The sequence below is a fragment of the Philodulcilactobacillus myokonensis genome (assembly GCF_027923585.1).
GTDB classification, from domain to species: domain Bacteria; phylum Bacillota; class Bacilli; order Lactobacillales; family Lactobacillaceae; genus Philodulcilactobacillus; species Philodulcilactobacillus myokonensis.
Window position 1 is genome coordinate 806,989 of record NZ_BRPL01000002.1, and the last position, 57,671, is coordinate 864,659.

Sequence of the window (57,671 nt, forward strand, 5' to 3'; positions counted from 1 at the left end):
CTAAAGATACAAGTGAGAATGAATTGTTCTTAGTCGAAGGTGATTCAGCCGGTGGTTCAGCTAAGCAGGGTCGCGATCGTCGTCATCAAGCCATTTTACCTTTAAGAGGGAAAGTGCTTAATACTGAGCGTGCTAATTTATCTGATATTATGAAAAATGAAGAAATTAGTACGATGATCTACACGGTTGGCGCTGGTGTTGGATCTGAATTTAAATTAGCTGATGCTAACTATGATAAGATCATCATCATGACCGATGCGGATGATGATGGTGCCCATATTCAAATTCTTTTATTAACATTCTTCTATAAATACATGCGTCCAATGATTGATGATGGAAGAGTTTACATTGCATTACCACCTTTGTTTAAAATTCAAAAGAAGTCCAATCATAAAGATAAAATTGCCTATGCATGGACAAATGAAGAAAGAAATCGTAAAGTAAAGGATTTTGGCAAACATTATTCTGTCCAACGTTTTAAGGGGCTTGGTGAAATGAATGCGGATCAATTATGGGAGACCACTATGGATCCAAAACATCGAACTTTAATTCAAGTTCACATTGATGATGCCCAGTTAGCTGAAAAACGAGTTACAACGCTGATGGGGAAGAAAGTTGCACCCCGCAGAAAATGGATTGAAGACCATGTTCAATTTAATTTAGAAGAAAATGGCAGCATTTTAGATAACACAAATAATAAATAAGAAGGGAGTTTTCTTCTTGAAGAATGGGCAAAACATCGAGAAATTAACGCTTGAAACGATTATGAGTGAACGTTTTAGCCGTTATTCCAAATCAATTATTCAAGAAAGAGCTTTACCGGATATTCGTGATGGATTAAAACCAGTTCAAAGGCGAATCCTATATGCCATGAATAAGGACGGTAATACTTTTAATAAAGCTTTTAGAAAGTCAGCCAAATCAGTCGGAAACGTTATGGGTAACTTTCATCCCCACGGGGATAGCTCAATTTACGAAGCATTAGTTCGAATGAGTCAGGATTGGAAATTAAGGGAACCGTTAATTGAAATGCACGGAAATAACGGTTCAATGGATGGTGATCCCGCAGCCGCAATGCGATATACTGAAGCCCGCTTAAGTAAAATTGCGAGTGAAATGTTACGTGACATCGATAAAAATACGGTTCATTGGGTTTTAAACTTTGATGATACCGAATATGAACCCACTGTCTTGCCGTCACGTTTCCCTAATTTATTGGTTAATGGTGCAACCGGAATTTCATCCGGATACGCCACTAATATCCCGCCACATAATTTGGGTGAAGTGATTCGGGCATTAATTTATTTACAAAAGAATCCCGATGCATCATTAGATGATTTAATGCAGTTTATTAAGGGACCTGATTTTCCGACCGGTGGAATTGTTCAGGGACTAGATGGAATTAAAGAAGCATATCGAACCGGTTATGGACGGATTGCCGTTCGTTCCAAGACTAAAATTGAGCAGATTCGTGGCGGAAAACAGCAGATTCATGTTTCAGAAATTCCCTATGACGTTAATAAACTTCAGCTAGTTAAACAAATTGATGAAATCAGAATTAGTCGTAAGATTGAAGGAATTGCTGAAGTTCGGGATGAAAGTGACCGTAATGGACTTTCAATCATGATTGAATTAAAACGAAATGCTGATGCCGATGGAATTTTGAATTATTTATTTAAAAATACTGATTTACAAATTTCATATAGTTTTAACATGATTGCAATTAATCATATGCGTCCAGAAAGATTACCGTTAAAGACATTCTTACAATCATATCTAGAATTTCAACGGTCTGTCGTTGCCAAGCGAACCGATTTTGATTTACATAGGGCCCTTGATCGAAAAGAAATTGTTAGTGGTTTAATTAAAGCTATGTCAATTTTAAGTCAAGTCATCAAAGTAATTCGCCACAGTAAGAATCGCCGTGACGCAAAAGATAATTTAATGAAATCATTTGAATTTTCTGACCGTCAAGCTGAAGCAATTGTTACTTTACAACTATACCGATTAAGTAATACAGATGTTTCAGCTTTAAAACGTGAAATGGATGATTTGAACGCGCGAATCAATCGTTTCCATCAAATTCTGGACAATCATGATGTTTTAGATACCGTTTTAAGAAATGAACTACAAAAGATTGAAAAAGAATATAAATCACCACGCCAGACAAAAATTGAAGCAAAAGTTACACCTTTGAAAATTAGCACTGATGTTACCGTTCCAGATGAAGACGTTGTCGTTTTAGTTAGTCATGATGGTTACTTAAAGCGGAGCAGTATTCGTTCATATAAAGCATCAAATCGAAACGAGAATGGATTGAAGCCGGATGATTATCCGATTTTTATGAAAAAATTAAATACCAGAAATTGTCTTTTTATGTTTACTAATAAGGGGCATTTAATTTACCGTCCCGTTTATGAGATTGCTGATGCAAGGTGGAAGGAAACTGGAGAGCATATTTCACAGACCATTGGATTAGATCATAATGAAGAAATTATTGCAACATATCCATTCAAATCTTTAAAAGAAGCGAGTGGGATGTTCTTGATTGCTACTAATGATGGTCATATTAAACGAACCCTAGTAAGCAAACTAAAACCAGGACGTAATTATCATAGCCATGCCACGGTTTACCAAAAAATGAAGGCTAATCAATCAATCGTTGTTAATGTTTTGTATCTAAAACCAGATTTACCTAAAACAACCATTTTGCTAATTTCCAATCAGGGATTAGCCACTAGATACGATCTAGCACAAATTTCCATCACTGGTGCTAGAACCATGGGAGTTAAATCAATGAATTTAAACAATGGTGATCTAGTTGCTGATGCTCAATTAGTTGATGATCAAGATCAGATTGGAATCATTACCCAAAAGGGCTTTTTTAAAAAATTAGCTGTAAAGGAAATTCCAATTACAAATCGTGGAACCAAGGGAATGTTAGTTCTAAAGAAATTAAAACGTGATCCACATCAAATTAATGACTTTATCAAAATTAAATTTGATGATGATAATCAACCATTTCCACTAAGGGTTTATACCGATCGTAAACGTAGCCATGATATTTTACCGTCCGAATATAATTTAAGTGCCCGGACTAGCAATGGATTTAACGTGTTGGATGTTAAAAAGGAAGGCCGTCCGGTTCAAATTACTAATTTATGGTTTAAATAGGCTATGATTACTGATTTAATCAACATCGTTTAAATAATTATGATATAATATACTAAAATAAACATTTAAAATCTAATTAAGGGATGATTCTTAAATGAGTAAAGATAAACAATTTGTCTTTGGACATCAAAATCCAGATACTGATGCAATTGCTTCTGCCATCAGTTATTCTTACTTAGAAAATAAACGTGGTGAAAATACAGAAGCGGTTGCTTTAGGTAAACCGAATGATGAAACCCAATTTGCATTAGATTACTTTGGCGTTAAAGCACCTAGAGTAATCAAATCAGCACTTCCAGAAGTTAATAAAGTGATGTTAGTTGATCATAATGAATCACAACAAAGTGTTAGCGACATTGATAAGGTTACCGTTACCCACGTTGTTGATCACCATCGAGTTAATTTTAGTAAACCACAACCAATGTACTATACTGCTAAACCTTGGGGTTGCTGCTGCAGTATTATCAAATCATTATTTGATAAATATGGTGTTGAAGTTCCAAAGAAAATTGCTGGAATGATGATGTCAGCTATTATCTCTGATACTTTATTATTAAAATCACCAACAACAACTCCTTTTGATAAAAAAATTATTAAGGACCTTGCTAAAATTGCTGGTGTTGATGATATTCATGCATATGGCATTAAGGAATTAAAGGCTGGGACTAACGTCGACGATAAAGATGCTAAGACCTTAATTGATACGGATGCTAAGTCATATACCCTTGGTGGCAAATCAATTCGAATCGCTCAAATTAACGTGGTTGATTTAAATGATATTACAAAACGAAAAGCTGAAGTTAAACAGGCAATGGCTGATGAAAATAAATCTGAAGGTTATGATTTATTCTTGGGAATGGTTACCGATGTTTTAAACAGTGATTCTGATTTAATTGCTGTTGGTGATCCTAAATTAGCTGTTGAACAAGCATTTAATGGAAAATTAGATGCTGATGGAATGATGAAAGCACCTGGCGTTGTTTCTAGAAAGAAGCAAGTTGTTCCACCATTAACAAAGGCATTAGGCAAGAAATAAATTAATTTAAGCATTAAATAAGACTTCATATTAACTATGAAGCCTTATTTTTTTACTTGTAATTAATAAGCATTATATTTGTGTTTTAGTTCAAAATATTTATCCTTATAATATAAGTTAATTTAAGCTTTAGTATTATTTCTAAGGGAGGATCATTTATGGACTATCAAAATCAAAAATCTAAATTAAATTCTGAACAGTATCAAGTAACACAAAATGGTGCAACTGAAATGCCATATTCGGGTAAATATGATGATTTCTACAAGCCTGGTATTTATGTTGATATTGTCAGTGGAAAACCATTGTTTAGTTCCGATACAAAGTATGATGCTGGATGTGGCTGGCCATCATTTACTAAACCAATTAATGATGATGCTTTAAATTCTAAAGTTGATACTTCCCATGGAATGGTAAGAAATGAAGTGTTAAGTCGGGATGCTAAATCACATTTAGGCCATGTTTTCCCAGATGGTCCTAAAGATCAAGGTGGCTTAAGATACTGTATCAATTCTGCTTCTTTAAAATTCATTCCTAAGGATCAAATGGAAGCAAAGGGCTATGGTAAATATTTAAAATTAGTTAAATAGGAGGAAGTATTAATGAAAGATACAGCTATTTTTGCTGGCGGTTGTTTCTGGTGTATGGTGAAGCCATTTGATGAAGTCCCTGGCATTGAAAAAGTTATTTCTGGATATACTGGCGGACACGTTAAAAATCCAACTTATGAACAAGTTTGCAGTGGGACCACTGGTCATACAGAAGCAGTTAAAATTGTTTTTGATTCAGATAAAATGTCTTACAAGCACTTAGTGGATATTTACTGGCGACAAACTGACCCAACCGATGCGATGGGACAATTTCAAGATCGTGGTGATAGCTACCGCCCGGTTATTTACGTTAAAAACGATGAACAAAGAAAGATTGCTGAAGCATCAAAGAAAAAATTACAGAACAGTGGGATGTTTGATGAACCAATTGTAACCAAGATTGAAGATGCTAAGCCATTTTATCCGGCTGAAGATTATCACCAAGGATTTTACAAAAAGAACCCACTTCGGTTTCAAATGGAAGAAATGGGTGGCAGATCCAATTTTATTAAAAACAAGTGGCAAACACATTCCAATAACAAATAGAATTCAAGCACTAAATTTTTTGATAATTTAGTGCTTTTTATAATTTAAAATGCAAATCATAGCATGATATAGATAATAGTAATATGATTTAGGTGAAAGAGTAAGAAAGGGTGATTAAATTATGGGTGAAGATGTTTTATTTAATCCTGGTAACGCAATTGCTTCTGATATTAATCCAAATGGAATCATTAAAACTGCTCAAATTAAAGCTGATAAAAGGAATCAGAAAAATACGCTGGTAATGGTTAAAGATTCCAAAAATAATAAACATCTTTTGTTTGAAGTTAATGATAAAGAAAAAGATGAAAAGAATAGCAATCATTATAAAGTTGAAAAGAAATTTTAGAATATCAATAAATTAATAAAAAAGCATCTGTATTAAATTACAGGTGCTTTTTTACAAATCATATATAAAATTATTAATTAATGTGTTCTTACATCCGAGCATATTTTGCTCATCCATATTCACCACATGAATGTGATTATAACGAATATCATAATCATTTACTGTATGAATATTTTCTTTCCTAAGGAAACGAACTTTAAACGAATTTCACTTGATGAAATTAATGAACGTCCTAGACGGACTTTAAAATGGAAAAATGCGAACTATAAATTTCAACGTGAAGTTAAAAAACTTTGCTACTAAAATGTTGATTTGTTGCATTTCGGCTTGACATGTAGCCTTACTATATTAACTTCGCATAATATGTATTATGTAAAGTAGAAGAATTAACTATCCTCTATTAACAAACTAAACAAATCAAAAAGCTTGGATATAATCCAAGCTTTTTGATTTAAATATTTAAATTTATCTTTGATATTTTTGAATAATGCTGCAGCATTTTTTAGTTATTTCATTCAAGAACTCATGAACTGAATTACCATTATGTATAAATTGGTCAACAGCCTTATCTAACCAATTTTTATACATATCACTAATATGGTTTCTGCCTGATCGATAATTCCAGAAATTTTTGGGAACAATTTGGCTTGTAATCTTGCTTAATTTTTTAGTTTTCACAACATTGCTAAAATGAACGCTGTCATTAATATCTTCAGCATCATAACCAACAATTCCGTTTCTAGATTCATCCAATGGTAATCCAACTGATTTAAGTAAATTGCTTAACGTTTCTGAGCTGCTAGCCATCGTTTGCTGGTTAATATGTTCCCAACGTTTAACAAAATTATCTGCCGTAGCAATTCCTAAGGCTGATTCTTTAAGAGCATCTTCAAAACTATAAATGCGATATTGATGGGCAATATTTTCACAATCAGCCATGGGTAATACTTTAATTAAGAATATGAGCGTATCTCTATCATTCAAAGCATTAGCTAAAGGCATATTTAAAATTTGACTACTACTTCTCAAGTTAACAATCTCCTCTTTCAATCAAAAATTATTTTTGATCGATTGAATTTTTAACTCTTTGGATACTTTGTGCATTGCATATTACATAAATGCAAAAAATTTGGATGGGAAACTCAGCTACTTCTTTGATTAACCTAATTACTAATAATGAAACTGGCATTTGATGATTAATAATTAGTAACCATAAAGTATTTAAAAATGCATTTACAATGATAGTCACCAATAATTGAGCAACAATGATTCGCTTCCAGCTAATGTTCTGCCTAGCATAAAAAAAGTAACCATAAATAATTGCTCCTAAAATTGCGGATACTGTAAATTCAGGGAAATAACCACCACCGCTTAATAGTGTGTTAATAATATCACAAAGGCCGGCGATAATTCCATCCCATATTGGGCCATACCACTGACCAATTAATGCTGTAACAATAAATACAAAATCAATTTGCAGAAATTTACTGGAAAATGTAAATCTCGATAATATAAAATTAACAGCAATTAACATCCCTAAAATTGCAACATCAGATACACTTAACTTCTTCATTTTCCAAATCATTTTGACATCTCCTAAAATGGAGCTGCCACCTTTATATAATTTTAAGAGTTAAAAATAATATAATGTGGCGAATGTGAACATAACATCGCAAGATAAACGCCTTTTCGTCCAAAGTCCACATTCCGTTCCAATGGCACTTAACGCGTTATGTTCTACCCCAACTAAATCATAAGTTACTGTTGATCAAATTCTTTATCAAAATCTTTCATCCAACCAATGGCCAAGGCTTTGGCACCTAAATGGGTCCCAATTACTGGACCAAAGTAACTTTGCTCAACGGTCATGTTCGGATAAATTTGCTGAATGTTTTTTGCCCATACATCACCACCTTTTGGGTCATTACCATTAATGATAATAGCTTTAACAGGATAATCAACCTTCTGAACGCTTTGTTTAAAAAGTTCTTCACATCGTTTTAAAGCTCTTTTTCTAGATCTTACCTTATCAAAAGCAACGATTTTATCAGTGTGATTATCAAAAGTTAATAACGGTTTGATCCTTAATAAGCTACCAATTAAGGCAGAAGCATTTGAAAGTCGACCACCCTTAACTAAGTTCTTTAAATCATCGACAATAAAGACTTCATTGATAGTTGACCTTAAACGATTTAATTCATGAATAATTTCATCAACAGAAAGATTTTCTTGAGCCATTTTACCAGCCGCCATTGCTAAATAACCCATTAATTTAACAGTGATTTTTGAATCATATGGGATTACTTTAATGTCTTTAATTGATTTTGCAACTGATTTTAATTGGTCCAAGAAACCAGAAATGGTACTGGCAAGGTGGATACTAATAACAGCATCATAGCCTTCTTTAGCTAGTTTACGATATACTTTAATCACTTCACCCATTGGTGGTTGTGATGTTGTTGGTAATTGATCAGCTTGTTTTAGTTGATCGTAAAAGTCATCTGTACTGATATCAACACCCTCATGATAAGTTTTGCCATTAATCACAAGGGGGATTGAAATAACCTTTATATTATAAGCATCCCGCTCCTTATGAGATAAATAAGCAGTGCTATCTGTTACCACAGCAATTTTCATTAATTGAGTTCACCCTTTTATAATAATTATATATAATATTATAACATCAACATAAAGTAGTAAATATCGATAATGCAAAACTTTTGTTATAATGAAGTCCGTTACTATTTTAAGGAGGCAAGTTATATGTCATTTGACGGATCATTTATTCATTCAATGGTAAACGAATTTAATCAAACTTTAAATGGCGGCAGAATTGCTAAAATTAATCAGCCATATGCTAATGACATTATTATGACCATTAGATCACATCGTCATAATTATCATTTATTATTATCAGCTAATCCGTCATTTGCAAGGGCCCAAATTACAAACGTCCCTTACACCAATCCATCGGTTCCAACTAACTTTACTATGACACTTCGAAAATATCTAAGCGGTGGTGTTTTAAAACAAATTCACCAGGTTAATAACGATCGTATTATCCATTTTCATTTTACAACTAGAAATGAAATTGGTGATATTGAAGATCTTTTATTAATTGTCGAAATCATGGCAAGGCACAGTAATATTATTTTAATTAATAATGAATCTAAACGGATCATTGACGCAATTAAGCGGATTGGGTCGGATAAAAACCGGTATCGAACCATCTTACCAGGTTCTACTTACATTGACCCACCTAAACAGAACCAAATTTCACCATTTCATTTTGATGCTTTTGACCAATTAAATGCATTGATTAGAAAGTATCCTAACCAGGATGTTTTAGCACACGCCCTTCAACATTTAGTTCAAGGGATTGGCAAGGATACGGCTGAATTTTTAGCTGGGTACTTACATCGTCCTGGTCAACTGGTTAATAATTTTAATCAATTCTTTAACCATTATGATCATCCCAAACCAACGTTAGTGATTAATAAACGGCATCAATCATCATTTATGGTCTATCCTTTTATTAATGATTTAGATCATCAAAATAAATCATTTCAGACGCTAAGTGAATTACTAGATTTTTATTATCGTGATAAAACTGAGCGTGAACGGGTCAAAGAACGTGGTGCAGCTTTAATTCGGGTTGTTAAAAATGAATTAAAAAAGAATCGAAACAAAATTAAAAAACTTAATCGAACTTTAAAATCGGCTGAACATGCGGATGAATATAAAGTCAAGGGTGAAATTTTAACCACCTATTTGAACCAAATTAAATCTGGGATGAAAGAAATTACCCTACCTAATTTTTATCAACAGCAAAAGCCAATTAAAATTCAATTATCACTTCAAAAATCTCCTTCTGAAAATTCTCAATGGTATTTTAAACAGTATCGTAAAAAGCAACATGCTCAAAAATATGTTACTAAACAGCTTAAAAATGCTAATCAAGAGATTGATTATTTTGAAAATATTCGATCCCAAATTGAAATTGCCAATCCGGATGATTTAGATGAAATTAAAGAAGAACTAGCTAACGGTGGTTACATCAAGAAGCATCATCAAAAGAAAAATCGTAATCGCCACCGTAGTCATCCAGAACATTTTACATCTGATAATGGAATTACCATTTTAGTTGGCAAAAATAATCTTCAAAATGATAAATTAACCATGCGGACTGCTAATAAAAATGACATTTGGATGCATACCCAGAAGATTCACGGATCACATGTAATCATTAGATCGAACCATCCCGATAATCAAACATTAATTCAAGCTGCAACGTTAGCTGCCTACTTTTCAAAAGCACGTGAATCTGCCAACGTTCCAGTTGATTATGTCCCGGTTAAAAATTTATCTAAACCGAATGGTGCTAAACCGGGATTTGTTATTTATCGGCATCAAAAGACGTTAAGTGTTACGCCTAAAGAATCAGTGATTCAGAAATTACGTTCCAACCAATCTAAAGCTTAAATTTTAAATTAATGATTTAAAAAGCACTACCGAATTATATTGATTCGATAGTGCTTTTAATCATTGTTTCGGTTCAATTTTAGCTCCAACAATTTGAGAATCTAGACCATTTTTGGTTCTAACTTTCAATTGCCTAAATGGAAATTTAGCCACCATTTCTAAATGCTTTTGTTCTTGATGTTCTAACAAATGAATTAGTTTGTTCCGATCCAATTGATGGGTATAGTATTTAATTAATTCATGAATCCAATTAATCCCAGTTACTCGATTTAAAAAGACCGTTTCTGTGATTTTAAGTGGTCTGACTCCAATTAAATGGTTTCCATTTTGATTATGAATGAATAATGCTTGGACTAATCCATGCCACTCGGAGGATGATTTAATTTCATTTATTGCTTGTGATGTTAAATTTTTAATTACCCTAGAGGACATTTTTAATGGTGCCATATATTTAAAAATTAATTTTAATTGTTGAGGTTGCTTTAAATTAAATTGAACAGTGGAAATTGGGTGACAATGGTTAGCGGTAACAAAGAAATCAATGCCAAATGAAGCTTTAGAGTCCCTTAGCACTCCTGTTTCTTGATCTGGCGGAATAATTGCAATTTTAAAATGACGCTTGCTTAATTCTCGAACTAAATAGTGTCGATTGCCAGGGATGAAAATTATTTTGGGTTGCTCTAAATAGATGATATCTAAAATATTACCCAATTGAATGGGTTCAATGTATTGTTTATTGCTTATTTTAGGACATAGCGAAATAGAATTCGGATTATTATTCATAATAATGGTTTGATATCCCGAATGATGCAATTGAATTAAAGTTTGGGCGGTATAATAATCTGCGGCAGTATTTGGCCCTAATTGATTTCCACCACGGCCGATTACTAATGCTGAATCAGATTTAAAACGATGGGATTCATTTTCTTTTTCATAACTACTGTAGTATGAAGAACTTGTATTCAGAACTTCGCCTGCTGTTGATTCAATTGCTTTATACGTAGGAATTGAATGACATTTTTGACCTAAATCAAAAATTTTTTCAATTGGCACATTCCACGTTTCAGCAAGCATTCCGTCCCCAAATCCACTATTATGGGCAGCTTTTACCGTTGATGATCGAAGGGGATGGTTAATAATTTCATTCTCAACTACCAGTAAATTCCTCAATTTATAAAAATAAAATTGATCAATTTTAGTTAATTCAGCTAATTCTGCCGGACTATAGCCACGCCTTAATGCTTCAATTAATACTAAAATCCGATTTTGCCTAGGATGAATTAACTGATTAATCATATTATCATCACTTAAATTTTGCATGCTTGGTAAAACATCGCGGGGACTAAATTGAGAACTTCTTAACGCTTTTAACATCGCTTCTTCAATCGTTCTACCAATTCCGATTGTTGAACCGACCGATTTCATGACTGTATTCAAATGGTGACTAGCCTTAGGAACATTGTCAAACGGCCAAAGTGGCATTTTAATCACAACGTGATCTAAAGTTGGTTCCATAATTGGAATCAAGTGGCTATATTTGGACGGTAGTGAAACGTGTTCTAACGTTCGCCCCAGGATTAATTGCGAACAGACGGCGGCAATTGGATAGTTAGTGGCTTTAGCTGCTAATGTAATACTACGGCTAAAACTAGGTGTGATTTTAGTTACAAAGAAACGTTTAGTCGTTGGATCCAATGCAAACTGAACGTGACAAAAGCCAATTACCCTAAGGGCATCCATAATTTTAAAAGTAGCATTTCGAATCTTTTGGTATTCAGGATCAGTAATCGTTTGAAATGGTGTAATGATAATTGAATCTCCCGAATGAATTCCTACAGCATCGATGTTTTCGAGGCCAGAAATTAAAATCTTTGTCCCCGATTCATCCCGAATCCCAATGGTCTCTAATTCTTTATAACCAACAATACTCTTTTCTACGATGCACTGGTGGCTACTAGAATGCTTGAAAAAATTATCTAAAGCATGATCTAATTGGTTAAAATTCTTACAATTTTGACGATACGGGCTGTGGTGCTTTGATACGGGCTTAATAATAACTGGCAAACCGATTTTTCTAGCAATATAAACGGCATTTTCTCTACTGCTAACGATCGTTGATGGAACGATATTTTCATGAATATTTTTAATGATTCGTCCCATTTTAATGGGATTATTAATCATAAAAATTGCTAATTGAGATGCACCTAACAATTTAATGCCCTGATTTTTTAAGATATTCTGATGAATGAGTTCTTTACAAAGCCTAATTGCATGCAGACCTCCAAGGGTTGGTAAAATTGCATCGGGATGAACTTTTTTAATTAGTTTTAAAACATTGGAATAATTAATTTCATTAATAAAAATATCTTGATCAGGTAATAAATCCATTGTTAATGTAAAGGGATTATTATCTAGTAGAACCGTTTCAATATTAAATTTTTGAAATGTTAAAATGGTTTGAAAAGTTGCAGCATCTAGTTCATTTTCATGGCCAATTGAAGATGGCCCACCGCCGATTATTAACACTTTATGAAATTTAAAATTCATCGTTTCTTGAACTCCTCTTATTCATATTAGAAGATATATTTTCTAGAAATTCGTCATATAAATCGACACTGTCGGTTGGCCCGGGTCCGCCATCCGGTGAGAATTGAACAGAAAAAGCTGGATAATCACGATGCCTTAGCCCTTGGATGGTACGATTAACTAAATCACGATAAGTAACAATTAAGTTACTATTTTGAATTGATTGGTTATCAACGGAATACTCTTGATTTTGGGAAGCATATAGAACATGGTTAGTGATAATTTCTTTGATTGGATGACTACTATTGTGATAGTCAATTTTTAATTGATATAAACTAGCATGGTTAGCTAATGCAAATAATTCATGTCCTAATCCCATGGCAAACAATGGAACTCGTTTTTGAACATTTTGAATCATTTTAAGGACTGATTTTGGAAGGTCATACGGTGAGCCAGGTCCGGTTGATAAAATAATTCCATCTGGATCTAAATCTAAAATATTCTTGCTATCGACATTCCATGGCAAAACAATGGTGTCACAATGGCGTTCTGATAATTGTTTCAAAATACCATGTTTCAATCCAAAATCAATTACAATAATATTTAAACCCGTTCCAGGATTGGGGTATGGTTTAGGCGTTGCGACCTGTGACACCTGTTGATTCGTTAAAACTGTGGCATTTAATTGATCAAAAGCATGCTGATCAGCAACATCAACAAGACTAGCCTTCATCGCACCGTGTTTTCTTAAATGATGAGCTAGTTCCCTTGTATCGATGCCACTAATTCCAGGGATGTTCCTCTGTTTCAAAAAATCATCAAGTGATAATTTACTAAGTCGATTAGTAGAAATATCTGAATATTCATGGGTTACGACACCCTTAATGCTAGTTGAAATTGATTCATAACTTTTATGATTAATTCCAATATTACCAATTGACGGTTGGGTAAAAACAATGATCTGATCATGATAAATGGGATTGGTAATAATTTCTTGATACCCTAGCATGTTAGAATTAACAATAATTTTACCAGTAGTGGTTGCCCTTGAGCCAAAAGCTTTTCCTTGGTATGCAGTGCCATCTTCAAGTATTAAATAACGTGTTGCCATCAGCTGATCTCCTTTAGTTTAATCACCAGTTAATTTTTGATGATTTCTACTAGATCTTTACCATCAATTTCCTTCATGAGCACCCTAATTTTTTCGGACTGAGAACTTGGAATATTTTTACCAACAAAATCAGCTCGAATTGGCAACTCGCGATGGCCACGATCAACTAAGACTGCTAAGTGAATTGTTCTAGGTCGGCCTAATTCTAAAATGGCACTTAATGCTGCCCGAACAGTCCTTCCAGTATATAAGACATCATCCACTAAAATCACATTTTTCTTTTCGACTGAAATATTGTCGTTAGTAACTGATACTTTTTTGGGCGATTGTTTATCGTGTTCAATATCATCCCGGTAATTTGTAACATCAATACTTGCTACCGGAATTTTTACGTTCTCTAATTTTTCCAAACGATTAGCAATTCGCTTTGCAAGAAAAACACCACGGGTTTTGATTCCAATAATTACTAGGTTGTTAACACCTTTATTTTTTTCGATAATTTCGTATGTAATTCGTGTTAAAGCACGTTGCATTGCCATTTTATTGATTACAATATTTTCCATTTGTTATCCTCCTGATGATTATGATTAAAAAGGTTACTCATATATCATACATAAGTAACCTTTAATTAATTTTATTATATTCTATCATGAAACAATACAAAATCAGTTGTCAAATTTTAATTAGAAAATTCTTTTCTTAAGTGGTCTAAAGTTTCCTGAAAAATTTTAGGTAGTGGCGCATGAAATAGCATCTCTTGATTTGTGATTGGATGTTTAAATCCTAATGTATTTGCGTGTAAAAATTGACCATGCCCTTTAATTGTTTTTCTTGGCCCATACAGTGGATCTCCAACTAAGGGATGTCCAATGTATTTCATATGAACCCTAATTTGATGAGTTCTTCCCGTTTCTAATCGACACTTAACTAATGTATAACGATTAAACCGTTCTAAGACTTTAAAGTGGGTAACAGCTTGTCGCCCATCAGCAACCACCGCCTGCATTTTGCGATTCTTTTTTGATCGTCCCAGTGGTGCATCAATCACCCCACCGTTTTCTTTAATATTACCATGGACTAAAGCAATATAACTTCTAATATTGCTTTTATCTTTTAATTGCTTTGATAAAGATTGGTGAGCGTTATTATTTTTGGCAACCATCAGTAGTCCCGATGTATCCTTATCAATCCGGTGAACAATTCCAGGACGAAAAGTTCCGTTAATATTTGATAACGGCGTATGATAAAGTAACGCATTCACTAAAGTATGATCCGGATGACCGGGTGCTGGATGAACGACCATCCCCTGTGGCTTATTTACAACTATGACGTCATTATCCTCGTAAACGATATCTAAGGGAATTTTTTCAGGTTTTAAATTTAATTTTTTAGGTTCTAATAATTTAACTTGAATTTGATCACCATTGTTCACTTTATAATTTGGTTTTTCAATTTGATTATTCACCAAAATTTGATTTTGATCAATTAATTTCTTGATTCTTGAACGACTCAATTTAGGAAATTGGTTTGAAATAACTTTATCCAAGCGTCCATTTTGAGTTGTTATTTGTAAATGCAATTGACGCATTTAATGATTTTACTCCTTTATAATTGCAATAATTAAAATTAAAACTCCAATCGTTAAACAACTATCAGCAATATTAAAAACTGGAAAATTGATGAAATCAAGTTGAAACATATCAACGACGTATCCTTGAATAAAACGGTTGATTAGATTTCCAATGGTTCCAGCAATAATCATCGATAATGATAACGTATAAATAAAATGACGACGATATTTAAAAAGATAGTATGCCAGAATAAATAAAACAACTGCGGCAATAATTTCAAAAAGCCAATTTTGCCCTGTTAAAATGCTCCATGCAGCCCCACTGTTGTGAAGGTTAGTAAGTGAAACCACGTGATGAATTAAAGGAATTGTCTGATTTAAAGTCAAATGAACCGTAACTAATTCCTTTACCCATTGATCAATTCCAATTAAGGCAAATATGAAAATAACTGCGTAGATAATTGGCATAGTTGTCCCCGTTTCATTAAAAATTTATTTTTAAAATAATCCCTTAATTTTACCATTTTTATCAATATCCATATCTAAAGCTGCTGGATGGGATGGTAATCCTGGCATTGTTAAGACTTTTCCAGTTAAAATAACAATGAAACCGGCACCTAACTTTGGTTCGATTCCCCTAACGTGAATCTTAAAATGCTTGGGATTACCTAATAATTTTGCATTATCAGTTAATGAATACTGTGTTTTAGCGATACATAGTGGTAACTTATCCCAACCTAATTTTTCTAGTTGTTTAATCTGCCTTTTAGCTTTATAACTTAATTCGACGCCATCACCACCATAGATATTTTTAACAATGGCATTTAATTTATCCATAATTGAATCACTATCATGGTAAAGTGGTTTAAATTGACTTGGTCGATCACATGCGGCAACGACCGCTTTAGCTAATTGTTCGGCTCCAGCGCCACCTTTAGACCAAACATTGGTTTCGTATGATTTGACGTCAAGTTGATTAATATATTCTTCTAATAAATTAATTTCTTTATCAGTATCACTTGTGAAACGATTAATGGCAACGATCACTGGTTTGCCATATTGCTGCATACTATGGATATGATGAGCTAAATTATCTGCACCACGTTTTAATGCGCCAGTATTTTCGTAATTTAAATCATTCTTATTCATGCCACCATTTAATTTTAATGCACGAACTGTGGCAACAATGACAACGGCATCTGGATATTTACCTAATTTTTTAGATGTAATATCCATAAATTTTTCGCCACCAAGATCGGATCCAAAACCAGCTTCAGTAATCGCATAATCTGCTGTATTTAAAGCTGCATTAGTAGCTAAGATACTATTACAACCATGGGCAATGTTTGCGAATGGTCCACCATGAACGAAGGTAGGAGTATGTTCTAAAGTTTGAACTAAATTAGGTTTAATTGCATCTTTTAACAGTAAAGTAATCGCCCCGGTAACTCCCAAATCTTTAACAGTGACTGGCTTTCTATCATAAGTATAGCCAATTAAAATTTTACTTACTTTTTGTTTTAAATCCATTAAATTATTGCTTAAACATAGAATGGCCATTAATTCACTTGCAACCGTGATATTAAATCCATCTTCTCTTGGAACACCGGAAGTGGGTCCACCTAATCCAATCACAGCATGTCTAAGTTCACGGTCATTAATGTCAACGACCCGTTTCCATGTAATTCTCCTTGGATCTAAATTTAGTTGATTACCATGGTGAATATGATTATCAATTAATGCTGATAAAGTATCGTTTGCTTCTGTTAAAGCATGGAGATCTCCAGTGAAATGTAAATTAATATCTTCCATTGGGATAACTTGGGCGTGTCCACCACCAGTTGCACCACCTTTTATACCCATTACTGGTCCTAGAGAAGGCTCTCTTAACGCAATTGCGGTTTTATATTTTAGCCGGTTTAGGGCATCCCCCAAACCGATTGTAACCGTCGTTTTGCCTTCTCCGGCAGCCGTTGGGTTAATGGAAGTCATTAGAATTAATTTTCTTTTAGTATTTTGATTTTTGATTGGTAATTTAACTTTAGCTTTATAATCACCATATAATTCAATTTGGGATCTAGATAAATTTAATTTTTGAGCAATCTTTTCTATTGGCTCAATATCACTATCTTGAGAAATTTCAATATCTGTTTTCATTTAAATGATTGCTCCTTATTTATTAATTATGACTTTGAATAATCGTTTTTAATTCAATCACTGAATTAGAGGATAATGTTAAGTTTAATTTATGATCATTGATATTAATTGTTAATGAATTTCTCCTAGCTTGATTGACTTTAACTTGATTTAAATTAACCACCATCCATTTTGGATTTAATACTTTTCCAATTATCATTTGATTATTATTAATTGTAATTCTTCTAAATCTAATTTGACTAAATGCAACAACAACAAATAAAATAAAAAAGAATGACGTAATCCACTGATAATGAGTAATTTCCAGCCAAAAAATAATTCCTAACAATAGTATAATGAACGTCCAGCTCCAGATGATAATAATATTAAGTGGGGATGGTTGGTATAAAAAATGACGATGTTCTGACAATTAATAAATCACTTCCCAAAGAAGGTCTTTTAAATGTATAAACTTTATACGGATGCGGCAGCTTTATATCATCAAAATAAAACCGCCGCCGGAATTTTAATCATTCATAATCATAAACAATTACAAATCAAAAAACATTTAAAATCTTTAGACAATCATTCAGCAGAATTTGAAGCCTGCTTAGATGGATTTAAGATTTTAAAACATCTTGTTAATAGAAACCATGACTATAATTCATTTATATTATACTATACCGATAGTAAAATTGTATATCAAAGTTTACTAAAACAATACGCCAAACATTATCAAAAATTTGTTGATCAAATTTTAATTCAGCAAAATCAATTCAATGATGTTTTTAATAATTGGATTCCAGATACAAAAAATGAAGGTGCTCATCAATTAGCTCAACAAGCCCTTCATAGTTTTAAATGATTTTATTTAAAATATTTATTAATTGGTTTTTCATAATAATTAAAATCTAGTTTTTGATCAGATAAGATTTGTTTAGCAAGGAATTTACCGATAATTGGCCCAGTTGTTAATCCTGACGATCCCAAAGCACCGCCCATTAATAAATGATCATGACCTGGGATGATTCCAAAAAATGGACCATAATCGCTTGAATAAGCTCTTGTGCCTACCTTAGTTTTCATAACATTTGAACCATCTAACCCATTGATTATTTTTTTAGCACTATTTAATAGTTTTTGTTTAGCATTATTAGTTGGTTTTAAATCGAATGTTTTATCATCTTCATGAGTTGCACCAATTATAATCTTTCCATTAGAAAATGGTAAAACATCATATTCCCCCTCTGGCATAAGAACAGGCATATCCTTCTTAAATTGATTGTGGATAGATAACTCAATCAATTGTCCTTTCTGTGCTCGAATGTCAGCTAATACGTTAATATGTTGTAGTGTTTTTTTAGTCCAAGCACCAGCAGCAACAATGATGTTATCAAATTTTTCAATATGATTTTGAAATTTAATTTGTTGATCGGAAACTAAAGTTGCTTCTCCACATTTTAAATTAACAATTTGTTCAGGAATTTGTTTTAATAAATGATTTGAAAATTTAGCACCATCAATTTTACCACCACCCTTAATAATAATTCCGGGTAATGTTTTGGATAGAAAAGGAAGCATATTTTTAACATCAGATGATGATAAATATTGAATGGATTTCATTGCGGGTGCTTCTTGCATCCGTTTTTGCCCTAATTGATAAAGTTCACTTAACTTTTTCTTTGTATCACGTGTGATAATTGTTCCACATTGATTATATACATCAGTTGGCATGTGAGTTTCACGTGCTAATTTTGGAATTAAATCTGCACCACGTCTGGCTAAATGATACCATTGTTGATTCCTTCTTTTTGATACCCATGGAGAAATTATTCCGGCTGCAGCTTTTGTTGCTTGTCCCCTTCTTTTATCAAAAATGGTAATTTTTATATTTGATGAAAACATTTTATATAAATAATATGCAGTAGTGCTTCCAATAATGCCTTGTCCGATTATTGCTATTTTTTTCATTTTTATTTTTCCTTTTTTATTGTTTTGTTAAAGTAACTTTTGACTATTTACTTATAATAAAAAAATTATTCTAAAAAGAATAATTTTTATTATTTTTGAATTGGTTCTTCATAGTCTCCATTAGGACAAACGACCTGCGTCCCATGTTTAAATACTTTTTCAACTAAATATTTCCCATCTTTAGGACAATTTCTGCCAATCGGTTTATCCCATGAAACGAAATCACACTTAGGAAATCTAGAACAACCGTAGAATTTCCGGTTCCGTTTTGATTTTCTTTCAATAACTTCACCAATTTTGCACTTAGGACATTTTACGCCAATTTTTTGAACAATTGCTTCAGTATTTCTACAATCTGGAAATCTAGAACAAGCATAAAATTTACCATATCGCCCCATTTTAATTACCATGGGAGCTCCACAAATTTTGCAGTTAAATCCGGCTAATTTATCTTTAATTTGAACATTTTCCATGTTTTTTTCAGCATGATTAACTTCATTTGAAAATGGATGGTAAAAAGTATCAATAACTTTAATCCAATTTTGCTTCTTTTCTTCAATATCATCTAATTTATTCTCTAAGTCAGCGGTAAAATCAATATTAATAATATCTGGAAAGTATTCTTCAATAATTTTATTAACAATTTCACCTAATTCAGTTGGAACAAATCGTTGCCCGACCAATTTAACATAGTAACGTTTTTGGATTGTCGCTAAAGTCGGCGCATACGTTGACGGCCTTCCGACGCCGTTTCCTTCCAACATTTTAATTAAATTAGCTTCACTATAACGAGCTGGTGGTTGGGTAAAGTGTTGATCAGGATGGATTTGATCAATTGTTACCAAATCATCTTTAGTCAAGTCAGGTAAAATATTGTCTTTTTCATTATTAACAGAATATACCTTCAAAAATCCTGGAAAAACCATTTTTAGTCCATTAGCCTTAAATTTAACGTTATTTTGTTCCATCATAACGGACATTGTATGCATAATGGCCGGTGTCATTTGACTTGCAACAAAACGTTTCCAGATTAATTGATATAATCTAAACTGATCTCTTGTTAAATACTTTTTCAAACTAGTAGGAGTTCTAAAAACAGAAGTTGGTCTAATTGCTTCATGGGCATCCTGCGCACCTTCTGGCAATTTACCTTTAATTGGTTTAGTGGCAGCATATTCAGCACCATATTCTTTATGTAAGAACGTTGATGCTTCATGTTTAGCGATAACAGAGATTCTTGTTGAATCAGTTCGCATATAGGTAATTAATCCTTGATTACCTTCTTTACCAATATTAATTCCTTCGTATAATTGTTGAGCCGCCATCATTGTTTTTCCAGTTCGAAATTTCAATTGACGGTTAGCGGCTTGCTGCATTGTACTTGTAGTAAACGGTGGCTGTGGCTGTCTTTTTCTCTGTCTTTTAGTAACTTTAGTAACCTTCAAAGGTTTTTTTTGATTAAGTTGCTTTAAAATTGCTTGAACTTGATCATTATTATGAATAGTTGCTTTTTTAGAAGTTAAACTAAAAAATTCTGCATCGAATTTTTTAGCACCTTTTTTCATTTTGCTGTTGATTGTCCAATATTCCTTGGGCTTGAACTTTTTAATTTCATTTTCACGTTTAATAATCAACCATAACGCGATTGATTGAACCCTACCGGCACTTAAACCACGTTTTACTTTTTTCCATAATAATGGTGAAATTGAATAGCCGACTAATCGATCCAAAATTCGCCTAGCTTGCTGTGAATCAACTAAATTCATATCAATTGAACGTGGGTGTTTAAATGAACGTTTGACAGCATCTTTCGTAATCTCATTAAATGTTACTCGATTTTTATCCTTAACATTCAACCCTAATAAATGTGATAAATGCCATGCAATCGATTCCCCTTCACGATCGGGATCAGAAGCTAAATAGATTTTTTTTGCTTTTTTAGCCTCTGAACGGAGCATTTTAATTGTATCTCCTTTACCACGGATCGAAATGTAATGAGGTTGATAATCATTGTCAATATCAACCCCCATTTTGCTTCTTGGTAAATCCCTAACATGACCTTTACTTGCAATAACACGGTAAGTTCTACCTAAATATTTTTGAATGGTTTTAGCTTTTGCAGGTGATTCTACAATTACTAATTTCTTTCTATTTTTAGTTCTGCTTCTGCGTGTTTTTGATTTTGAAATTTTAGCTTTTGTTGGCATTAAATAATCCCTCAATCAATTTAAATTAATTTTAAGTTTTATAATTCTTAAATCTACCATATAATATTGCAGTTTTTTTAACGTGTCAATAATTAAAATCTTCTAAAACGTCTTGAGGTTTAGAAACAGGTTTCGCACCAGCAGCAATTAATTCATTACAACCAACTGAACATAAACTTGTGATTGGTCCCGGAATGGCCATTACATTCCGATTGTTTTGAAGTGCTAAATTAGCTGTAATCAAGCTTCCTGAGCGATGCTTGGCTTCAACTACCAAAATACTATCAATTAATCCAGCTAAAATTCGATTCCGCTCAGGAAAATGATACCTAGCTACTCCCGTTCCCAATGGATACTCACTTATTAATAGATGATGCTTGCCAATATAATTTTGAAGATTTTGATTTTGAATTGGATAATATTGATCCAAGCCCGTTCCAATCACGGCAATTGTATTGCCACCATAAGAAATTGCACATTGATGACTTAAACAATCGACACCGCGAGCTAGTCCCGAAACAATACAAATTTTTTTCTTAATCACTGAAGGTAAAATCAGTCTCAAAGCATCAATCGAATAGCTAGTATTTTGCCGCGATCCAACAACTGATAGTAGTCTCTGGTGTACCAATTCAAAATTTCCTGAATAAAATAAAATATTCGGCGGCAAATAACTTTCCTTTAATCTTTCCGGATAATGCGGATTTAAAATTGAAATCCATTTTGTCTGGGATTGATTCCGATTCATTTCATCTAATAACCGCCTGCTTTTAAAATCATTTTTAAAAATAATTTGAAAACGATGATTAATTTGAGCAATTTTAATAATCAATCCAGGATTAATCCGTTTAAAATCGCTTTTAGAATGTGTTAACCATTGGTAAAATCGATTTTCGCCGTGGATTCCAATCCCCTTACATAATCTTAATTTTAAAAGTAATTGTTCAAGTTCCATCCCTAATCAGCTCCTTTAGGGATACTTCCGTAAAATTTCTTAAATTATTTTAAAAGATTACATATTGGAGCAAAAGTTTTACGATGAATCGGCGTAATGCCATATTTTTTGATTGCATCTAAATGTTCCTTCGTCCCATAACCAGCATTATGCTGAAAATCATATTCAGGATATTTTTTCCCATATTGACACATCAATTGATCACGATAGACCTTAGCAATAATACTAGCAGCAGCAACACTAATACTTCTAGCATCCCCTTTAACAATACTTAATTGTGGAATATTGGAATTAATTTTCATTGCATCAACAATTAATTGATTAGGGGTAATTGTTAATCCCTCAACAGATTTTTTCATCGCAATTAAATCTGCTTGGTATATATTAACCTGATCAATTAATTGATTAGATGAAACAGCAATTTTATAATCCAACGCTTTCGCCTTAATTAAAGGTGCTAATTTTAATCTTTTCTTAGGTGATAATTGTTTTGAATCATTAACCTGATATAAATTAAAATTGTGTGGCAAAATAACTGCACATGTAACAACGGGGCCAGCAAGTGGTCCACGTCCAACTTCATCAACCCCTGCAACGTTACTTTTCCCTTCATCCCAAAAGTGCTTTTCAAATTTAAATCGTTTTTTAAATTCTAATTTAACCTGATTCATTTTTAAGATTTGGTTTCTACGGCGTTTAATAACCTGTTGAACACCCTTCCTAGGATCATTTTGATACTTAGTAAAAGTATCATCAGATAATTGATTAATTGTAGAAAAAAGGGTTTTGATTTCTTTAATTGTCATTATCTAGCCCCGATTTAGCAATTGATAATTCATCAAGCGTAAAATTACCGAGTTTGCCACGCCTTGCATCTAAAATTATTCGCATTGATCCACGATTAAAGTCTTGTAGCATTCCTGCATTTTTAGTGATTTTCATTAGAAGATCAACCCGACTTAATTTTAAGTCATCACCAGTGAGTCGGTAACGTTTGGCTAAATTCTGTTCGGCATGATTTCTAAAGAAATCAATTGCAAATAGAGCAACATCATCTTTAGGATACAAATTATCTTTAATTGCTCCAGTTAATGCCAATTTATATGCAATCGATTCATTTTGAAAACGTGGCCATAAAATTCCGGGTGTATCCAATAATTCTAGGTTGCGGCTAGATTTTAACCATTGTTGCCCCTTAGTAATCCCCGGTCGATTACCTACCTGGGCTGCTCTTCTCTTAATAATCTGATTCAATAACGTTGACTTTCCAACATTTGGAACCCCAACGCAAATTGCACGAATTGTTTTATTTGCAATTCCCTTGGCGTGATCACTATTAATTTTACTTTTTAAAATTTGTTGAGCAATTTTAGTAATTTGATTCGAAGTTAGATTATTTTTTGAATCAACAGAAGTTGCGGCATAACCGTGCAATCGAAACCAACGTACCCATGATTGAGTCATTTCAGTGTCTGCTAAGTCAGCTTTGGTTAAGATTAATAAATGGGGTTTCCCCCGCCCAATTTTCCTAATTTCTGGATTAATTGAGCTATATGGGCATCTTGCATCAACGAGCTCAAAAATAATATCAGCTAAATGAACATTATTCTGAAATTGATGAAGTGCTTTTGCCATATGGCCTGGAAACCATTGAATATTAGATGAAATTGAAAAAACCTCCTTAAAAATTAAATTGCGTCTAAATATTCGTGCCAAGCATCATCAAAAATGGTCATGGTAGGGATATAATCAGCATTTTCTTCTAAATATTTTGAAATTTCATCAAAATTAGTTGACTGCTTTGGAAACGACATATCAAAAAACGCATTGTTGGCAAATTGTGCAATTGGATCGTAACTTCCAGGGTTTCTTTTTGTCATTAAAAATCGAAAAAAACTAGGTTGTTCCAATTTAATTCCTCCTTTAATTAATTTGATTTAGGAATTAAAATTTTAAAATCAAAATTACCATTGCCTGACATATCAATCTTTTTAGCTTGGTATGAAATTCCATGATAATTATTAATTTGGTTCAAGTCCAATATAACCTGTGCATTATGTCCATCTAATCCGACCCACTTTGGGATCCGATAATGTTTTGCAACGTATGAGATTACAAACTTAGGTGGTAATTTTAGAGCTCCCATTTGTAGATGATCAGCAATTAATTTAACGTTCCCGTTTGGTAAAAGATACGGCTTGAGACTCAAAATATAACCAATCTGATTATTTAAGACATTAATATTACCATACACATAGGCTTCATTTCCAACAACAAAATGATAATTAATCCTAGAATTATGTTTTGTTTTTTGAATTCGATTTAAATAATAATTTGATAATGCATTAACTTGTTTTTTATTCAATTGAATATCAACGGGTTCTTTATTTTTAGCAATTACCCGCCTGGATTCAATTTTTGAAATATCATTAGAATCAGACGAATGAATTTGAGCAAATAAATATCCACCTAATCCAATGATTAAAATTAATAACAGTACAAATAACCATTTAAAAATATTTAAATTTTTTTGTTTTTTCATGATTATCAGATTTCCTTAGTACCAAAATTGGCTTGATTTAATTGCATCATGAAGCTTATTTGTCATGAAACGGTATCCTTTATCATTGGGATGAAAATGATCCTTAGGCGACAAATCTTGATTTAACTCACCATTACTGCTGTGCATCAAATCCATTAATTTTAATAAATTATTGCCATTAGCAGCATTTTTAGACATTAACTTCTTACGACTACTATTTGTCTGATACTGACCATAAGATAAATTATTAATATCTACAAAATACATTTTTTTAAATTGTTTTAAACTGTTGCGCGTCGTTTGATTCCACCGATCTACCGATGAATTAATTGAAGTCACATTTGGAAAATAAACATAAAATGGGTTATAAATTCCAAAAATATAAACGTTAGCATGGTGGTTATTGGAACGAACCCGTTTTAATAACCGGATTAAATTATGTTGATATGCATTCATATTCCGATTAAAATCTTGATTAAATTCATGGTGATTATCAAAAACGCTTGATTCTAATGTCTGCAGTAAATCATTACCGCCAGCTGTAATCACAATTATATTAGCTTTTTTTAAATGAGATTTAATATTTGCATGTTTCACTAATCTTCGATCAATTTGATTGCTCTTTTGTCCAGCAATTCCATAATTATAAGTTTTCACTTTAGTATTACCTTGATTAGATAATTGGTTTGCAATCATCGGAACATAGCCACCATGATGAGTTTGATCACCAATTCCCTGAGTTAATGAATCGCCTAATGAAACAATTGATATTCTTTTTGGAATGATTCTTTGATGATGGATTTTAAACGGGTGTGAAGCATAAACAATTCCGAAAACAACAATAATAAATAAAATTAAACTAGTAAGTATTTTTAAACTTTTTTTCATTAAATAACGCTTCCAATAGTAATCATACTTTTAAATTATTATAGCATAACCAGGGTAATTAACGAGAATAAAAAATAGCCACAGTTAGTGACTAGAATTCAAATTAACTACCATTTATTTATCAGGACAATTATAATACATCAATGCAAAAGCACCAATTCCAGCATGTGTTGCTATAATTGGAACCGTTTCCCGCATTAAAACATGTGAATTAGGAATTATCTCTTGAATTTTATTTTTAACTTCATCATCCAATTTGGTCTCTCCAACATAAGAAATCCCAATTTTTTGAATGTGTGGTGTTGATTTCATCTTAGGAAAAATTTTCTTATTAAAGAAATTTCGAATTGATTTTTCACCACGGCCTTTTGAAAGAATCTTAAAATGACCATTTTTTAAACTTAAAACAATTTTAATATTCAATAAACTTGTAATCATCCCAGCAACCGCGTTTAAGCGTCCGCCTTTGACTAAATTCTTCAAATTTAAAACTCCCATGAATAATTCCGTATGATCCTGAACATATTTAACATGGTTAACAATTGTTTTAACATCAGCACCCTGTGATGCTAGATGACATGCTTCTAAAACTTGAAAAGCAAGTGCCCGGTCGGTTGTTTTACTATCAACAACTGTAACATCAGTCGAACTTAAATTGGCAGCATTTTGAGCTGTTTTATAAGTTCCGCTAAGCTTACTATAAATATTGATTGAAATTACAGAACTGCCATCCTTACCTAGTTGATTAAAGGTATCAAGAAACTTTCCCAATGGTGGTTGACTTGTTTTAGGAAGATTCTTGGCATTTTTCATCTTTTGATAAAATTCATCATTAGAAATAGTTTCACGTTCAACATAAGTTGTTCCATCAATTACAACGGATAATGGAACAATTGCAATATGATATTTTTTAATTTCTTCATCCGTTAAACCGGCCGTTGAATCAGTTGCAATTCGAATTTTATTACTCATTTTATCAGCAACTCTTTTCCTAGATAAATTATTATTTATTTTACGAAATGATCAAAGCGATATGAATAATGATTTTTACCATCTGGTTGATATTTTTTACTTTCGACTAGCTTAAATTGATGATAATTAATTGTTGGCATGTATGTATCACCACTAAAATCGGCATCAATAAAGGTTTTATAAAGTTCATCGACATAAGGTAATATCAATTTAAAAATATCTGATCCGCCAATCACATCAATCTGCTCATCTTTATGTTCATTGGCATATTTTAAAAATGATGACAATTGATGAAAAACTAACACATTCCTTGGGACTTTAAAATTTGGGTTCCTTGTAATAACTAAATTTTTACGACGTGGCAAAGGATGCCCACCAAAGCTATCATAAGTTTTCCTACCAGCTAAAATTGAATGGCCCGTAGTAATTTCTTTAAAATGGTGCATATCAGCAGGAAGATGCCACGGCAAGTGATGATGATATCCAATCACGTGGTTTCTTCCTTCAGCCCATACAAATGCAATCATTAAATAACATCCCTTCCTAAACAGCTACTGGAGCTTTAATGGCTGGATAATGATGATAATTAACTACTTTAATATCATATACATCATAATCAAAAATACTCTTTTTATCAGGGTTTAACCATAATTTAGGAGCATCTTTAGGTGTTCTTTGTAATTGTTCTTTGACTTGTTTAATATGATTAGAATAAATATGAGCATCACCTAAAGTATGAACAAATACACCTGGTTTCAAACCGACTTCCTTAGCAATTAATGAGGTTAACAATGCGTAACTAGCAATATTAAATGGAACCCCTAAGAAAATATCACCACTTCTTTGGTAAAGCTGGCAACTTAATTTGCCATCATTAACATAAAATTGGAATAGCGTATGACATGGTGGTAATGCCATTGAAGGAACATCTTCAGGATTCCAAGCCGAAACAATTAACCTTCTTGAAAATGGTGTTTTTTTAATTTTACTAATTACATTTTTAATTTGATCAATATGGCCACCAGTGGTTGTTTTCCAATTACGCCACTGTTTTCCATAAACTGAACCTAAATCACCAAATTTTTTAGCAAAAGCATCATCATCCAAAATTTGTTGACAAAATTGACGTTTTTCAGATTGATAAATTTTATTAAATTGAGGGTCTTTAAGATGACGATGTCCAAAATCGGTCATATCCGGTCCGTGATATTCGTCAGAATCGACATATTTTTTAAATGCCCATTCATCCCAAATATGATTCTTATGCTGCAACAAGAAACGGATATTAGTATCCCCGTGTAAGAACCATAATAGTTCGCTTTTAATTAAGCCAAACGGAACTTTTTTAGTCGTAAGTAATGGAAATCCCTTACTTAAATCAAAACGCATCTGATAACCAAAAGTACTAATTGTCCCTGTCCCAGTTCGATCTGCTTTTTTATGACCATGTTCTAAAACATAGCGTTCCAAATTTAAATATGCATCTTCTAGCATCATTTATCCCCCAATTTTAATTTTCTGTAAATTGACTTAAATATTCCCAACGCTTCATTTTTTGATCAGATTCGGATTGAACCTTAGATAGTTGTTTTTGAAGCTTAGCTAATTTAGGAAAATCGTTACTATTTTGAGCCATATTTTTCTCAATATCCTGCTTTTTATGATCCAATTGATCGATGTCTTTTTCAATTTTTTGATATTCAATCGATTCGGCATAGGTCAGTTTAACTTTTTGTTTTGGTTTTTGATCATTATTCTGTTTAGAATGTTTCTGCTTTCCATGATTAACATGCTGAGACTGTTGTTTCCGATGGGCTAAAAATTCAGTAAAACGTTCAACATGATTTTCAATCTTGCCATTCCCATCAAAAATTAAGAGTCGATCAGCAACTTTATCCAAGAAATATCGATCATGAGATACCGTGATGACCGTGCCATTAAAATGTTGAATATAATCTTCTAAAACGGTTAATGTACTAATATCTAAATCATTGGTTGGTTCATCAAGCAATAAAACATTTGGTTGCTGCATCAATAATTTCAAAAGATAAAGCCGTCTTCTTTCACCGCCAGAAAGTTTCCGAATCAAAGTTCCGTGCATAAAACGTGGAAATAAGAACCGTTCCAATAGTTCTGAAACGCTGATTTTATTTCCAGCATCATCAGTAACATTTTCACCGACTTCTTTTAAATAACTAATAACCCGCTTATCTTCTGGAATCGGTTCCGTCTGTTGTGTATAATACGCTATTTTAACGGTTTCGCCAACGGTTATGATGCCTGAATCAAGTGGAATTCTTTGGGCAATAACGTTCAGTAAACTAGTTTTACCAGCACCATTTTCACCGCTAATCCCAATTCTTTCGCCACCTTGAACCAACAAATTAAAGTCTTTTAAAATAACATGTTGTCCTAGTGAAAGATTACCGTGCTTAATCTGAATAACTTTTTTGCCTAAACGTTGCTGGCCTAACGAAATATCAACTTTTTTATGTTGATTAGATTGTTTTACATCATTCTTTAGTTTATAAAAGCGATTGATTCGAGCCTGTTGCTTGGTGGAACGGGCCTTCGCACCTGCATGCATCCAATTTAATTCCTGCTTATATAATCTTTGCTGTTTATGATGCATATTTTGTGCTTGATCAATTCGATCAGCTTTTTCTTTAACGTAATCCTTATAATTACCCTGGTAATAATAAAGTTTTCCAAAAGATAATTCCCAAATATTATTGACAACTTGATCTAAAAAATAACGATCATGGGTAACCAGAATTAGTGCACCTTTGTAATTCGATAAGTACTTTTGGAGCCATTCAACGGATTCTAGATCTAAATGGTTAGTTGGTTCATCCAATAATAGTAAATCTGGTGATTGGATTAAGACCTGTGCTAACCCGACCCTTCTTTTTTGTCCCCCTGACAATGTTGAAACGGATTGTTCCATATCAGTGATTTTTAACTGGGTTAAAATTGTTTTAACATCACTATCAGCGTTCCAAGCATCATCTTCATTCATTTTAGCTTCGGCATTCAGATACTGACGTTCGATTTTTTTATCTTCTGGATGTTTGGAATACATACCTAATGCATGTTCATATTGACGAATTGTCTTAAAAATGTCTTGACTTCCAGCTAACGCTGCATCTAAAACATTTAAGTTTTCATCTAATTTTGGATGCTGTTCTAAATAACCAATCGAATATGTTTTAGAGGTAATGATATTTCCAGAGAAATCATGATCAATTCCTGATAAAACATTTAATAAAGAACTTTTTCCACTGCCATTAGTTCCAATTAATCCGATTCGATCATGTTCATTAATGATGAAACTAAGGTTTGAAAAAAGACTTTTTTCACCGTAATTTTTATTTAAATCTTCTACACGTAATGTTTGCATTATGTTAAACACTCCGAACTTATTTATTCATTCCACTCATTTTCTGTGCTAATTGTATTAATTTTGCTTTATCATTAGCAACTTTGCCATTTATCACATTACTTTCAATTGTGTTTAAAACTTTACCCAACATTGGACCTGGTTTTAAAATATGATCTTTAATTAAAATTTTACCATTAATTTTCAATTGATTCCTAGATGTAATTGGTAAGGATTGATAATCATCTTTAATTTGTTGATGACTCATTCCAAATCCAAGCATGTCAGCAATATGATTAGCATCACACAGGGCATCATAACCAACTTTAAACATTGTCATTGCATCAAGTTGATTAGATTTCATCCGATTTAGAGCTAAAATAATTAGATTAACATTTCGGATCACTTCATTAGATGATTTCCATGCTTTTAAGAGTTGATTAATCTGTTTTTTACGATCATCAAACATGTAAGCAATCAATGCCCAAACTTGATCTTCATTATCTAATTTTAAATTAGGAATTGAAAGAATTTGATTTAGGTCATGAAAATAACGATTAAACACCGGAACAAATTGATATAAATTTGTTTTAAGCATTTGTAATAAACCAACTTTAGGTGCTTGACCCAACATCATTTTAACAAATTCAGAATGAATTCTTTCAACCGCAATTTTCTTCAATAACGGGCTATGTTTCTTAATTGCTGCTAATGTTTTAGGTTCAATTCTAAAATTAAGTTTACTTGCAAATCGAACCGCGCGCATCATTCTTAATGCATCCTCGTTAAACCGTTGGTTCGGATCCCCAACGGCTCGAATTAGACGTTTTTTGATGTCATCCATTCCATGAAATAAATCAGTAACATCACCATTTTCCCTCATTGCAAAGGCATTAATGGTAAAATCGCGACGTTTCAAATCCTCACTCAATGACCGAACAAAAGTAACATGGTCGGGACGACGGTAATCTTGGTATCCTGATTCAGTTCTAAAGGTTGTGATTTCATAACCCCGACCGTGATATAAAACCATAACGGTTCCATGTTCAATTCCCGTATCAACGGTCCGATGAAATAAAGATTTAATTTCCTGTGGGTATGCACTTGATGCAATATCGACATCATGAATATGATCACCTAAAATTGTATCCCTTACACTACCACCAACAAAATAAGCTTGAAAACCAGCCTGTTCAACTCTTTGTAAAACTGGTCTTGCTTGAGTAAAATCTTTTGGCAAATGTTTTAATCTCATATCAAGACCTCCGTTTGTTTTTGATTTGGTTTTGTTTTATAATTAGTTAAAGTAACAAATAACAAGTAACAAAAGGATGAAAAAAATGACGACTAATCAATACCCATATCAAAAAAATTTTGAATTATATTTAAACCAGCAACATTTAGCGCAAATCACAATTGATGAATATAGTAATACAATGGCCGATTTATTTAATTATTTATCTAATTTTAATGTTGGATATCAAAGAAATCATCATGTTAACCAATTATTCGATCGTGACATTGAACAATACATGCAAATGTTAGTTATTAAAAGAAAAATTACTAACACTACTTATAATAAAATTTTATCTCACATTAATAATTATTTTAAGTATTTATTTACCCATCAATTCACTGATAAATTACCAACATTGAATTTAAAAGGTAAGAATCGAAAAAAGCCGGAAAGAATTACAATTAAATGGATCACTAACCTACAAACAATTTTAGAAGATTCAAATATTCATCCTTACACCAAGTTAACTTTATTATTAATTAGTAAAGGATATAGTGTTAAAGAATTTCTTCAACCTAAATTTTACCACGAATTAAAGCTAACTAAATGGAATCAGTACGAAGAAAAGTTCTTGAATCAATTTAAAAACTTTATTATCCCCATTCAGCAAAAACAAAATTCTAGAGATATTTTTTTAAAACAGCGTTTTTCAAATGATCCCCATATTACATTGCCTGGTCTTCATAAATATCTTAAACCCGATGCCGAATATTTAGGAATTAGCCTCAGTCCAAGTAAATTATTTCAAAGCTATATTATATACTTCATTTTGCATCATCCGAAGTTTGATCATAATCAATTATCATCAAAATTAAATTTAGATGCAACTTCAGTGATTTATTATCAGCATTTAGCTGAAAAATTCATGTAAATATTAATGATACTCGTTCAACATTTCAATCATTTCTTGGTCCGTTGGAACTAAATGAACGTACTGCTTTAATAATTTTTTAGTTTCTTTGGGCTTTCCTGCTTCCCTAAAGAATAAAGCTGCTTGTTTCAGAAAATTAGAATTATCAAAGAAGAATGGTTCGGCGCTTTGGTAATAATCACTTGCTAATTGATAATCATCAGTATTTTGGTATGAAATTGCCAAATTCCAGTAAATTTGTGGATCCAAATCATTAGTTTGAACATACTGATTTAAGAAATGAATATTATCCTGATAACGCTTCTGGTCTAACAATAAATTAGAATATTTTAAAGCAATTGAAATATCATCAGGTGCAATATCATGTGCTCTAATAAAATACTTTTCAGCCTGTTTTTGAAGATTTAATTTCAAAGAAACATCCGCTGCTTTAACCCATAGTTTTTCATTATACTGATCAACACCTAAACCTTCTTGATAAACCTTTAAGGCATCATCATTATGATGCTGCTTTTCTAACGCTTCACCTAAATATGGATAAAGTGTTGCATATTGAGAATCAGTATTTCTAAGATCTTTAAAAACTGTTTCGGCATTTTCATAGTCATGCAACTGCAAGTAAGTAAACGCCAATTCAAATTTAATATTAGAACTCATCTGTGCTGGTTTAATTTGCTTTAGATAACCAATTGCATGGTCAAATTGACCAGCATTTGCATACGCCATTCCAATCCGCTCCACCAAATTAACGGACGAATAATTCAAAATTCCCTTTTTTAATAAATTAATGTAAAGCGGAATCGATTTAGTAAAATCACCACTGCCATAATATAATTCAGCAAGGGCAAACACAATTACATTTTCACCAGGTGCAATCTGATGGGCCTCAATTAATTTTTGCTTACTGATCTCAGGCAATCCCTGGGTTTGATAAAGATCAGCTGCCACCATTAACGATTTTACGTATGCTGGTGACGTTTTCTTAACCTGACTCAAGTAGTTTAAAGCTAAATCATTTTTACCATCACCGATAGCAATATCTGCTAAATTCGTTCTAATTTCATCTTCATCAGGATATTTCTTTAATAAATGTAAATAAATTTTTTTAGATCGGTCAGTAATCCCGTATCCATATAGTTCTTCAGCTAATGAATATAAATAGTCATCATTGTCTTCATGGAGTGCTAATGAATAATTCTTCTTAAAATTTTTCATATCGCCCTTTTTAAGTGCATCCAGTGCTAACTTAGAATAGATCAAATTTACACTTCCTTTATATTTATATTTTATCAAAATTATAATGAATATAAAAAAAGCCAGTCCGACTACTTAACGTAGCCGTCCTGGCGTTTTGTTTTAAAAGGAAACTATTTAACAGCATCCTTTAAAGCTTTACCTGGTTTAAATGCAGGTACTTTGCTTGCAGGAATTTGAATTTCTGCACCAGTTTGTGGGTTTCTGCCCTTACGAGCTGCACGATGACGAACTTCGAAACTACCGAAACCGATTAATTGAACCTTTTCACCGGAAGCTAATTTTGATTGAATTGAATCAAAAACAGTGTTTACAGCAGCGGTAGCATCCTTTTTAGTCAAACCAGTTTTAGTAGCAACATCACTTACTAATTCTGCCTTGTTTGCCATGGATTTTCACCTCCAAACAATTAGTAGGCATCAATAAATACCATTACTTAATTAAAAGTATCACACGAACGCCTACATTTCAACAATTTATTAACTTTTTATTTAAAAAAATTACTTTCGGCTTCTTGTAATTAATTTTAATGGAGTTCCTGTGAAGTCAAAACTCTTTCTAAATTGATTTTCTAAATAACGTTGGTAAGAAAAATGCATTAGCGTTGGATCATTGACAAAAATCACGATGGTTGGCGGAGCAGATGCAACCTGGGTCGCATAATATATTCTCAAACGTTTGGTGCCAGAAGTTGGCGTAGGTGTCATGGAAATTGCATCCATCATGACATCATTTAAATTAGATGAAGTGATTCGCTTTTCATGATTATGATAAACTTTGTCAATTAACTTTGGAAGTTGATTCAACCTCTGTTTAGTTAAAGCTGAAACAAAAATAATGGGTGCATATGTTAAATATTTAAATTGATACCTAATTGCCCCTTCAAAATTTCTTTGAGTAGCACTTGTTTTATCAACTTGATCCCATTTATTAACGACAATGATAATTCCTTTTCCGGCTTCATGGGCATAACCAGCAATTTTTTTATCTTGCTCTCTAATTCCCTCATCAGCATTTAAAACAACTAAAACAACATCACTATCATCAATTGAACGCATCGCCCTTAAAACACTATATTTTTCGGTATTTTCATATACTTTACCGCGTTTTCTTAATCCAGCAGTATCAATAATTGTATATTTTTGATGATGATCAACAAAATGGGTGTTGGTTGCATCTCTAGTTGTTCCCGCTTTTTTAGATACAATCACTCGTTTTTCACCTAAAATAGCATTAACTAATGAAGACTTTCCAACATTTGGCCGTCCAATTAAACTAAATTTGATTCCATCATTAACATTATCATGGTGATCCTCAGGTAAAACTTTAATTACTTGGTCTAATAAATCACCTAATCCTTTTCCGTGGGCTCCAGAAATGGGATATGGATCACCTAATCCAAGTGAATAAAAATCATATATATCACTTTGCTGCTTTAAATTATCAATTTTATTAACAGCAACAATTACCGGTTTATTAGAATGGTATAAAATTCTAGCAATATGGTCATCACCATCCGTGACACCTTCCTTACCATTCACCATCAAAATAATTACGTCGGCCTCATCAATCGCAACTTCAGCTTGAGCAGTAATTTGTTTTACAAAGGGAGCATTGCTAATCTCGATTCCTCCCGTATCAATTAAACTAAACTTATGATCAAGCCAATCAGCATGAGCATAAATTCGATCACGCGTAACACCGGGAGTATCTTCTACAATTGAAATTCTTTGACCCACGATTCGATTAAAAATTGTTGATTTTCCAACATTAGGATGACCAACAATTGCAACAACGGGTTGACTCATTTTAAACCCTCACTTTCTTTTTACGAATCTGAAAGATATAAATCCTATTTATTATAGCATATTTAATTTTATCAAAATAAAAAATGTCCTTCTGATAAAACGAAGGGCATTTTTGAAATTAATTATAATAAGAACTCGGAATTAATTATTTGTTGTTTTTATTATTCTTATTTTCTTCTTTTTTTAATTCGTTACCAACGATATCACCTAAAGTAAATCCATTTTCTTCAGTTGGTGCATTGGTTTTAGAATTATCGTTAACATTATGCCTAGGTGCTTTATTATTACCATCGTTACGATCAGGTTCAGGTTCTAAAGCACGCATTGATAATGATAGACGATGATTTTCAGGTTGAACATCTAATACTTTAACTTTAACTTCTTGACCAACTTTTAATACATCACTTGGGGTATTAACATGTTGATGTGAAATTTGTGAAATATGAAGTAAACCTTCAACACCAGGAATAACTTCAACAAATGCACCAAAGTCTACTAAGCGTTTTACAGTACCAGTAACAATACTGCCCTTTGGAGCTTTTTCTTCAATACTATCCCATGGTTCAGGTTCTAAAGCCTTCATTGATAATGAGATTCGACCACGATCTTGATCAATTGACATAACCTTAACTTTAACTTCTTGACCTACTTTTAATACATCAGAAGGCTTATCGACATGAGCATAAGAAATTTGTGAAATATGAACAAGTCCATCAATTCCGCCAAGATCAATAAAGGCACCAAAATTAGTTAAACGGGCAACTTTTCCTTCAACGGTGTCACCTTCACTAATATTACTCATAACCTTATCCCTTGCTGCTTTTCTGTCTTCTTCGACAATTGCACGGTGAGATAAAATCAAGCGATTCTTTTCAGGTACAACTTCAATAATCTTACATTCTAATGTTTGACCTTTAAATTGGTTCAAGTCTCTAACAAAATGATCAGTAATCATAGATGCAGGAATAAATCCACGAACGCCAGCATCAACAACTAATCCACCACGAACGGCACGTGATACAGGAACTTTGATTGTTTCTTTAGCATCAGCCTTAGCTTGAATTTCATCCCAGGCTTTACGTGATTGAACACGACGAATTGAAAGAACGTAACTACCGCCTTCCTTATCGCCACCAATTTTAGTAACAACCAAGACCTTGATCTTATCGCCAACTTTAAAAGCATCATTAATATTGTTAATTGGTTTAGATGAAAGTTCCCTTGGAGGTACAACTCCTTCAACACCAGAATCTTCAATGCCGACAATTAATTGTTTATTATCATCAATTGCTAATACTTCAGCATTAACAACATCACCAACATTTACTTTTTTAACGCTATTCAGAGCGTTCATTAATTCCTTGTTTTTATTTCCATCAGTTTCACTCATCCAACATTTCCTCCTTGCGACAACTAACTCTAATTGTTATTGTAGCTTAAATAAAATCTAAATTCCAGTTATTAGATTATGATAATTATAACTTTTGATCAATAATTGTTGAAATTTTATTAACAACTTGTTCAACAGACATTGAGCTAGTGTCAATTTTAATTGCGTCTTTTGCCATTCTTAATGGTGAAATTTTTCGATGGGAATCTTTATAATCACGATTACTAATTTCTTTTTCTAATTGATCCAAAGAAATATTAATCCCCATATTCTGATTATCTTTTAGCCTTCGTTTAGCACGTTCTAAAACGCTGGCAACTAAATAAATTTTAACCTGAGCATTTGGAAGAACGGTGGTTCCAATATCTCTTCCATCCATAACAATTCCACCATTATTTGCAATTTTCTGCTGTTTTTTTACTAAATTACTTCTAACATCTTTAATTGCAGCAACAGCTGAAACTGAGTTAGTAATTTCTTCATTTCTGATCGTTTCAGTAACATTTTTACCATTTAAAAATACTTGTTGACCACCAGGAATGGTTTTAAAGTCAATCACAGTATGTTGTAGCAAATCAACGATTGACTGCTCATTATCCAAATCAATTTGATTGTTAATTGCATTTAAAGTAACTGCCCGATACATTGCGCCTGTATCACAATAAATGTAAGCAAATTTTTTAGCAATCAACTTAGCGACGGTACTTTTACCGGAAGATGCTGGACCATCAATTGCAATTTGTATTTTTTTATTATTCATCATAATCCTCCTAAATTTATTTAACTCTTAGTCTTTCTCCAGGATGAATTGAACTAGTCGAAGATAGGTGATTTAATTGCATTAATTGTTGCATTGATATCCCAGCATTTTCAGCAACACGATAAATTCCTTGACCGGAACCAACGGTTGCATATTCACCATTAGTTGAACTAGAATTTTGTTTATTACTATTATCATTACTGCTAGAATCATTGCTATTATGACTAGTATTGGAAGTTTTTACAGACGTATCTGAAGCACTGTTTGCATTTTCACTCACATTAGTCGAATAATGCTTTACCGTTTTTTTTGAATTACTACTACTCTTTTTGCTGATATTTTTAGCATCATTCTCATCATTTCGATGCTTTTTTAAATCTGCTTTTGATGACACTGATGAGGGATGTGATTGAGCAACACTGCTGCCCCTGCTATTAGAAATATTTTTAGCAATCCCAAAAAATAACGATACGAGTGCAATCACGATAATAATTGAAACTAGAATCACAGTAATTAAATTATTATGATGATTTTCACGATTTAATTTAACCCTTGATAAATGTCCATCATGATTGCGGGCACTATTAAAAGTTTGATCCCAAGGTTTATTATGATCAAGCTTATTATCATTATGGTTCAATTTAACAACCTCCTAAATAACATGTTCCTATTCTAACATTAAAAATATGATTTTTTACCAATTATTTTATGTAAAATAAACGGTTAATAATTTGATGCCAATTGAAATCATAAATTGATTTCCTATCTTTATGATTTTTAAATAAACCTAACCGCTTTAAATCAATATGATTACAATTCCAATCACAACATTTATAATCATGAGAAGGCACTTGTTCATTAAAGTATCGAAGTAATATTCTCCTTCGGCACCCATTTGTAGAAGCATAATGCAAAACAAGCCTTAAATTTTTCTGCCGCTCTATTTTACGACATTTAAATAAATTTAATAATTGTTGAATAGAAAAGCGATGCTTCGTATAATATTTTAATAACCGTTCCCAATTTTCATTTGATCCGGCGACTGATTTGGGATTTAGATAATAAGCATGAATGAAGTCACTATTTGGCAAACTATTAATTGTTAAATCATAGGGAATTTGTTCGTCACCATCACAATATAAAATAATCGCAATACTTTGCTTGCCATCCCTTCCAGCACGACCAATTTCTTGGGAATATGATTCTAAATCACCAGGTAAATGATAATGAATAACATATCTAATATTATTCTTATCGACGCCCATTCCAAAAGCACTGGTAGCACAAATAACATCAATTTGATTATTCATAAATTGATGTTGAATTTTATACCTGGTTTCATCATTTAATCCAGAATGATAAGCAGCTGATTTAACATGACAATCATTTTGAATCATCATCGCAATTTGATCTGCTTTCTTTCGACTAGAAAAATATATGATTCCAGGTGTTTTCAATTCAGTGACTAATTTTTTAAGAATTCGATTTTTATCTTGAATATCATTTGCTAATTTTGCAGATAAATATATATTAGGACGATTAATTGGATAAACCATTGATTTAATGGGGTGAAAATTATCGAAGTTCATTTTATTAATAATATCTTTTCTTAATCTTTCAGAAGCGGTTGCCGTTAATAACAAAGTCAAAGGATAATTCATTTTCTTCAAAATTGATCCTAGATTTAGATAGGACGGTCTAAAATCCGGTCCCCATTGTGATATACAATGAGCTTCATCAATTACTACCAGACCCCAATTAATTTGCATTATTTTTTGCATCACTTTCGGTTTAGAAAACATTTCAGGTGAAATATAAATATAATTAAATTGATTTAAATGATTTAAATCGTATTCTTTTTCCTGAAATCCAATTAAAGAGCTAATCGCTGCTACTTTCTTTTCACCCAAATATTTTAATCGTTGGACCTGATCCTGCATCAAAGATAATAATGGTGACACTATTAATACTGGTCGGTGAGAAACTAAACCATACAATTGATAAATTAACGTCTTTCCAGCACCAGTCGGTAAAACGGCCAAAACATTACGATGATTCAATAGTTGATTCAAAACTGATTCTTGACCTAATTTAAAATGATCAAAATGAAAATGAATTTTTAAAGCATGATTCAACATGACATGATAATTATTCATCACAATTTACTCCTAAAAATTTGATAAAGTCTGAAATAAAAGAAATCGATTGAATGCCCGTTAAGCGATCGATAATCCCAATCATCAATTGCCCCAGAATAAGTCGATGCTAAGCGGTTCATCATTTGATGATTTAAAAAATGGTGAAACGGGAATTTATGCTTGGGGGTACAAATTGCTACTTCCAAAATATGTTCTTGAACCGTTGACATTTTAATATGTCGTTTTTTTTCAACCATATCTAAAGATTCTTGCTCTGATAATTGAAATGTTTTAATAGCACTGTCACTTGCTAAATTTCTTTTTAATCCATTTAATATCCCCATCATCATTGGATCATTATCTTTTATAATTAAATGAATCATGGCACAAAAAAGATCAAAATTCATCATTTTGATTTCAAAAACAGATTTTTTTAAAGCTAATGATTGTTGGAGATAAGTTTGCCCCGCTTCATCGTGACCCACAAAAGTACTAGCCATTTGCCAAGCAACTTGGGTTGGTAATTGATTTAACAGCGATTCAATTAAATGTTTAATTTTAGGAATTAATTGATGATGTTTATAAGTGTGAAACCATCTTTTTACCATCATGGCATCCTTAAAATCAATTTGAAGTGGATAATATTTTACATTGTGAAAACTAAATTCAGATATAATTTGGACAATTAATAAAAAACGGGCGCGAAATCTCTTCACATTGTATTGAAAATTAGCGTTTAACGATTTAGGTGCATAGTAATTAGCTCTAATTTTATTTTGTTCTAATAAACCGGTTTGAGTTAATAAATATTGATTTTTAAAAGTTGGCTTTAAAAGATTCAATCCTAATAATTGTTTTAAGCTATCATGATCTTCATTTAAATCTAATGATTTAAACATCCCAAGTTGATCTAAAATTCCATAACGCATTCCCCAAAACAAAGTTGAAACGGTTTTTCTACCGGTCAGTATATTTTCAATCACTCTAATACGCCGGGGCTGCTTTTGATTAAAGAATAATAACAAAGAATTTGAATCCAACAGTATCACCCATTTTTAAGTTGTTTTTTAGCCATTTCTTTTAATTTATCAACTTCAAATTTCTTCAATGGACGCCATTGTCCAGCCCTTAATTTATGAAGGGTTAAAAAGCCATATGAAATCCGCTTTAATTTGGTTACTGGATGGTCAATTGCTTTAAAAATATTTTTAACTTCATGATTTTTTCCTTCATGAAGGGTTACATTAATAATTGAAGTATCTGTTTTAGAATTAATTTGAACTAATTTAGAATGATCAACCGTTGTCTTGTTACCATTAACAATTACTCCAGTTCGAAGTTTCTTAAAATCATCATTTGATAAAACGCCCTTTACCCTCGCAACGTATGTTTTACTAACTTCATATCTTGGGTGGGTCAAAAGATTATCAAAATCACCATCATTAGTCAATAAAAGAACTCCTGATGTGTCATAATCAAGTCGACCGACTGGATAAATTCTTTCAGAAACATCTGAAAAGAAATCAACAACGGTCTTTCTGTTTTTATTGTCAGATACAGATGATATTACTTGTCTTGGTTTATAAAAAAGAAAATAAACTGGTTCTTCTTTATCAAGTGGAACATCATCCACTTCAATTTCATCTTTATGCGGATTAACCTTTGTTCCTAAAGTTGTTATCGTTTTGCCATTCACTTTAACACGGCCACTTTGAATAATTTTTTCTGATTTACGTCTTGAAGCGATGCCATCATGCGCCATTACTTTTTGAAGTCTTTCAGCCATTATTATCACTTCCGTTTTTTAATTTTGGATGTTTACGATTCCATTGATTACATAATCGGGCTGTTCTAATCGTCCCAATCATCATTTTGTTCGGATACATTTTGTTAACCTCATTTAAAATTGCATTAATATTATTAGGATTCTTATTAATTGGATTTAAAACAATGCGTCGAATTAAAACATTATGTTGAAATTCTTCAATGGCAACTAAGCCACCCCAATTATTCGATTGATCCTTCCATAAATATAATGAACGGTTGTCACCATCATGATACCATTTCATTTCATCTTCCAGATGATTAATAAATTGCATCGTTGGTAAAAGTGAGAGCATATCCATAACTATTTTTTTATATTTATTTTGATATTTAAAAAGCATTGAAAATCACTTCCAATTAAATTCAAATTTTCGGATGATATTTTTGATAAACTTGATTTAAATGTTTATGGGAAACGTGGGTATAAATTTGGGTTGTCGATATATCTGAATGACCCAATAATTCCTGAACCACCCTTAAATCAGCACCATGTTCTAAAATATGAGTTGCAAATGAGTGCCTTAAAGTATGGGGGGTAACATCTTTTTTAATGCCAACCTGTTTAACGTATTTTTTAATTTTCTGCCAAATACTCTGTCGACTTAAATGGTGCCCATGAGCATTCAAAAAAACATATTGACTTTGTTTTTTTAAAAGTAATTGCGGCCTGCTATGCAATAGATAACGATTTAACCATTTAATTGCAACGTTTCCGATTGGAATAATTCGTTCCTTATCGCCCTTACCTAAAGTTTGAATTAAATTCATGCTTAAGTGCAGATCATTTAATTTCAAATTAATTAATTCACTAACTCGAAGGCCAGTTGCATACATAACTTCTAAAATTGCACGATCACGCAAGCCATATTTATTACTTGGATCAGGTGCAGAAAACAATAAGTTAATTTCTCTTTCGGATAAAACGTGTGGCAATGGTATTGCCCGCTTTGGCATATCAATTTTACTCATTGGATCTTTATCGACATAATTAAATTGAGTTAAATAACGATAAAATTCACGCAATGATGAAATCAAATGAATAATTGAATTTCTTGAAATATGATGACGATTTAACTGTGAAATATAATCTAAAATGACATATTGATCAACATCAGATAAGTTTTTAATATGACGTTTTTGAAAATATTCAATGATTTCACTTAAATCCTGATGATAACTTTTAATGCTATTTTTGGATAAACCACGTTCAACTAATAAATAATGAACATATTTTTCTAAAATTTCATTCAATTTATACCACCAAATATTTTACTATATTTTTTTATTAATCCCAAGATCAGTCAATTGAATCCCCGACTTAGATTCAGTAATCAAGCGCTGCTTCAATAAATGGCCAACCGCCCGTTTGAATTGAGCCTTGCTAATTCCAAAAAAAGTTCTAATATCTTCTGGTTTGCTTTTATCAGTATATGGGATTTGATGATGATTAGCATGTTGTAAAACAGCTAAAACCATTTCGGCATCATTATCAATTGCCTCATAGGCACGTGGTTTAGTTGATAAGTTTAAAGATCCGTTTTGATGAACGCCAATGACTCGTCCATTGACGACTTCACCCATTCTAAGTGGATTTTCAACCTCACTAGGGTGGATAAAACCAAGGTGATATTGATCAGTCATTACAATTGTTCCACCCAATTTTAATTCAATCACGGTCGCCCTAACGTTTTTATTCATTGAATGACGATTAGCCGGTAAGGAAATGGCATGAAAAATATCGCGATCTGCTAATTTACCCCAGATTCTTCCCTTATGATCGTTTTCTAATGCAATCATTAAGTGATCTCCCGCTTTCGGCCATAAGGAATACTTTTGAGGTAAATCATCCATTGAAACAGCAATGTCTTTATCTGGTAAACCAATATTAACAAAAACGCCGAAATCATATTTACTTTGGACGACATTACCAAAAGCATAATGATCGAATAAAACCTTAGGAATGTTTCGAGTAATTTGATATTTTTTGTTTTCATTTTGATAGGCAAACCCGGTAAAATGAGAGCCTAATTTCATTGGTTTTTTTATCTCATTTTTATTCAACATAAAGGTAATCCCATTGATTTGAACATAATAATTTTGTTCATTTTCATCAGTAACATTACCTGAAATAATTTTTCCTAAAATATTTTCCATAATTAACCCCGTTTATATATAAAATTATCTTTACTTATCATTCTACATTAGTTTGAAAATTATTTCGAATTTAAATCATAAAAAAAGATACGCTAAAATTAGCGTATCTTTTTAAAATAAGTAATTTAAGTTATATTATAGTGATTTGGTTGCACCTTGATAAACAATTCCACGACGAGAATCAACGGTAATCATATCACCATCAGAAATTTTTTCAGTAGCATGTGAAGCACTAACAACAACGGGAAGACCCATTGAAATACCAGCAACAGCAGCATATGAAGTTAAACCACCGGTTTCAACAACAAGTGCTGAAGCTTTCTTAATAGCAGGCATGTAATCTTTATTAGTATTCTTAGCAACAAGAACGCCACCATCAGTAGCCTTCTTATTAGCTTCGTCAGCGCTCTTAGCAACGAATGCTTTACCAATAATAGCTTTATCACCAATACCTTGGCCTTGAGTTAACTTAGAACCGATTAATTGAACACGGATTAAGTTAGTGGTACCTTTTTCACCAACTGGAGAACCACCAACGGTTAAGATCAAGTCGCCTTCCTTAGCTAAACCAGTTTCTAAGGCTTTCTTAGAAGCTAAGTCAAACATTTCATTGGCGTTTGATGGCTTATCAGCAACGATTGGATGAACACCCCAGTTAATGGTTAAACCACGACGAGTACGATCATCAAAAGTAATTGCTAAAATATTAGCATCTGGATGATATTTAGATAACATTCTAGCGGTGTAACCACTACCAGTAACTGTAACAATGGTGTGAATACCTAATTTCTTAGCCATATCACTAACGGTGTTACCAATAGCTTCAGTAACATCACCATTATTAAATTTAGGAACAAAATTGCCATATTCGTCAAATGCATTTTCAGCTTTAACATCAATCTTAGACATAGCTTGAACTGCTTTAACTGGGTAAGCACCATTAGCACTTTCACCAGAAAGCATCGTGGCATCAGTACCATCCCAAACGGCATTAGCAACGTCTGAAACTTCGGCACGTGATGGACGTGGGTTAGCAGCCATTGATGCTAACATTTGAGTAGCAACGATAACTGGTTTGCCAAGTTCGTTACATCTATGAATCATATGGTTTTGAACCAATGGAACATTTTCAAATGGAATATTAACGGCCATGTCACCACGTGGAACCATTAATCCATCAGAAACCTTCATGATTGATTCTAAATTATCAATTCCTTCTTGGTTTTCAATTTTAGGGAAAATTTGAACATCTTCCATATGATGTTTATCAAGTAACTTACGGATATCTAAGATATCTTGTGGTTTACGTGCAAATGATGCAGTGATGAAATTAATGTTCATATTTTCTAAACCAAATTCAATATCATCGGAATCCTTTTCAGTAATTCCTGGTAAGTTAATGGAAACGCCAGGAGCATCAGCAGTTTTACGTGAACCTAAAACAGCTGGGTTTTGAGCAGTAACGTGTAATTCACGTTTTGAATCATCTTTACTGTCAATTACAGTATCTAAAATACCATCATCAAAAAGAACATGTCCGCCGACATGAACATCATCATACAAGCCAGTGTATGTGACATTGATTTTATCTTTAGTAGTTTTATCAACAGCATCCATAGCAATAACCATTTTATCGCCAGTATGATATTGAATCTTGCCATCAGCATTTTCAGTAGTACGAATTTCAGCACCCTTGGTATCTAAATCAATACCAACAGTCTTACCAGTACGCTTTTCAGCTTCTTGAACCATGTGGTATCGCTTCAAGTGTTCTGGATGACTACCATGTGAAAAGTTGAAACGGAAAATATTTGCACCTGCATCAATTAATTTTGAAATTGTGTCAACATCAAAACTTGCAGGACCTAAGGTACTTACGATCTTAGTTTTTTTCATAAGTAAAATCTCCCCTTTTTATTGAGTAAGAACCAGTATTTCTGTACCTACTCTTATAATCCACTGATAATTGTATCACTTTTATAAAAAGATGTCTTTTGTATTGTTTGAATAATTTAAGCTTTATTGAAAAATAACATTCTGTTTACCAAGTAGATTCTTTAACTGAAGATTGACTTTTGAATTCATTTGAATTTTGTATGGGTTTTCTAATAAAAATTTACTATCATCTTTTTCTCGATAAATAATAATTGAATGCTTTCCACGGTAATGACTTATGATTTGATACAGTTGATTAATAATCATTGATTGATCATGATGAACATCAATCTTCAAATAACAACGCTGATTAATTTTCAAACGTTGATTCAACATATGAGCAACGTTATCAGCAGGTGCAACTTGATTACAAATAATTTGAAATCCTCTTGATTGATCAACTTGACCGCGGACAAAAATAACAATGCCTTTTTTAAGCCAACCCTGAATATTTTTATAAGTAGTTGGAAAAATGGTTAAATGAACATTGCCAATTTCGTCACTACCGGTAGCAAAGGCCATTAAATCACCCTTTTTGGTTCTGATTGTCTTTAACTCGTTTAAGTACAAAATTGTGTTTAAATTTCCAGAAGCGGATGGCAATTCATCAGTTGTTAACGCATGGTATACACTAGCAACTCGTTTAAATCGTTCAACCGGGTGTCCTGATAGATAAAATCCGAGAAATTGATTTTCCCTCTGTAATTTTTCCTTTAGTGGTAAATCAGGGATGTGCTTAATTTTCGGTTTTAATTCTTTAAACAAATTGATTGAATGTCCGCTTAAATTAATGGTTTCAATAAAACTATCAATCGAATGAATTAATTCAGCTCGATTATAACCAAAACAATCTAACGCGCCAGAAAAAATTAACGGTTTCATTAAATCATTTGTCCGGAAGTGATCCGGCAGTCTGCGAATAAACTGCTCTAAGTTCTTATATTGGCCATGATCATGTCGATCCTTAATTATAAAACGCACAAAATCGTTTCTCAATCCATGAATAAACTTTAAGCCAAAGATAATTTGATGATTTTTTAATGTAAACATATCACCGCTAAGGTTAACATCCGGACTAATAATTTTAATATCACGTTTCTTAGCTTCCATTAAATATATTTTTATTTTTCTAGCATTATTTAGGGAAGCATTTAATACAGATGTTATAAATGCTCGGCTATAATGGGCCTTTAAATAAGCTAATTCAAATGCAAATTTACTGTACGCAAATGCGTGGGACTTATTAAATCCATAGCTTGCAAATCGATCAATATAATCAAAAGTTTGTTTAGCAACTGCGTTTGAAAAGCCTAATTTTTGAGCACCCTTCATGAATTTTTGACCCATTGAGTCCATAACCGCACGTTTCTTTTTACTCATTGCACGCCTTAAGATATCAGCTTGCCCTAACGTAAAACCACCCATTGAGGATGCCACTAGCATAACTTGTTCTTGATAAACAATGATGCCATAAGTTGATCCTAAAATTGATTTTAAAGATTGATCAGGATAAGTGACTTTTTCAAGGTGCTTTTTTCGTTTAATGAACGATGGAATATTATGCATCGGACCGGGTCGATATAGTGCATCAACTGCAGCAATCAAATTAAAATTATCTGGGTGTAATCTTCTTAAAACCGTTTTAATTCCTTCCGATTCAAATTGAAAAACACCATTGGTATCGCCCTGTTGAAATAAATTTAGTGTTTTTGGATCATTCAAATTAACCCGATGAATTGGTACCCATTTTCCAGTATTTTGATGAATAATTTTTAAGATATTACCCATGATGGATAAATTTCTTAAACCCAAAAAATCAATTTTTAATAATCCAATTTCTTCAGTATAATTTTTTGAATACTGGGTAATGTACATATTATCATTACCATTTTGTAATGGAACGACATCAACTAACGGGTGATCACTTAAAATCAAACCAGCAGCATGGGTTGAATAATGCCTTGGCAATCCCTCTAGCTTTAACGCCGTTTTAAATATTAATTGGTTCAATTTATTATCGTGAACAATATTTCTTAAAGCTTGTGATTGTTTAAATGAATCACTTAAAGAAATATTTAAAACTTTCGGAATGGCACGGCTAAAATGGCTTAATTGATCTGAATCCAAGCTAAACGTTCGACCAACATCACGTAATGATTGTTTAGTAGCCATTGTTCCAAACGTAATAATTTGTGAGACCCGTTCGTGTCCATATTTATCATGAACATACTTTAAAACATCATCCCGACGGTCATCTGGAATATCCAAATCTATATCAGGCATTTGGGCACGTTCTTTATTTAAAAACCGTTCAAAAAGCAAATGATACCTTAGGGGGTCAACATCTGTAATATATAAAGTATATGAAACAAGCGATCCAGCCGCCGAACCACGACCCGCACCAGTCGTAATATTTTGGGTATGAATATAATCCATGATATCCCAAACAATCAAGAAATAATCATCAAATCCCATATCATGAATAACTGATAGCTCATAGTGCAATCGTTTTCTGTAATCTTTTAAGCGGTTGATATCAATTTGACGCGCCGAGGCCCTTTTCTTTAATCCTTTTTCACACAGGGATTGTAAATAATGACTAGATGGAATTTGATCAGGGGTCTTAAATCTAGGCAATTCAGTCGGCCGTTTTTCAATCTTAACATTGCAAGATGAACTAATTGCATTAGTTTCTGCCAAGGCGGCACTTAAATTCTTTTTTTGAAATGTTTTAACCATCATTTGATTGGGCATCAACCAATCTTTACCTAATTCCTTACTAGCCCTAATGGGATTAGAAATTCTTTTATCGTTTTCAACTGCTTTTAAGACATTCAATGCAAATAAATCTTCAGGTTCTAAATAGTAAACGGGAGCTAAAGCAACTAATTTAGTTTTCGTCTTCTTTGCTAATTTTTTTATTTTATCGATGTAAATATCATTATGTTGTAAATTAATTCCAATCTTAAATGAATTTGCATCTTGATCAGATTTAATCAAATTAACATATTGGTATGCTAAATCAGTTTGACCACTTTCCAAAAAAGAATTCAATTCACCATTAGTGGTACTAATAACGTATATTCCTGATAATAATTTTTTAATGTCATCCCATTTTAGAATTTGGTTGTCCTTAAGGGTTTGTTTACGGGTAGAAATTCTGATTAAATTATGATACCCCGTTTGATTTTGGGCTAACAATAACAAATCATATTGTAAGTTATGATTAATTAATCCTGAACATTTTAAGGTCAGGCCAATAATAGGATGAATACCTGCCCGTTTGCAAGCATCATAAAATTCAACTGATCCATACATGACATTCTTATCCGTTAGTGCAATTGATTGATAGCCACGTTTAATTGCTGCATCCACAAGTGCATTAATTGAAATGGTACTTTGTAATAAACTATAAGCACTGATTACTTGTAAGGGGGTGTAATCCATATTCAGCTTCCTTTCTCACTTTATTAACATTATAACAAATAATAATTTATCAATATTAAATAACCACTTTTTCTTTTTTAAATTATCATTTTAAGTTATAATATGTGCAGGAATTATTAATACAAATAAATGGAGATGTTAATATGCGTTGGATTATTCAGAATATCACCGCAATGTTTTATGCATTTCTTTTCGGAGATATCATTGGATACATTGGTAATCAATTACTAGGTTTACAATACAGTAATCTAGAATTTGGTATCATTTTTGCCCTCATTACATTTGTCACAAGTAATTGTGTTATGTTAATGGCTGACCGTAAGGTTAAATAATTTATATTAGTAAAAGAGCCCCTGGATATTTATTGTTCAGGGACTCTTTTATTTTGATTAAATTAAGTTGTTTAGACGTTGAACGTCAAATGATCACCATCTAAATCTATTTTTACAGTTTGTTGGGGATTAATTTTTTCAGCAATAATTTTCTTTGCCAAAGGTGTTTCAACATAATTAGTGACAAATCTTGCTAAGGGTCTTGCACCGTATTGCGGTTGATATGCCTTTTTTGCAATCCACTGTTTAGCTTGATCACTAATTTTAATTCCAATATTTTGATTAGCAAGTCGTTTAGCAACCTGTCTAATTAATTTATGATCAACAATTTTTTCCATATCATTCAATGAAAGTGGTTTGAATTCAATAATATCATCAATTCGATTCAAAAATTCCGGTTTAAAACTGGCCTTCAAAAGTTGATTAACTTTCTTTTTAGCATCATCATTAATGTTTCCATTTTTGTCAGTGCCTTTAAGCAAAATATCTGATCCTAAATTAGATGTCATAATGATAATGGTATTCTTAAAATCAACGGTTCGGCCTTGACTATCAGTCAATCTTCCATCATCCAAAACTTGCAATAGAATATTAAAAACATCCGGATGAGCCTTTTCAATTTCATCTAAAAGGACAATTGAATATGGATTTCTTCTAACCGCATCCGTTAATTGACCGCCATTTTCATAGCCAACGTATCCTGGAGCAGCCCCGACTAATCTGGAAACGGACTCTTTTTCCATGTATTCAGACATGTCAATTCTAACCATTTGATTTTCTGAATCAAATAAATTTTCAGCTAATGATTTTGCTAGTTCAGTTTTTCCAACCCCAGTTGGTCCTAAGAATAAGAATGATCCTAAAGGCCGACTTGGATCTTGCAGACCTGCTCTTGAACGAATCACGGCATCCGAAATAGCGTTAACTGCTTGGTCTTGTCCGATTACCCGCTTATGAAGATTATCGGCAAGATGTAATAATTTTTCACGCTCGCCGCGCACTAAACGAGCAACGGGAATCCCAGTCTGTTCACTTACCACCGATGCGATTTCATTACTGGTTACTGATTCACTGACTAACCAATCTTGATGGGGCTTTTCTTTTGATGCCATCTGTTTTAACTGTTTTTGTAACTTTGGAATCGTTCCATGTTGTAAAACAGCAGCTCGATTAAAATCATAGTGACTTTCAGCTTGCTTTAAATCATTTTTGGCTTGATTAAGTTTCTTGCGCTTATCACCAAGTTGGTTTATGGCATCTTTTTCACTCTGCCAACGTGCATTTAATTGGTGAACCTTTTCCTTTTTATTTGCAATTTGTGGTTTCAATTCGGCCAATCGCTTCTTAGATGCATCGTCAACTTCCTTTTTTAAAGCAGTTTGTTCAACCCGCATCCTTACTAATTGTCGATTGGCTTGATCTAATTGAGTGGGTTTTGAATTCAATTCAACACTGATTGTAGCTGAAGCTTCATCAACTAAATCGATCGCCTTATCAGGTAAATAACGGTCAGTAATATAACGATCAGATAATTTAGCAGCTGCTACTAATGCATTATCATGAATTCGAACGCCATGGTGAATTTCTAAGCTCTCTTTTAATCCTCTTAAAATTGTAATGGTATCGTCAATTGACGGTTCTTTGACCATAATTCTTTGGAACCGGCGTTCTAGTGCTTTATCCTTTTCTAAATACTTACGGTATTCATCTAATGTCGTGGCACCAATCAAGTGAAGTTCACCACGGGCTAACATTGGTTTCAATAAATTACCGGCATCCATACTACCTTCGCTTTTACCAGCACCCACAATATTATGAATCTCATCAATAAACATGATAATTTTGCCGTCAGATTTTTTAACGGCATTTAAAACGGATTTTAACCGTTCTTCAAATTGCCCACGGTACTTAGCACCGGCAATTAATGATCCCATATCTAATTCAAAGAGTGATTTATTTTTTAAATTTTCTGGAACATCATTAACTGCCATTCGTTTAGCTAATCCTTCTACAATTGCAGTTTTTCCAACCCCTGGATCACCTAAAAGAATGGGGTTATTCTTAGTCATTCTGGATAAAATTCTGATGACATCCCAAATTTCAGTGTCCCTTCCAATTACAGGGCCTAATTTACCATTACGGGCTTCTTTAACTAAATCAACCCCATATTTTTTTAATGGTTGAAAATTACTGTCCTTCGTTTTAGTATTCACTTTTTCACCCCCGCGGATTTTTTTAACTTCACTTAAAACTTTCTTTTCAGATAATCCCTTTGATTTTAAATTGTCAGTCAATGGAACATTGTCTAACTGCATTAAAGCAATCACTAAGGTGTCAACGGCAATGTAAGAATCACCTAACTTCTTTTTAATTAATTCAGCATGCTGAATTAGTTGATACATATTTTTTGAAATTGTTGATCCATACTTAACGCTATTACCACTGACAGTTGGAATTTGATTTAATTCTTGATCAATTGTTTGATCAATTTGTTTAATGTCCAGACCCAATGCAGTATAAATTTGTCTTGCCAATTCACCTGGTTGAATTAAGAATTTAAACAGGTGTGGAATATCAATTGCCTGATGTTTACGATTGACAGCTACCTTTTGTGCTTGTGCTAAAGCTTGGGTAACCGCTTCTGTAAATTCATCTGGATTCATAAATATCACTTCACTTTATAAAAAATACTTATGAGCTATTTATTAGTTCATAAGTATTCTATCAAATTTAATTTTTAATTGAAAATAATTTGACCTTTACTGACCAATCAAAATTAAATTCATTAAATAAACGTAAATGGTTCGGTATTAATTTCCGTTTTAACAATCTCAATGTTCCAATTAAATTCTTGATTCCATTTTTGAAATAATTCTGCTAATTTTGGAATACAAATGCATTCAATATGATGACCAGGGTCAATTACAGACAAGCCGGATGCAATCATATCATGGGCAGTATGATAAGTCACATCTCCTGTAATATAAACATCAGCGTGTTTTTTTAATACTTGTGGGTAAAATTCAGAACCACTCCCACCTAAAATGGCAACTTTTTTAATTACTTGGTCTGGATGATGAGAAATCAAGCGTAGCCCATTAATGTTAAAAATTTTCTTACATTTTTTAGCAAAATCCATTACTGAAATTGATTTTTTAAGTTCACCAACCCGCCCCATTGAATAATGATCAGGGTCAAAATGGTTAGGAACAAGTCCCGAAACATGATTTAATCCGACTTGTTGTGCCAGCCAGTCATTCATCCCATGGTTAGCACTATCTAAATTAGTGTGAGCTGCGTATACAGTAATATGATGTTTAATAATGTTAGCATACATTTGATTTTGTGGATTAGATAAATCTAAATTTTTGGCCGGATGAAACATCACTGGATGATGAGCAAAAATAAAATCAACATGCCGTTTAATCGCCTCATCAACAACTTCCGGCCTTACATCTAAAGTTATCATCATCTTATTCACATTCGCATTAAGCGATCCAATTTGTAACCCAATTGGATCCCATGATTCGGCTAATTGTTTTGGTGCCAATTTTTCAAATTGATCAACAATGGTCCTAACTTTCATTTTATTACCCCCTCGTAATTAGTGACTGAATTAATTTCATTTGAGCCTTAATCATTTGAATTTTAATTTTAGCCTGTTTACTCCTTGCAAACTTCATTTGATGAATAACACTCTGCATTCTTTGATAAGCATCTTTATATTTTTGTAAAAGTGCACTGGAGTGTTTCTTTAATAGCACTGGTCCAAAATATAATTCATCTTCAGTATAGAATGGCTTAGCATGCATTTTGTTTGCAATCAAAATTTCATAAATATGGTGATCATCAACCACAATTTTTTCATCACTAATTTGATAGTAATGTTCCATTAGCCATTTTCTTAGGCCGTATTCCCCAATATTGGGTTGTAAAATTAATTTTTCATTGCCATTTATCCGGTGCAATTTAATGCCACGTTCTAAAATTCTGTGAATTAAATTACCACCCATTCCAGCAATTGTAATCACATTAATATCATCACTAGGGCGAATTGCATCCAATCCGTCTGCCAAACGGGGATGAACAATGGAATTAACATTGGCTGAATTAATTTCATATTCAGCATTTTGGAACGGTCCCCTTACCACTTCACCTGCAACTGCAAAATCAACCAAATGATTTTGTGCCAAATAAATTGGTAAATAAGCATGATCCGAGCCAATATCGGCTAATCGACTGTTAAGTGGAACTTGATTCGCAACGGTTTGTAATCTCTTTGATAGGTGTTTACCGTCCATTTTAATGGACACTCCATTCTAATAAAATAAAAAGGAGCTACTAGAGCTCCTCCCTATTACTTATTTTTTATTGTAAGAAATCCCTTAGTTGTTTACTACGTGAAGGATGACGTAATTTACGAAGTGCTTTAGCTTCAATTTGTCGAATTCTTTCGCGGGTAACACCAAAGACTTTGCCAACTTCTTCCAATGTTCTCGTTCTACCATCATCTAAACCAAACCGGAGACGTAAAACATTTTCTTCACGGTCAGTTAAAGTATCTAGAACACTTTCTAATTGTTCCTTCAATAATTCATAAGCAGCGTGATCGGATGGACTAGTTGCTTCACTATCTTTAATAAAGTCACCTAAGTGGGAATCGTCTTCTTCACCAATTGGCGTTTCTAATGAAACTGGTTCTTGAGCAATTTTCATGATATTTCTAACTTTGGAAGTTGGAATATCCATTTCTGCGCCAATTTCTTCCGGAAGTGGTTCTCGTCCTAAATCTTGTAATAATTGTCTTTGAATTCGAATTAACTTATTAATGGTTTCAACCATGTGAACTGGAATTCGGATGGTTCTAGCTTGATCGGCAATTGCACGTGTAATGGCCTGTCTAATCCACCATGTTGCGTAGGTTGAAAATTTAAATCCTTTTCGATAATCAAATTTTTCAACGGCCTTCATCAAGCCCATGTTACCTTCTTGAATTAAATCTAAGAACGACATGCCACGACCAACATAACGTTTAGCAATTGAAACAACCAAACGGAGGTTTGCTTCTGCTAATTCTTGTTTAGCTTCCTTATCGCCCTTTTCAATCCTTAAAGCTAATTGAACTTCTTGATCAGCGTTTAACAATGAAACCCGTCCAATTTCTTTTAAGTACATTCGAACGGGATCATTAACTTTAACCCCAGTTGGTGAAGATGAAGCGTTCTTTAATTCTTTCTTTGAAACCTGACGAGCAGCTTTTAATGCTCTTGGGTCTGGTTCACCCTTGGAATCAACAACACTAATTCCAGCATCTTCAACCTTCTCAAGTAATTTATCCATTTGTTTTTCAGTTAATTTGAAAGGAATTGCAATACTGTCATTTAAAACATCATAAGTAATATGTCCAATCTTATGGTATTTTTTAGTTAATGCATTAACACTCTTTTTGTATTCTTGCTTATTTGCTGATTTTCTTTTAGCCATTCAAAAGCCTCCTAATAAGGTGTTGCTTCGGTTTTACTTGCTTGCCTTTTTTTCTGTAATTTAATAATCTCTACAACCAATTGAGTTTGTTTAGCTTCATCTTGCATTTTAGTAGCTGCTTTCAAAGCCTTTTGTTTCCTCTTAATTTGATTTTCAATTGGTGCTTGTTTCATGATTATATTAACATAATCGTCAATTTCACCATTAGAAATATGTTTAGATACATCCAACACATCAATTTGAATTACCAATCGCTGCAATTTAGGTTCTTTAAACATATCAACAAAATCAGCAACCTGATATTGATCGTGATGTTCAAAATAATTTTCAGCAAACATAAAGATGGTTTGATACTGATCATCTGCAAAGCAGAAGCCATCAATGCCCACAACCTTTAGCCAAACACTATGATCATGCAACATCCGGTTTAAAAGCATTTGTTCAGCCATTTGAATTTTGTTTAATTTAGGTTGCTTTAATGTCGTTTCTTTTTGTGGAATTGAAATTTGAGAATTAATGTGATGGTGATAACTATGCTTTTGATGTTTAATCAAATATGGTTTGATTTGAGCTCTTAAATCATCACTCTTCAAGTGAAATTCTGAAGATAAATTCTGAAGATATAAATCACGCTCAACCGGAGATGGTGAAGAAGCAATTGTCTTTAACGATCGGTTAATGTAAGCAATCCGATCTTCATCATTATTCAAATTATAGTCATTCTTAAAGAAGCGGAGTTTAAAAGCAATCGTCGATTCACGAGCTGCTCTAACATAATTTTTAAAACGATCTTCACCATATTTTTGACGATATTCATCCGGATCAATTCCGCTCGGCATTTGAATAACACCTAACTTTAGCCGGCTTTGGTTAGCCAACATATTAACAGCACGGTTAATTGCAGCTTGACCAGGTTTATCACCATCATAGCAAACATAAAGTTGTTTAGTATGTTGCTCAATTTTGCCAATTTGATCTTCAGTTAAACTAGTTCCCATGGAAGCAATCCCATTTTTAACACCAGATTGATAAGCAGACATAACATCCATGTAACCTTCAAATAAAATTGCTGAATGTTCTTTTCGAATAAATTGCTTTGCAATATCAAAATTAAATAGAGTTTTACCCTTGTTAAAAATTGGGGTTTCAGGACTATTCAAATATTTCGGTTCATTTTTACTTGCCTGGATTATCCGACCAGAAAAAGCAATGACTTTACCATGTTCATTTTTAATCGGATACATAATTCGATTTGCAAATCGATCAATTAATTGATCATCGTGCGTTTCACTAAACAATCCTGATTTGTGCATTGTTTGATAATCAATCTTTTTTTCTTCAAAAAATGGTTTTAGGAGCCGCTTATTAGAAGCAAAGCCAAGCTGATAATCATTAATTGTCTGATCCGACAAGCCACGTTGATGTAAATAATCTAATGCTTTTTGCCCCAATTCAGTGTTCATTAAAACATGATGATAAAGCTGGGTTGCCTTGGCATATAGATCCATCATTTTAGAAATTTCCGGATTAGTTTGAACTCGTTGTTTAGCAGTATAATTTTGCGGTAATTTGATTCCTTGCATTTTAGCAACTTCTTGAACCGCTTCAGGAAATGAAACATGTTTATATTCCATTATGAATTTAAAAACATTTCCACCACGTCCACAGCTAAAGCAATGAAAAATTTGTTTATTTTCAGAAACAGAAAAAGACGGCGTATTTTCAGGCTGAAATGGACAAAGTCCAAACAAATTCTTGCCAGTCTTTTTTAATTGAACATATTGACCAATAACATCAGCAATATCAGTATTTTCTCTGACATTTTCAATTACATTTTCAGGGATCATTGCCAAATCAAATCACCTTCTCTGCAATCACCATTATATTTAAAAGTCGCACCCTATTCACATAAAGTGCGACTTCTAATTTCAACATTCAATTACAACAATTAAATTTTACCATAGACCAATCATTTATCCAACTATTTAACAATTAATTTATCTAAATCAGCAAACCATAAAATTAAATTGGTTAAAATCACCATCTGTTTTAGATGATTATTCTTAATTTCAGAATTTTTATCCATAATCATTGTTTGTTCAAAATAATCGGAAATTGGCCGTTTTAAGTTAGATAATCGTTGATAAATTTCATTTGGCATTAAATGATAATATCCATTCTTTACCTCGTCAACAGCTTGATTCAATTTCTTTTCAGAATCATTCTGAAATAAATTAGGATCAACATTTAATTCATCTGGTTTAAAATTAGCCTTATTTGAAATTCGCATTACACGGGTCAAAGATTCAATTGACAATTTAAAGTCGGAATCATTTTGATGTTGATTTAAAACATCGGCACTGTCCAAAATAAATAGAATATCAGGATTATGACCATTAACAACTGATTCGATAATATCATGGTGTATTTTTTCAGATTGAAGTAATTTAACGATTCGATCCTTAATAAAATCAATCACATTGTTAATCTGAGATTTTTGATCAAGCTGAACATCAAATTCATCTGCCGTTTCAGCTTTAATAAATGAA

53 protein-coding genes and 1 riboswitch (2 of these 54 only partly in view) are annotated in these 57,671 nt (G+C 32.7%); of the genes, 10 read left to right on the forward strand and 43 right to left on the reverse strand.

Annotation, left to right across the window (positions count from 1 at the left end; genetic code table 11):
* The 6 genes from parE to WR164_RS04310 form a co-directional block, all read left to right on the forward strand.
* On the forward strand, nucleotides 1-704 hold the 3' end of the coding sequence (parE, locus tag WR164_RS04285) for a DNA topoisomerase IV subunit B (RefSeq protein WP_286136316.1). It extends 1,255 nt beyond the left edge of the window; 704 of the gene's 1,959 nt are visible here — the last part of the coding sequence; the start codon falls outside the window, past its left edge; the stop codon is at nucleotides 702-704.
* Between the two features lie 16 nt (nucleotides 705-720).
* Nucleotides 721-3,174 carry a DNA topoisomerase IV subunit A gene (gene parC / locus WR164_RS04290; protein WP_286136317.1) on the forward strand — a complete coding sequence of 818 codons (2,454 nt, stop codon included), beginning with the start codon at nucleotides 721-723 and terminating at the stop codon, nucleotides 3,172-3,174.
* A 94-nt stretch (nucleotides 3,175-3,268) separates the two neighbouring features.
* Nucleotides 3,269-4,210, forward strand: coding sequence for a manganese-dependent inorganic pyrophosphatase (locus WR164_RS04295; RefSeq protein WP_286136318.1), 942 nt, complete (start codon nucleotides 3,269-3,271; stop codon nucleotides 4,208-4,210).
* A 158-nt stretch (nucleotides 4,211-4,368) separates the two neighbouring features.
* Complete coding sequence (gene msrB / locus WR164_RS04300) at nucleotides 4,369-4,797, forward strand: peptide-methionine (R)-S-oxide reductase MsrB (RefSeq protein WP_286136319.1); 429 nt, start codon at nucleotides 4,369-4,371, stop codon at nucleotides 4,795-4,797.
* 12 nt (nucleotides 4,798-4,809) lie between these two features.
* Nucleotides 4,810-5,343 (forward strand): peptide-methionine (S)-S-oxide reductase MsrA, encoded by a 534-nt coding sequence (gene msrA / locus WR164_RS04305; RefSeq protein ID WP_286136320.1) that lies wholly within the window; start codon nucleotides 4,810-4,812, stop codon nucleotides 5,341-5,343.
* Between the two features lie 121 nt (nucleotides 5,344-5,464).
* Entirely contained in the window at nucleotides 5,465-5,689 is a 225-nt protein-coding gene (locus WR164_RS04310) for a hypothetical protein (RefSeq protein WP_286136321.1), read from the forward strand.
* A gap of 465 nt (nucleotides 5,690-6,154) precedes the next feature.
* On the opposite strand, the gene WR164_RS04315 is transcribed toward WR164_RS04310, so the two are convergent.
* The 3 genes from WR164_RS04315 to fakB (WR164_RS04325) form a co-directional block, all read right to left on the reverse strand.
* Entirely contained in the window at nucleotides 6,155-6,718 is a 564-nt protein-coding gene (locus WR164_RS04315; protein ID WP_286136322.1) for a hypothetical protein, read from the reverse strand.
* A gap of 28 nt (nucleotides 6,719-6,746) precedes the next feature.
* Complete coding sequence (locus WR164_RS04320; protein ID WP_286136323.1) at nucleotides 6,747-7,274, reverse strand: folate family ECF transporter S component; 528 nt, start codon at nucleotides 7,272-7,274, stop codon at nucleotides 6,747-6,749.
* A 63-nt stretch (nucleotides 7,275-7,337) separates the two neighbouring features.
* Nucleotides 7,338-7,436, reverse strand: a riboswitch (THF riboswitch).
* A gap of 11 nt (nucleotides 7,437-7,447) precedes the next feature.
* Nucleotides 7,448-8,326: a DegV family protein gene (gene fakB, locus WR164_RS04325; RefSeq protein ID WP_286136324.1), complete on the reverse strand. Its 879-nt coding sequence runs from the start codon at nucleotides 8,324-8,326 to the stop codon at nucleotides 7,448-7,450.
* A gap of 126 nt (nucleotides 8,327-8,452) precedes the next feature.
* Between fakB (WR164_RS04325) and WR164_RS04330 the strand changes: the two genes are divergently transcribed.
* Entirely contained in the window at nucleotides 8,453-10,171 is a 1,719-nt protein-coding gene (locus WR164_RS04330) for an Rqc2 family fibronectin-binding protein (RefSeq protein WP_286136325.1), read from the forward strand.
* 60 nt (nucleotides 10,172-10,231) lie between these two features.
* Here the strand turns inward: WR164_RS04330 and WR164_RS04335 are convergent, their stop codons facing one another.
* The 7 genes from WR164_RS04335 to WR164_RS04365 all read right to left on the reverse strand — a co-directional run bounded on the left by WR164_RS04335 (nucleotide 10,232) and on the right by WR164_RS04365 (nucleotide 17,944).
* Nucleotides 10,232-12,718 carry a carbamoyl phosphate synthase preATP-grasp domain-containing protein gene (locus tag WR164_RS04335; protein WP_286136326.1) on the reverse strand — a complete coding sequence of 829 codons (2,487 nt, stop codon included), beginning with the start codon at nucleotides 12,716-12,718 and terminating at the stop codon, nucleotides 10,232-10,234.
* Nucleotides 12,708-13,808, reverse strand: coding sequence for a carbamoyl phosphate synthase small subunit (locus tag WR164_RS04340; protein WP_286136327.1), 1,101 nt, complete (start codon nucleotides 13,806-13,808; stop codon nucleotides 12,708-12,710). The genes WR164_RS04335 and WR164_RS04340 overlap by 11 nt, the downstream gene beginning before the upstream one ends.
* Before the next feature lie 29 nt (nucleotides 13,809-13,837).
* Entirely contained in the window at nucleotides 13,838-14,371 is a 534-nt protein-coding gene (gene pyrR, locus WR164_RS04345) for a bifunctional pyr operon transcriptional regulator/uracil phosphoribosyltransferase PyrR (RefSeq protein WP_286136328.1), read from the reverse strand.
* A 116-nt stretch (nucleotides 14,372-14,487) separates the two neighbouring features.
* Nucleotides 14,488-15,396 carry an RluA family pseudouridine synthase gene (locus tag WR164_RS04350; protein ID WP_286136329.1) on the reverse strand — a complete coding sequence of 303 codons (909 nt, stop codon included), beginning with the start codon at nucleotides 15,394-15,396 and terminating at the stop codon, nucleotides 14,488-14,490.
* A 9-nt stretch (nucleotides 15,397-15,405) separates the two neighbouring features.
* Nucleotides 15,406-15,846 (reverse strand): signal peptidase II, encoded by a 441-nt coding sequence (gene lspA / locus WR164_RS04355; RefSeq protein ID WP_286136330.1) that lies wholly within the window; start codon nucleotides 15,844-15,846, stop codon nucleotides 15,406-15,408.
* Nucleotides 15,847-15,876: 30 nt separating this feature from the next.
* Entirely contained in the window at nucleotides 15,877-17,535 is a 1,659-nt protein-coding gene (locus WR164_RS04360) for a formate--tetrahydrofolate ligase (protein WP_286136331.1), read from the reverse strand.
* A gap of 22 nt (nucleotides 17,536-17,557) precedes the next feature.
* Nucleotides 17,558-17,944 (reverse strand): EbsA family protein, encoded by a 387-nt coding sequence (locus tag WR164_RS04365; protein ID WP_286136332.1) that lies wholly within the window; start codon nucleotides 17,942-17,944, stop codon nucleotides 17,558-17,560.
* A 33-nt stretch (nucleotides 17,945-17,977) separates the two neighbouring features.
* Between WR164_RS04365 and WR164_RS04370 the strand changes: the two genes are divergently transcribed.
* Nucleotides 17,978-18,379, forward strand: a complete 402-nt coding sequence (locus tag WR164_RS04370; RefSeq protein ID WP_286136333.1) for a reverse transcriptase-like protein — start codon at nucleotides 17,978-17,980, stop codon at nucleotides 18,377-18,379.
* Between the two features lie 2 nt (nucleotides 18,380-18,381).
* Here the strand turns inward: WR164_RS04370 and WR164_RS04375 are convergent, their stop codons facing one another.
* The 13 genes from WR164_RS04375 to WR164_RS04435 form a co-directional block, all read right to left on the reverse strand.
* Nucleotides 18,382-19,485 (reverse strand): NAD(P)/FAD-dependent oxidoreductase, encoded by a 1,104-nt coding sequence (locus WR164_RS04375; RefSeq protein ID WP_286136334.1) that lies wholly within the window; start codon nucleotides 19,483-19,485, stop codon nucleotides 18,382-18,384.
* A gap of 89 nt (nucleotides 19,486-19,574) precedes the next feature.
* Complete coding sequence (gene topA / locus WR164_RS04380; RefSeq protein ID WP_286136335.1) at nucleotides 19,575-21,692, reverse strand: type I DNA topoisomerase; 2,118 nt, start codon at nucleotides 21,690-21,692, stop codon at nucleotides 19,575-19,577.
* Nucleotides 21,693-21,777: 85 nt separating this feature from the next.
* Nucleotides 21,778-22,647: a DNA-processing protein DprA gene (dprA, locus tag WR164_RS04385; RefSeq protein ID WP_286136336.1), complete on the reverse strand. Its 870-nt coding sequence runs from the start codon at nucleotides 22,645-22,647 to the stop codon at nucleotides 21,778-21,780.
* A 44-nt stretch (nucleotides 22,648-22,691) separates the two neighbouring features.
* Nucleotides 22,692-23,453, reverse strand: a complete 762-nt coding sequence (gene rnhB / locus WR164_RS04390) for a ribonuclease HII (protein WP_286136337.1) — start codon at nucleotides 23,451-23,453, stop codon at nucleotides 22,692-22,694.
* A complete protein-coding gene (gene ylqF, locus WR164_RS04395; protein ID WP_286136902.1) occupies nucleotides 23,443-24,315 on the reverse strand; it encodes a ribosome biogenesis GTPase YlqF in 873 nt (290 codons plus the stop codon). The genes rnhB and ylqF overlap by 11 nt, the downstream gene beginning before the upstream one ends.
* Before the next feature lie 20 nt (nucleotides 24,316-24,335).
* The gene (locus tag WR164_RS04400) at nucleotides 24,336-24,557 is read right to left on the reverse strand and encodes a YozE family protein (protein ID WP_286136338.1); all 222 of its coding nucleotides are present in this window, start codon (nucleotides 24,555-24,557) and stop codon (nucleotides 24,336-24,338) included.
* Between the two features lie 17 nt (nucleotides 24,558-24,574).
* Nucleotides 24,575-25,189 (reverse strand): YpmS family protein, encoded by a 615-nt coding sequence (locus WR164_RS04405; RefSeq protein ID WP_286136339.1) that lies wholly within the window; start codon nucleotides 25,187-25,189, stop codon nucleotides 24,575-24,577.
* A gap of 15 nt (nucleotides 25,190-25,204) precedes the next feature.
* Nucleotides 25,205-26,077: an SGNH/GDSL hydrolase family protein gene (locus WR164_RS04410; protein WP_286136340.1), complete on the reverse strand. Its 873-nt coding sequence runs from the start codon at nucleotides 26,075-26,077 to the stop codon at nucleotides 25,205-25,207.
* 114 nt (nucleotides 26,078-26,191) lie between these two features.
* A complete protein-coding gene (gene fakB / locus WR164_RS04415) occupies nucleotides 26,192-27,049 on the reverse strand; it encodes a DegV family protein (RefSeq protein WP_286136341.1) in 858 nt (285 codons plus the stop codon).
* Between the two features lie 35 nt (nucleotides 27,050-27,084).
* Nucleotides 27,085-27,576 (reverse strand): dihydrofolate reductase, encoded by a 492-nt coding sequence (locus tag WR164_RS04420; protein WP_286136343.1) that lies wholly within the window; start codon nucleotides 27,574-27,576, stop codon nucleotides 27,085-27,087.
* 16 nt (nucleotides 27,577-27,592) lie between these two features.
* The gene (locus tag WR164_RS04425) at nucleotides 27,593-28,543 is read right to left on the reverse strand and encodes a thymidylate synthase (protein ID WP_373876895.1); all 951 of its coding nucleotides are present in this window, start codon (nucleotides 28,541-28,543) and stop codon (nucleotides 27,593-27,595) included.
* 16 nt (nucleotides 28,544-28,559) lie between these two features.
* Nucleotides 28,560-30,449, reverse strand: coding sequence for an ABC-F family ATP-binding cassette domain-containing protein (locus WR164_RS04430; RefSeq protein WP_286136345.1), 1,890 nt, complete (start codon nucleotides 30,447-30,449; stop codon nucleotides 28,560-28,562).
* Between the two features lie 19 nt (nucleotides 30,450-30,468).
* Nucleotides 30,469-31,683, reverse strand: coding sequence for a CCA tRNA nucleotidyltransferase (locus WR164_RS04435; protein WP_286136346.1), 1,215 nt, complete (start codon nucleotides 31,681-31,683; stop codon nucleotides 30,469-30,471).
* An 85-nt stretch (nucleotides 31,684-31,768) separates the two neighbouring features.
* On the opposite strand from WR164_RS04435, the gene WR164_RS04440 reads away from it, so the two are divergent.
* Nucleotides 31,769-32,596: a phage integrase N-terminal SAM-like domain-containing protein gene (locus WR164_RS04440; protein ID WP_286136347.1), complete on the forward strand. Its 828-nt coding sequence runs from the start codon at nucleotides 31,769-31,771 to the stop codon at nucleotides 32,594-32,596.
* 3 nt (nucleotides 32,597-32,599) lie between these two features.
* Here WR164_RS04440 and WR164_RS04445 read toward each other — a convergent pair whose 3' ends face one another.
* The 14 genes from WR164_RS04445 to dnaE form a co-directional block, all read right to left on the reverse strand.
* Nucleotides 32,600-33,856, reverse strand: a complete 1,257-nt coding sequence (locus WR164_RS04445) for a tetratricopeptide repeat protein (protein WP_286136348.1) — start codon at nucleotides 33,854-33,856, stop codon at nucleotides 32,600-32,602.
* Between the two features lie 107 nt (nucleotides 33,857-33,963).
* Entirely contained in the window at nucleotides 33,964-34,239 is a 276-nt protein-coding gene (gene hbs, locus WR164_RS04450) for a non-specific DNA-binding protein Hbs (protein WP_286136349.1), read from the reverse strand.
* 111 nt (nucleotides 34,240-34,350) lie between these two features.
* The gene (gene der, locus WR164_RS04455; RefSeq protein WP_286136350.1) at nucleotides 34,351-35,658 is read right to left on the reverse strand and encodes a ribosome biogenesis GTPase Der; all 1,308 of its coding nucleotides are present in this window, start codon (nucleotides 35,656-35,658) and stop codon (nucleotides 34,351-34,353) included.
* Nucleotides 35,659-35,803: 145 nt separating this feature from the next.
* On the reverse strand, nucleotides 35,804-37,048 hold the full coding sequence (rpsA, locus tag WR164_RS04460) for a 30S ribosomal protein S1 (RefSeq protein WP_286136351.1): 1,245 nt from the start codon (nucleotides 37,046-37,048) through the stop codon (nucleotides 35,804-35,806).
* Between the two features lie 85 nt (nucleotides 37,049-37,133).
* The gene (cmk, locus tag WR164_RS04465; RefSeq protein WP_286136352.1) at nucleotides 37,134-37,808 is read right to left on the reverse strand and encodes a (d)CMP kinase; all 675 of its coding nucleotides are present in this window, start codon (nucleotides 37,806-37,808) and stop codon (nucleotides 37,134-37,136) included.
* A gap of 16 nt (nucleotides 37,809-37,824) precedes the next feature.
* Nucleotides 37,825-38,448 (reverse strand): LysM peptidoglycan-binding domain-containing protein, encoded by a 624-nt coding sequence (locus WR164_RS04470; RefSeq protein WP_286136353.1) that lies wholly within the window; start codon nucleotides 38,446-38,448, stop codon nucleotides 37,825-37,827.
* 61 nt (nucleotides 38,449-38,509) lie between these two features.
* Complete coding sequence (locus tag WR164_RS04475) at nucleotides 38,510-39,964, reverse strand: RecQ family ATP-dependent DNA helicase (RefSeq protein WP_286136354.1); 1,455 nt, start codon at nucleotides 39,962-39,964, stop codon at nucleotides 38,510-38,512.
* Nucleotides 39,964-40,986, reverse strand: a complete 1,023-nt coding sequence (locus tag WR164_RS04480) for a YpbB family protein (RefSeq protein ID WP_286136355.1) — start codon at nucleotides 40,984-40,986, stop codon at nucleotides 39,964-39,966. Before WR164_RS04480 ends, WR164_RS04475 begins: the two co-directional genes overlap by 1 nt.
* A 5-nt stretch (nucleotides 40,987-40,991) precedes the next feature.
* Nucleotides 40,992-41,732 (reverse strand): pseudouridine synthase, encoded by a 741-nt coding sequence (locus tag WR164_RS04485; RefSeq protein ID WP_286136356.1) that lies wholly within the window; start codon nucleotides 41,730-41,732, stop codon nucleotides 40,992-40,994.
* Nucleotides 41,725-42,111 carry a riboflavin biosynthesis protein RibT gene (locus WR164_RS04490; protein ID WP_286136357.1) on the reverse strand — a complete coding sequence of 129 codons (387 nt, stop codon included), beginning with the start codon at nucleotides 42,109-42,111 and terminating at the stop codon, nucleotides 41,725-41,727. The genes WR164_RS04485 and WR164_RS04490 overlap by 8 nt, the downstream gene beginning before the upstream one ends.
* A gap of 22 nt (nucleotides 42,112-42,133) precedes the next feature.
* Nucleotides 42,134-43,021: a site-specific tyrosine recombinase XerD gene (xerD, locus tag WR164_RS04495; protein ID WP_286136358.1), complete on the reverse strand. Its 888-nt coding sequence runs from the start codon at nucleotides 43,019-43,021 to the stop codon at nucleotides 42,134-42,136.
* Between the two features lie 21 nt (nucleotides 43,022-43,042).
* A complete protein-coding gene (locus WR164_RS04500) occupies nucleotides 43,043-43,924 on the reverse strand; it encodes a CvfB family protein (RefSeq protein ID WP_286136359.1) in 882 nt (293 codons plus the stop codon).
* A 135-nt stretch (nucleotides 43,925-44,059) separates the two neighbouring features.
* The gene (gene pyk, locus WR164_RS04505; RefSeq protein ID WP_286136360.1) at nucleotides 44,060-45,820 is read right to left on the reverse strand and encodes a pyruvate kinase; all 1,761 of its coding nucleotides are present in this window, start codon (nucleotides 45,818-45,820) and stop codon (nucleotides 44,060-44,062) included.
* A gap of 123 nt (nucleotides 45,821-45,943) precedes the next feature.
* Nucleotides 45,944-49,306, reverse strand: coding sequence for a DNA polymerase III subunit alpha (dnaE, locus tag WR164_RS04510; protein WP_286136361.1), 3,363 nt, complete (start codon nucleotides 49,304-49,306; stop codon nucleotides 45,944-45,946).
* A 143-nt stretch (nucleotides 49,307-49,449) separates the two neighbouring features.
* Between dnaE and WR164_RS04515 the strand changes: the two genes are divergently transcribed.
* The gene (locus tag WR164_RS04515) at nucleotides 49,450-49,638 is read left to right on the forward strand and encodes a DUF2929 family protein (protein WP_286136362.1); all 189 of its coding nucleotides are present in this window, start codon (nucleotides 49,450-49,452) and stop codon (nucleotides 49,636-49,638) included.
* Nucleotides 49,639-49,709: 71 nt separating this feature from the next.
* Here WR164_RS04515 and WR164_RS04520 read toward each other — a convergent pair whose 3' ends face one another.
* The 6 genes from WR164_RS04520 to glyS form a co-directional block, all read right to left on the reverse strand.
* Nucleotides 49,710-52,301 (reverse strand): ATP-dependent Clp protease ATP-binding subunit, encoded by a 2,592-nt coding sequence (locus WR164_RS04520; protein WP_286136363.1) that lies wholly within the window; start codon nucleotides 52,299-52,301, stop codon nucleotides 49,710-49,712.
* Nucleotides 52,302-52,423: 122 nt separating this feature from the next.
* The gene (locus WR164_RS04525; RefSeq protein ID WP_286136364.1) at nucleotides 52,424-53,224 is read right to left on the reverse strand and encodes a Nif3-like dinuclear metal center hexameric protein; all 801 of its coding nucleotides are present in this window, start codon (nucleotides 53,222-53,224) and stop codon (nucleotides 52,424-52,426) included.
* A gap of 4 nt (nucleotides 53,225-53,228) precedes the next feature.
* Nucleotides 53,229-53,939, reverse strand: coding sequence for a tRNA (adenine(22)-N(1))-methyltransferase (locus WR164_RS04530; protein WP_286136365.1), 711 nt, complete (start codon nucleotides 53,937-53,939; stop codon nucleotides 53,229-53,231).
* A 67-nt stretch (nucleotides 53,940-54,006) separates the two neighbouring features.
* Nucleotides 54,007-55,122 (reverse strand): RNA polymerase sigma factor RpoD, encoded by a 1,116-nt coding sequence (gene rpoD / locus WR164_RS04535; protein WP_286136366.1) that lies wholly within the window; start codon nucleotides 55,120-55,122, stop codon nucleotides 54,007-54,009.
* Between the two features lie 11 nt (nucleotides 55,123-55,133).
* Nucleotides 55,134-56,969, reverse strand: a complete 1,836-nt coding sequence (gene dnaG / locus WR164_RS04540) for a DNA primase (RefSeq protein ID WP_286136903.1) — start codon at nucleotides 56,967-56,969, stop codon at nucleotides 55,134-55,136.
* 134 nt (nucleotides 56,970-57,103) lie between these two features.
* Nucleotides 57,104-57,671 carry the final stretch of a glycine--tRNA ligase subunit beta gene (gene glyS, locus WR164_RS04545; protein ID WP_286136367.1) on the reverse strand. It continues 1,511 nt past the right edge of the window, so only the last 568 of its 2,079 coding nucleotides appear in the window; its start codon lies beyond the right edge, outside the window — the gene reads right to left on this strand; its stop codon occupies nucleotides 57,104-57,106.

Excerpts from the sequence above, each read along its gene's own strand:
- WR164_RS04295 (WP_286136318.1), top strand. The coding sequence starts at position 3,269 with ATGAGTAAAGATAAACAATTTGTCTTTGGACATCAAAATCCAGATACT.
- msrB (WP_286136319.1), top strand. The coding sequence starts at position 4,369 with ATGGACTATCAAAATCAAAAATCTAAATTAAATTCTGAACAGTATCAA.
- msrA (WP_286136320.1), top strand. The coding sequence starts at position 4,810 with ATGAAAGATACAGCTATTTTTGCTGGCGGTTGTTTCTGGTGTATGGTG.
- WR164_RS04310 (WP_286136321.1), top strand. The coding sequence starts at position 5,465 with ATGGGTGAAGATGTTTTATTTAATCCTGGTAACGCAATTGCTTCTGAT.
- WR164_RS04320 (WP_286136323.1), bottom strand. The coding sequence starts at position 7,274 with ATGATTTGGAAAATGAAGAAGTTAAGTGTATCTGATGTTGCAATTTTA.
- fakB (WP_286136324.1), bottom strand. The coding sequence starts at position 8,326 with ATGAAAATTGCTGTGGTAACAGATAGCACTGCTTATTTATCTCATAAG.
- WR164_RS04330 (WP_286136325.1), top strand. The coding sequence starts at position 8,453 with ATGTCATTTGACGGATCATTTATTCATTCAATGGTAAACGAATTTAAT.
- WR164_RS04335 (WP_286136326.1), bottom strand. The coding sequence starts at position 12,718 with ATGAATTTTAAATTTCATAAAGTGTTAATAATCGGCGGTGGGCCATCT.
- WR164_RS04340 (WP_286136327.1), bottom strand. The coding sequence starts at position 13,808 with ATGGCAACACGTTATTTAATACTTGAAGATGGCACTGCATACCAAGGA.
- pyrR (WP_286136328.1), bottom strand. The coding sequence starts at position 14,371 with ATGGAAAATATTGTAATCAATAAAATGGCAATGCAACGTGCTTTAACA.
- WR164_RS04350 (WP_286136329.1), bottom strand. The coding sequence starts at position 15,396 with ATGCGTCAATTGCATTTACAAATAACAACTCAAAATGGACGCTTGGAT.
- lspA (WP_286136330.1), bottom strand. The coding sequence starts at position 15,846 with ATGCCAATTATCTACGCAGTTATTTTCATATTTGCCTTAATTGGAATT.
- WR164_RS04360 (WP_286136331.1), bottom strand. The coding sequence starts at position 17,535 with ATGAAAACAGATATTGAAATTTCTCAAGATAGTGATATTGAGCCAATA.
- WR164_RS04370 (WP_286136333.1), top strand. The coding sequence starts at position 17,978 with ATGTATAAACTTTATACGGATGCGGCAGCTTTATATCATCAAAATAAA.
- WR164_RS04375 (WP_286136334.1), bottom strand. The coding sequence starts at position 19,485 with ATGAAAAAAATAGCAATAATCGGACAAGGCATTATTGGAAGCACTACT.
- topA (WP_286136335.1), bottom strand. The coding sequence starts at position 21,692 with ATGCCAACAAAAGCTAAAATTTCAAAATCAAAAACACGCAGAAGCAGA.
- dprA (WP_286136336.1), bottom strand. The coding sequence starts at position 22,647 with ATGGAACTTGAACAATTACTTTTAAAATTAAGATTATGTAAGGGGATT.
- rnhB (WP_286136337.1), bottom strand. The coding sequence starts at position 23,453 with ATGACAATTAAAGAAATCAAAACCCTTTTTTCTACAATTAATCAATTA.
- WR164_RS04405 (WP_286136339.1), bottom strand. The coding sequence starts at position 25,189 with ATGAAAAAACAAAAAAATTTAAATATTTTTAAATGGTTATTTGTACTG.
- WR164_RS04410 (WP_286136340.1), bottom strand. The coding sequence starts at position 26,077 with ATGAAAAAAAGTTTAAAAATACTTACTAGTTTAATTTTATTTATTATT.
- fakB (WP_286136341.1), bottom strand. The coding sequence starts at position 27,049 with ATGAGTAATAAAATTCGAATTGCAACTGATTCAACGGCCGGTTTAACG.
- WR164_RS04420 (WP_286136343.1), bottom strand. The coding sequence starts at position 27,576 with ATGATTGCATTTGTATGGGCTGAAGGAAGAAACCACGTGATTGGATAT.
- WR164_RS04425 (WP_373876895.1), bottom strand. The coding sequence starts at position 28,543 with ATGCTAGAAGATGCATATTTAAATTTGGAACGCTATGTTTTAGAACAT.
- WR164_RS04430 (WP_286136345.1), bottom strand. The coding sequence starts at position 30,449 with ATGCAAACATTACGTGTAGAAGATTTAAATAAAAATTACGGTGAAAAA.
- WR164_RS04435 (WP_286136346.1), bottom strand. The coding sequence starts at position 31,683 with ATGAGATTAAAACATTTGCCAAAAGATTTTACTCAAGCAAGACCAGTT.
- WR164_RS04440 (WP_286136347.1), top strand. The coding sequence starts at position 31,769 with ATGACGACTAATCAATACCCATATCAAAAAAATTTTGAATTATATTTA.
- hbs (WP_286136349.1), bottom strand. The coding sequence starts at position 34,239 with ATGGCAAACAAGGCAGAATTAGTAAGTGATGTTGCTACTAAAACTGGT.
- der (WP_286136350.1), bottom strand. The coding sequence starts at position 35,658 with ATGAGTCAACCCGTTGTTGCAATTGTTGGTCATCCTAATGTTGGAAAA.
- rpsA (WP_286136351.1), bottom strand. The coding sequence starts at position 37,048 with ATGAGTGAAACTGATGGAAATAAAAACAAGGAATTAATGAACGCTCTG.
- cmk (WP_286136352.1), bottom strand. The coding sequence starts at position 37,808 with ATGAATAATAAAAAAATACAAATTGCAATTGATGGTCCAGCATCTTCC.
- WR164_RS04475 (WP_286136354.1), bottom strand. The coding sequence starts at position 39,964 with ATGAATAATTATCATGTCATGTTGAATCATGCTTTAAAAATTCATTTT.
- WR164_RS04485 (WP_286136356.1), bottom strand. The coding sequence starts at position 41,732 with ATGGCTGAAAGACTTCAAAAAGTAATGGCGCATGATGGCATCGCTTCA.
- WR164_RS04490 (WP_286136357.1), bottom strand. The coding sequence starts at position 42,111 with ATGCTTTTTAAATATCAAAATAAATATAAAAAAATAGTTATGGATATG.
- WR164_RS04500 (WP_286136359.1), bottom strand. The coding sequence starts at position 43,924 with ATGGAAAATATTTTAGGAAAAATTATTTCAGGTAATGTTACTGATGAA.
- pyk (WP_286136360.1), bottom strand. The coding sequence starts at position 45,820 with ATGAAAAAAACTAAGATCGTAAGTACCTTAGGTCCTGCAAGTTTTGAT.
- dnaE (WP_286136361.1), bottom strand. The coding sequence starts at position 49,306 with ATGGATTACACCCCCTTACAAGTAATCAGTGCTTATAGTTTATTACAA.
- WR164_RS04515 (WP_286136362.1), top strand. The coding sequence starts at position 49,450 with ATGCGTTGGATTATTCAGAATATCACCGCAATGTTTTATGCATTTCTT.
- WR164_RS04520 (WP_286136363.1), bottom strand. The coding sequence starts at position 52,301 with ATGAATCCAGATGAATTTACAGAAGCGGTTACCCAAGCTTTAGCACAA.
- WR164_RS04525 (WP_286136364.1), bottom strand. The coding sequence starts at position 53,224 with ATGAAAGTTAGGACCATTGTTGATCAATTTGAAAAATTGGCACCAAAA.
- WR164_RS04530 (WP_286136365.1), bottom strand. The coding sequence starts at position 53,939 with ATGGACGGTAAACACCTATCAAAGAGATTACAAACCGTTGCGAATCAA.
- rpoD (WP_286136366.1), bottom strand. The coding sequence starts at position 55,122 with ATGGCTAAAAGAAAATCAGCAAATAAGCAAGAATACAAAAAGAGTGTT.
- dnaG (WP_286136903.1), bottom strand. The coding sequence starts at position 56,969 with ATGATCCCTGAAAATGTAATTGAAAATGTCAGAGAAAATACTGATATT.